The organism is Pseudomonas sp. DWP2-2 (genome assembly GCF_049897065.1).
GTDB classification, from domain to species: domain Bacteria; phylum Pseudomonadota; class Gammaproteobacteria; order Pseudomonadales; family Pseudomonadaceae; genus Aquipseudomonas; species Aquipseudomonas paracarnis.
In genome coordinates, this window is sequence record NZ_JAFCVN010000002.1 from 451001 (window position 1) to 506336 (window position 55336).

Annotated in this window: 58 protein-coding genes, 1 tRNA gene and 1 pseudogene (2 of these 60 cut by a window edge); 30 read left to right on the plus strand and 30 right to left on the minus strand. The window is 58.2% G+C overall.

Features of this window, described 5'->3' with window-relative positions; translation table 11 throughout:
* The 4 genes from ACP7CZ_RS06070 to ACP7CZ_RS06085 form a co-directional block, all read right to left on the minus strand.
* Positions 1 to 1445: the 5' portion of a tripartite tricarboxylate transporter permease gene (locus ACP7CZ_RS06070; RefSeq protein WP_003189428.1), read on the minus strand. It extends 70 nt beyond the left edge of the window; only the first 1445 of its 1515 coding nucleotides appear in the window; it begins with the start codon at positions 1443 to 1445; its stop codon lies beyond the left edge, outside the window.
* A gap of 1 nt (position 1446) precedes the next feature.
* Positions 1447 to 1905 (minus strand): tripartite tricarboxylate transporter TctB family protein, encoded by a 459-nt coding sequence (locus ACP7CZ_RS06075; RefSeq protein ID WP_003189430.1) that lies wholly within the window; start codon positions 1903 to 1905, stop codon positions 1447 to 1449.
* A 147-nt stretch (positions 1906 to 2052) separates the two neighbouring features.
* On the minus strand, positions 2053 to 3042 hold the full coding sequence (locus tag ACP7CZ_RS06080; RefSeq protein ID WP_161793218.1) for a Bug family tripartite tricarboxylate transporter substrate binding protein: 990 nt from the start codon (positions 3040 to 3042) through the stop codon (positions 2053 to 2055).
* A gap of 28 nt (positions 3043 to 3070) precedes the next feature.
* The gene (locus ACP7CZ_RS06085) at positions 3071 to 4363 is read right to left on the minus strand and encodes an OprD family porin (protein ID WP_054897614.1); all 1293 of its coding nucleotides are present in this window, start codon (positions 4361 to 4363) and stop codon (positions 3071 to 3073) included.
* 235 nt (positions 4364 to 4598) lie between these two features.
* Between ACP7CZ_RS06085 and ACP7CZ_RS06090 the strand changes: the two genes are divergently transcribed.
* Both ACP7CZ_RS06090 and ACP7CZ_RS06095 read left to right on the plus strand, forming a co-directional pair.
* Positions 4599 to 5270, plus strand: coding sequence for a response regulator (locus ACP7CZ_RS06090; protein WP_014717358.1), 672 nt, complete (start codon positions 4599 to 4601; stop codon positions 5268 to 5270).
* A complete protein-coding gene (locus tag ACP7CZ_RS06095) occupies positions 5263 to 6648 on the plus strand; it encodes a sensor histidine kinase (RefSeq protein ID WP_054897613.1) in 1386 nt (461 codons plus the stop codon). The genes ACP7CZ_RS06090 and ACP7CZ_RS06095 overlap by 8 nt, the downstream gene beginning before the upstream one ends.
* Here the strand turns inward: ACP7CZ_RS06095 and ACP7CZ_RS06100 are convergent, their stop codons facing one another.
* Positions 6649 to 7470, minus strand: coding sequence for an HDOD domain-containing protein (locus tag ACP7CZ_RS06100; protein ID WP_034126564.1), 822 nt, complete (start codon positions 7468 to 7470; stop codon positions 6649 to 6651).
* Positions 7471 to 7505: 35 nt separating this feature from the next.
* Positions 7506 to 8447 (minus strand): YgfZ/GcvT domain-containing protein, encoded by a 942-nt coding sequence (locus tag ACP7CZ_RS06105; RefSeq protein ID WP_054897612.1) that lies wholly within the window; start codon positions 8445 to 8447, stop codon positions 7506 to 7508.
* Between the two features lie 141 nt (positions 8448 to 8588).
* Here ACP7CZ_RS06105 and ACP7CZ_RS06110 point away from each other — a divergent pair, with 141 nt between their 5' ends.
* Positions 8589 to 8843, plus strand: a complete 255-nt coding sequence (locus ACP7CZ_RS06110) for a succinate dehydrogenase assembly factor 2 (RefSeq protein WP_003189444.1) — start codon at positions 8589 to 8591, stop codon at positions 8841 to 8843.
* Positions 8827 to 9273, plus strand: coding sequence for a protein YgfX (locus ACP7CZ_RS06115; protein WP_054897611.1), 447 nt, complete (start codon positions 8827 to 8829; stop codon positions 9271 to 9273). The genes ACP7CZ_RS06110 and ACP7CZ_RS06115 overlap by 17 nt, the downstream gene beginning before the upstream one ends.
* On the opposite strand, the pseudogene ACP7CZ_RS06120 reads toward ACP7CZ_RS06115, so the two are convergent.
* A pseudogene (locus ACP7CZ_RS06120) lies at positions 9242 to 9433 on the minus strand (L-aspartate oxidase); the annotation flags it as partial. The gene ACP7CZ_RS06115 and the pseudogene ACP7CZ_RS06120 sit on opposite strands and share 32 nt — an antisense overlap.
* A 43-nt stretch (positions 9434 to 9476) precedes the next feature.
* On the opposite strand from ACP7CZ_RS06120, the gene ACP7CZ_RS06125 reads away from it, so the two are divergent.
* The 7 genes from ACP7CZ_RS06125 (at position 9477) to ACP7CZ_RS06155 (ending at position 15424) form a co-directional block, all read left to right on the plus strand.
* On the plus strand, positions 9477 to 10919 hold the full coding sequence (locus tag ACP7CZ_RS06125) for a tyrosine-type recombinase/integrase (protein ID WP_140915187.1): 1443 nt from the start codon (positions 9477 to 9479) through the stop codon (positions 10917 to 10919).
* Positions 10920 to 10947: 28 nt separating this feature from the next.
* A complete protein-coding gene (locus tag ACP7CZ_RS06130) occupies positions 10948 to 11325 on the plus strand; it encodes a hypothetical protein (RefSeq protein WP_056790528.1) in 378 nt (125 codons plus the stop codon).
* A 96-nt stretch (positions 11326 to 11421) separates the two neighbouring features.
* On the plus strand, positions 11422 to 12030 hold the full coding sequence (locus ACP7CZ_RS06135) for a hypothetical protein (RefSeq protein ID WP_140915188.1): 609 nt from the start codon (positions 11422 to 11424) through the stop codon (positions 12028 to 12030).
* 472 nt (positions 12031 to 12502) lie between these two features.
* On the plus strand, positions 12503 to 13216 hold the full coding sequence (locus ACP7CZ_RS06140; RefSeq protein WP_140915189.1) for a hypothetical protein: 714 nt from the start codon (positions 12503 to 12505) through the stop codon (positions 13214 to 13216).
* 190 nt (positions 13217 to 13406) lie between these two features.
* Positions 13407 to 13697 carry a hypothetical protein gene (locus tag ACP7CZ_RS06145; protein WP_140915190.1) on the plus strand — a complete coding sequence of 97 codons (291 nt, stop codon included), beginning with the start codon at positions 13407 to 13409 and terminating at the stop codon, positions 13695 to 13697.
* A gap of 195 nt (positions 13698 to 13892) precedes the next feature.
* Positions 13893 to 14321, plus strand: coding sequence for a hypothetical protein (locus ACP7CZ_RS06150; RefSeq protein ID WP_254989464.1), 429 nt, complete (start codon positions 13893 to 13895; stop codon positions 14319 to 14321).
* 59 nt (positions 14322 to 14380) lie between these two features.
* Positions 14381 to 15424 (plus strand): hypothetical protein, encoded by a 1044-nt coding sequence (locus ACP7CZ_RS06155; RefSeq protein ID WP_140915192.1) that lies wholly within the window; start codon positions 14381 to 14383, stop codon positions 15422 to 15424.
* Between the two features lie 614 nt (positions 15425 to 16038).
* Here ACP7CZ_RS06155 and nadB read toward each other — a convergent pair.
* Positions 16039 to 17646 (minus strand): L-aspartate oxidase, encoded by a 1608-nt coding sequence (nadB, locus tag ACP7CZ_RS06160; RefSeq protein WP_140915193.1) that lies wholly within the window; start codon positions 17644 to 17646, stop codon positions 16039 to 16041.
* A 460-nt stretch (positions 17647 to 18106) separates the two neighbouring features.
* On the opposite strand from nadB, the gene rpoE reads away from it, so the two are divergent.
* From rpoE to ACP7CZ_RS06180, 4 genes are all read left to right on the plus strand, one after another.
* Positions 18107 to 18688, plus strand: coding sequence for an RNA polymerase sigma factor RpoE (gene rpoE / locus ACP7CZ_RS06165; protein WP_003172477.1), 582 nt, complete (start codon positions 18107 to 18109; stop codon positions 18686 to 18688).
* Between the two features lie 32 nt (positions 18689 to 18720).
* Positions 18721 to 19308, plus strand: a complete 588-nt coding sequence (locus ACP7CZ_RS06170; RefSeq protein WP_034126575.1) for a sigma-E factor negative regulatory protein — start codon at positions 18721 to 18723, stop codon at positions 19306 to 19308.
* A gap of 16 nt (positions 19309 to 19324) precedes the next feature.
* Positions 19325 to 20284, plus strand: coding sequence for a MucB/RseB C-terminal domain-containing protein (locus ACP7CZ_RS06175; protein ID WP_089041243.1), 960 nt, complete (start codon positions 19325 to 19327; stop codon positions 20282 to 20284).
* 234 nt (positions 20285 to 20518) lie between these two features.
* Positions 20519 to 21955: a DegQ family serine endoprotease gene (locus ACP7CZ_RS06180; RefSeq protein WP_294155770.1), complete on the plus strand. Its 1437-nt coding sequence runs from the start codon at positions 20519 to 20521 to the stop codon at positions 21953 to 21955.
* 68 nt (positions 21956 to 22023) lie between these two features.
* Here the strand turns inward: ACP7CZ_RS06180 and ACP7CZ_RS06185 are convergent, their stop codons facing one another.
* Positions 22024 to 23457, minus strand: a complete 1434-nt coding sequence (locus ACP7CZ_RS06185; RefSeq protein ID WP_003189458.1) for a M48 family metalloprotease — start codon at positions 23455 to 23457, stop codon at positions 22024 to 22026.
* Positions 23458 to 23552: 95 nt separating this feature from the next.
* On the opposite strand from ACP7CZ_RS06185, the gene ACP7CZ_RS06190 reads away from it, so the two are divergent.
* Positions 23553 to 23792: a sulfurtransferase TusA family protein gene (locus ACP7CZ_RS06190; protein ID WP_054897608.1), complete on the plus strand. Its 240-nt coding sequence runs from the start codon at positions 23553 to 23555 to the stop codon at positions 23790 to 23792.
* 19 nt (positions 23793 to 23811) lie between these two features.
* Here the strand turns inward: ACP7CZ_RS06190 and ACP7CZ_RS06195 are convergent, their stop codons facing one another.
* A complete protein-coding gene (locus ACP7CZ_RS06195) occupies positions 23812 to 24285 on the minus strand; it encodes a peroxiredoxin (RefSeq protein WP_003189461.1) in 474 nt (157 codons plus the stop codon).
* A gap of 14 nt (positions 24286 to 24299) precedes the next feature.
* Positions 24300 to 24860 carry a glycine cleavage system protein R gene (locus tag ACP7CZ_RS06200; protein ID WP_003189463.1) on the minus strand — a complete coding sequence of 187 codons (561 nt, stop codon included), beginning with the start codon at positions 24858 to 24860 and terminating at the stop codon, positions 24300 to 24302.
* A gap of 262 nt (positions 24861 to 25122) precedes the next feature.
* Between ACP7CZ_RS06200 and dapA the strand changes: the two genes are divergently transcribed.
* From dapA to ACP7CZ_RS06225, 5 genes are all read left to right on the plus strand, one after another.
* The gene (dapA, locus tag ACP7CZ_RS06205; protein ID WP_054897607.1) at positions 25123 to 26001 is read left to right on the plus strand and encodes a 4-hydroxy-tetrahydrodipicolinate synthase; all 879 of its coding nucleotides are present in this window, start codon (positions 25123 to 25125) and stop codon (positions 25999 to 26001) included.
* A 17-nt stretch (positions 26002 to 26018) separates the two neighbouring features.
* Positions 26019 to 27134 carry an outer membrane protein assembly factor BamC gene (bamC, locus tag ACP7CZ_RS06210; protein ID WP_032892980.1) on the plus strand — a complete coding sequence of 372 codons (1116 nt, stop codon included), beginning with the start codon at positions 26019 to 26021 and terminating at the stop codon, positions 27132 to 27134.
* Between the two features lie 4 nt (positions 27135 to 27138).
* The gene (locus ACP7CZ_RS06215; RefSeq protein ID WP_054897606.1) at positions 27139 to 27897 is read left to right on the plus strand and encodes an MBL fold metallo-hydrolase; all 759 of its coding nucleotides are present in this window, start codon (positions 27139 to 27141) and stop codon (positions 27895 to 27897) included.
* Positions 27898 to 27924: 27 nt separating this feature from the next.
* Complete coding sequence (gene purC, locus ACP7CZ_RS06220; protein ID WP_027604309.1) at positions 27925 to 28638, plus strand: phosphoribosylaminoimidazolesuccinocarboxamide synthase; 714 nt, start codon at positions 27925 to 27927, stop codon at positions 28636 to 28638.
* 83 nt (positions 28639 to 28721) lie between these two features.
* Positions 28722 to 28811 (plus strand) — tRNA-Ser (locus ACP7CZ_RS06225).
* Positions 28812 to 28906: 95 nt separating this feature from the next.
* On the opposite strand, the gene ACP7CZ_RS06230 is transcribed toward ACP7CZ_RS06225, so the two are convergent.
* Both ACP7CZ_RS06230 and ACP7CZ_RS06235 read right to left on the minus strand, forming a co-directional pair.
* Entirely contained in the window at positions 28907 to 29200 is a 294-nt protein-coding gene (locus ACP7CZ_RS06230) for a type II toxin-antitoxin system RelE family toxin (protein WP_034126587.1), read from the minus strand.
* On the minus strand, positions 29190 to 29429 hold the full coding sequence (locus tag ACP7CZ_RS06235) for a type II toxin-antitoxin system RelB/DinJ family antitoxin (protein WP_294155810.1): 240 nt from the start codon (positions 29427 to 29429) through the stop codon (positions 29190 to 29192). Before ACP7CZ_RS06235 ends, ACP7CZ_RS06230 begins: the two co-directional genes overlap by 11 nt.
* 405 nt (positions 29430 to 29834) lie before the next feature.
* Here ACP7CZ_RS06235 and ACP7CZ_RS06240 point away from each other — a divergent pair, with 405 nt between their 5' ends.
* Entirely contained in the window at positions 29835 to 30089 is a 255-nt protein-coding gene (locus tag ACP7CZ_RS06240) for a DUF6124 family protein (RefSeq protein WP_019818461.1), read from the plus strand.
* A 72-nt stretch (positions 30090 to 30161) separates the two neighbouring features.
* Here ACP7CZ_RS06240 and ACP7CZ_RS06245 read toward each other — a convergent pair whose 3' ends face one another.
* Positions 30162 to 31388, minus strand: coding sequence for an MFS transporter (locus tag ACP7CZ_RS06245; protein WP_294155822.1), 1227 nt, complete (start codon positions 31386 to 31388; stop codon positions 30162 to 30164).
* A 133-nt stretch (positions 31389 to 31521) separates the two neighbouring features.
* The gene (locus ACP7CZ_RS06250) at positions 31522 to 32463 is read right to left on the minus strand and encodes a LysR family transcriptional regulator (RefSeq protein WP_034126590.1); all 942 of its coding nucleotides are present in this window, start codon (positions 32461 to 32463) and stop codon (positions 31522 to 31524) included.
* A 157-nt stretch (positions 32464 to 32620) separates the two neighbouring features.
* Between ACP7CZ_RS06250 and ACP7CZ_RS06255 the strand changes: the two genes are divergently transcribed.
* The 3 genes from ACP7CZ_RS06255 (at position 32621) to ACP7CZ_RS06265 (ending at position 36368) form a co-directional block, all read left to right on the plus strand.
* Complete coding sequence (locus ACP7CZ_RS06255; RefSeq protein WP_054897601.1) at positions 32621 to 33937, plus strand: MFS transporter; 1317 nt, start codon at positions 32621 to 32623, stop codon at positions 33935 to 33937.
* Between the two features lie 11 nt (positions 33938 to 33948).
* Positions 33949 to 35181, plus strand: a complete 1233-nt coding sequence (locus tag ACP7CZ_RS06260) for a Zn-dependent hydrolase (protein WP_057975667.1) — start codon at positions 33949 to 33951, stop codon at positions 35179 to 35181.
* A 134-nt stretch (positions 35182 to 35315) separates the two neighbouring features.
* Positions 35316 to 36368 carry a histone deacetylase family protein gene (locus ACP7CZ_RS06265; RefSeq protein WP_072446816.1) on the plus strand — a complete coding sequence of 351 codons (1053 nt, stop codon included), beginning with the start codon at positions 35316 to 35318 and terminating at the stop codon, positions 36366 to 36368.
* 18 nt (positions 36369 to 36386) lie between these two features.
* On the opposite strand, the gene ACP7CZ_RS06270 is transcribed toward ACP7CZ_RS06265, so the two are convergent.
* The gene (locus ACP7CZ_RS06270; protein ID WP_054917741.1) at positions 36387 to 36740 is read right to left on the minus strand and encodes a type II toxin-antitoxin system RelE/ParE family toxin; all 354 of its coding nucleotides are present in this window, start codon (positions 36738 to 36740) and stop codon (positions 36387 to 36389) included.
* Positions 36737 to 37141: a ribbon-helix-helix domain-containing protein gene (locus tag ACP7CZ_RS06275; RefSeq protein ID WP_081095765.1), complete on the minus strand. Its 405-nt coding sequence runs from the start codon at positions 37139 to 37141 to the stop codon at positions 36737 to 36739. Before ACP7CZ_RS06275 ends, ACP7CZ_RS06270 begins: the two co-directional genes overlap by 4 nt.
* Before the next feature lie 210 nt (positions 37142 to 37351).
* On the opposite strand from ACP7CZ_RS06275, the gene ACP7CZ_RS06280 reads away from it, so the two are divergent.
* On the plus strand, positions 37352 to 38254 hold the full coding sequence (locus tag ACP7CZ_RS06280; RefSeq protein ID WP_034127031.1) for a LysR family transcriptional regulator: 903 nt from the start codon (positions 37352 to 37354) through the stop codon (positions 38252 to 38254).
* On the opposite strand, the gene ACP7CZ_RS06285 is transcribed toward ACP7CZ_RS06280, so the two are convergent.
* On the minus strand, positions 38246 to 39004 hold the full coding sequence (locus ACP7CZ_RS06285; RefSeq protein ID WP_070415480.1) for a substrate-binding domain-containing protein: 759 nt from the start codon (positions 39002 to 39004) through the stop codon (positions 38246 to 38248). The genes ACP7CZ_RS06280 and ACP7CZ_RS06285 overlap by 9 nt on opposite strands.
* Complete coding sequence (locus tag ACP7CZ_RS06290; protein WP_003189550.1) at positions 39001 to 40308, minus strand: MFS transporter; 1308 nt, start codon at positions 40306 to 40308, stop codon at positions 39001 to 39003. The genes ACP7CZ_RS06285 and ACP7CZ_RS06290 overlap by 4 nt, the downstream gene beginning before the upstream one ends.
* A 197-nt stretch (positions 40309 to 40505) precedes the next feature.
* Between ACP7CZ_RS06290 and ACP7CZ_RS06295 the strand changes: the two genes are divergently transcribed.
* Both ACP7CZ_RS06295 and ACP7CZ_RS06300 read left to right on the plus strand, forming a co-directional pair.
* Entirely contained in the window at positions 40506 to 40652 is a 147-nt protein-coding gene (locus ACP7CZ_RS06295) for a hypothetical protein (RefSeq protein WP_164919346.1), read from the plus strand.
* Between the two features lie 243 nt (positions 40653 to 40895).
* Positions 40896 to 41822, plus strand: coding sequence for a LysR substrate-binding domain-containing protein (locus ACP7CZ_RS06300; protein ID WP_003189553.1), 927 nt, complete (start codon positions 40896 to 40898; stop codon positions 41820 to 41822).
* A gap of 46 nt (positions 41823 to 41868) precedes the next feature.
* Here ACP7CZ_RS06300 and ACP7CZ_RS06305 read toward each other — a convergent pair whose 3' ends face one another.
* The 7 genes from ACP7CZ_RS06305 to ACP7CZ_RS06335 all read right to left on the minus strand — a co-directional run bounded on the left by ACP7CZ_RS06305 (position 41869) and on the right by ACP7CZ_RS06335 (position 48425).
* Positions 41869 to 42273 carry a hypothetical protein gene (locus ACP7CZ_RS06305; RefSeq protein ID WP_294155862.1) on the minus strand — a complete coding sequence of 135 codons (405 nt, stop codon included), beginning with the start codon at positions 42271 to 42273 and terminating at the stop codon, positions 41869 to 41871.
* Positions 42274 to 42300: 27 nt separating this feature from the next.
* Entirely contained in the window at positions 42301 to 43188 is an 888-nt protein-coding gene (locus tag ACP7CZ_RS06310) for a hypothetical protein (RefSeq protein ID WP_233098214.1), read from the minus strand.
* Positions 43189 to 43298: 110 nt separating this feature from the next.
* Positions 43299 to 44483: an amidohydrolase family protein gene (locus ACP7CZ_RS06315; protein WP_054897596.1), complete on the minus strand. Its 1185-nt coding sequence runs from the start codon at positions 44481 to 44483 to the stop codon at positions 43299 to 43301.
* A gap of 18 nt (positions 44484 to 44501) precedes the next feature.
* Entirely contained in the window at positions 44502 to 45521 is a 1020-nt protein-coding gene (locus tag ACP7CZ_RS06320; protein ID WP_034126600.1) for a TauD/TfdA family dioxygenase, read from the minus strand.
* A gap of 142 nt (positions 45522 to 45663) precedes the next feature.
* A complete protein-coding gene (locus ACP7CZ_RS06325; protein WP_072446814.1) occupies positions 45664 to 46734 on the minus strand; it encodes a fatty acid desaturase family protein in 1071 nt (356 codons plus the stop codon).
* 180 nt (positions 46735 to 46914) lie between these two features.
* Entirely contained in the window at positions 46915 to 47451 is a 537-nt protein-coding gene (locus tag ACP7CZ_RS06330; protein ID WP_057975672.1) for a hypothetical protein, read from the minus strand.
* 14 nt (positions 47452 to 47465) lie between these two features.
* Positions 47466 to 48425: an isopenicillin N synthase family dioxygenase gene (locus tag ACP7CZ_RS06335; RefSeq protein ID WP_294155881.1), complete on the minus strand. Its 960-nt coding sequence runs from the start codon at positions 48423 to 48425 to the stop codon at positions 47466 to 47468.
* Between the two features lie 278 nt (positions 48426 to 48703).
* On the opposite strand from ACP7CZ_RS06335, the gene ACP7CZ_RS06340 reads away from it, so the two are divergent.
* On the plus strand, positions 48704 to 49663 hold the full coding sequence (locus ACP7CZ_RS06340; protein ID WP_082430459.1) for a LysR substrate-binding domain-containing protein: 960 nt from the start codon (positions 48704 to 48706) through the stop codon (positions 49661 to 49663).
* A 32-nt stretch (positions 49664 to 49695) separates the two neighbouring features.
* On the opposite strand, the gene ACP7CZ_RS06345 is transcribed toward ACP7CZ_RS06340, so the two are convergent.
* The 3 genes from ACP7CZ_RS06345 to ACP7CZ_RS06355 all read right to left on the minus strand — a co-directional run bounded on the left by ACP7CZ_RS06345 (position 49696) and on the right by ACP7CZ_RS06355 (position 53761).
* On the minus strand, positions 49696 to 50631 hold the full coding sequence (locus ACP7CZ_RS06345) for a LysR family transcriptional regulator (protein WP_034126603.1): 936 nt from the start codon (positions 50629 to 50631) through the stop codon (positions 49696 to 49698).
* 137 nt (positions 50632 to 50768) lie between these two features.
* Positions 50769 to 51956 carry a cyanate transporter gene (locus ACP7CZ_RS06350; protein WP_181124676.1) on the minus strand — a complete coding sequence of 396 codons (1188 nt, stop codon included), beginning with the start codon at positions 51954 to 51956 and terminating at the stop codon, positions 50769 to 50771.
* 182 nt (positions 51957 to 52138) lie between these two features.
* Positions 52139 to 53761, minus strand: coding sequence for a 5-guanidino-2-oxopentanoate decarboxylase (locus tag ACP7CZ_RS06355; RefSeq protein ID WP_294155895.1), 1623 nt, complete (start codon positions 53759 to 53761; stop codon positions 52139 to 52141).
* 111 nt (positions 53762 to 53872) lie between these two features.
* Between ACP7CZ_RS06355 and ACP7CZ_RS06360 the strand changes: the two genes are divergently transcribed.
* Entirely contained in the window at positions 53873 to 54745 is an 873-nt protein-coding gene (locus ACP7CZ_RS06360; RefSeq protein ID WP_054920015.1) for a LysR substrate-binding domain-containing protein, read from the plus strand.
* Positions 54746 to 55258: 513 nt separating this feature from the next.
* Here ACP7CZ_RS06360 and ACP7CZ_RS06365 read toward each other — a convergent pair.
* Positions 55259 to 55336, minus strand: the 3' portion of a protein-coding gene (locus ACP7CZ_RS06365) for an NAD(P)-dependent oxidoreductase (RefSeq protein ID WP_034126607.1). It continues 537 nt past the right edge of the window; 78 of the gene's 615 nt are visible here — the last part of the coding sequence; the start codon falls outside the window, past its right edge; its stop codon occupies positions 55259 to 55261.

Here is a 55336-nt window from a genome sequence, read left to right on the forward strand (position 1 = left end):
ATGATTGCGGTCAGCACCCAGACGCCAAAGGTGATCGGGCTCGACCACAGGATTTCCAGCGCACCGTTGGAGATCGACAGCGCACGGCGCAGGTTCTGCTCCATCAGGCCGCCGAGGATAAAGCCCAGCAGCAGCGGTGACAGCGGGAAGTCCAGCTTGCGCAGGATGTAGCCGAAGATGCCGATTGCGATCATCAGGAACAGATCGAAGGTGGTGGCATGCACGGCGTACACGCCAATCGCGGTAATGATGGCGATCACCGGCACCAGCGCCCAGTTCGGCACGGCGAGGATACGGGTGAAGATGCGGATCATCGGGATGTTGAGCACGACCAGCATGATGTTGGCAATGAACAACGAGGCGATCAGGCCCCAGACAATGTCCGGTTGCTGTTGGAACAGCAGTGGGCCGGGGGTGATGTTGTACAGCGATAGGGCGCCGATCATCACCGCCGTGGTGCCCGAGCCAGGAACGCCGAGGGTCAGCATGGGTACCATGGCGCCGCAGACCGATGCGCCGATCGCGGTTTCTGGGGCGGCCAGGCCGCGCATGTCGCCCTGACCGAATTTGCCGCTGGCGCCTGCGATGCGTTTCTCGGTCATGTAGGCAACGGCCGAGGCCATGGTTGCACCAGCGCCCGGCAACACGCCGATGATAAAGCCCGACACGCCGCAACGAAGATTCACAGTGAGCACCGACAAGGCTTCCTTGGCGTTGAACATCATGCGCCCGGTGGCTTTCACTGCTTCCTGGCCACGGTGGGTTTTTTCCAGCAGCAGGAGAATCTCGCTGATGGAGAACAGGCCGAGCACCAGGACCACGAACTGGATACCGTCGGTCAGGTGAATATTATCGCCGGTAAAGCGGTACACACCGCTGTTGGCGTCGATGCCCACGCAGGAAAGGAACAAGCCGATCAGCGCGGCAACAAACGTCTTCAGCGGTTTGTCACCGGCCATGCCGCCCAGGCAGACAATCGCAAACACCATCAGGACGAAATATTCCGCCGGGCCGAACGCAATCGCCCACTTGGCCAGCAGCGGGGCGAACAGCACCATGCCGCAGGTGGCGATAAACGCGCCGATGAACGAACTCCAGGCCGACAATGACAGTGCCACGCCAGCCAGGCCTTTGCGGGCCATCGGGTAGCCGTCGAGGGTGGTCATGACGGTGGAGGCTTCGCCCGGGATGTTCAGTAGAATCGAACTGATGCGGCCGCCGTATTCGCAGCCCAGGTACACGGCTGCCAGCAGGATCAGCGCCGACTCTGGCGGCAAGCCCAGGGCGAAGGCGATGGGGATCAGCAGTGCCACGCCGTTGATCGGGCCCAGGCCCGGCAACAGGCCGACCACGGTGCCAATCAGGGTGCCGCACAACGCGGTCACCAGGTTATAGGGGCTCAGCGCAACGCCGAAACCCTGGCCCAAATAGCCAAAAGTATCCATATCAGTTCTCCAGAACGTCGAGCAGGCCGAGGGGCAACGGTACGTCCATGGTTTTATCGAACAGCAGATAAAGACCGACGCTCATCAAGGTGATGATCACCACGCTGGGCAACCAGCGGCCGCCGTACAGCCGTGCCATCGGAATACCGATCAGCATGCTGCTGAGAATGAAACCCAAGGATTCGAATGTGCCTGCAAACACCAGCAGCAGGGCCACACAGATGCCGATCTTGATCAACGTGGGTTGATCCAGCGCGGGTTCATCGTCAGTGTGTTTGGTCGCCTGCGGGCGAATCATCATGTAGATGAGCGCCAGGCCCATCAGCCCGAGCAACAGCAGGGGGAAGGCTCTTGGCCCTACGGGTTCGTAGGAAAAAGCCGCCTGATACGGCCAGGCCATCAGCGCCAGGCCGATACAGGCCAGCAATAGCACGGCAGCGAAAATGCGTTGTAAGAGCATAGAAAACTCCAAGGCCCCTCTTGTAGGAGCGAGCTTGCTCGCGAAAAACGTCAACGATAACGCGTGCTCTCTGGACGCACGTGGATGTCCTTGGGTTCTTCGCGAGTACGCTCGCTCCTACAGGGGCATTACACAAAAGAGGGGCGATTACTGGATCAGGCCGAACTCTTTGGCCAGCACTTTGTAGTCAGCCACCTGTTTCTTCACGTAGGTGTCCAGCTCCTGGCCCGTCATGGCGAACGGGAACAGCTCGCGCTGGTCACGCAGCTTGGCGAACTCCTCGGAAGCCAGCAGTTTGTCGAAGGCGTCTTTCCACCAGGCGTAGTCGGCATCGCTGACCTTTGGCCCTAGGTAGAAGCCACGCACCACCGGCCAGACGATGTCGTAGCCTTGCTCTTTGGCGGTCGGGATATCCTTCATTTCCGGCTCATCCAGGCGTTGCTCGGAGAACACCGCCAGCAGGCGCATATCGCCGCTCTGGATATGCGGCATGGAGTCGGAGATGTCGGTACTGCCCACCTGGATATGCCCCCCCAGCAGAGCCGTAGCGATTTCACCGCCACCCTCAAGGGCGACGTAACGCAGTTCGCGCGGGTTGATCCCAGCGGCCTTGGCGATCAGCGCGGTTTGCATCCAGTCCTGGCTGCCGACGGTGCCGCCGGAGCCGATCACCACGCTGCCTGGGTCTTTCTTCAGGGCTTTGACCAAGTCGTCGAGGGTCTTGTAGGGCGAGTCGCTTTTCACCGCGATGGCGCCATAGCTGGTGCCCACTGCCGCCAACCAGCGCACGGCGCTTTCATCAAAACGGCCGAACTTGCCCTGGGCCAGGTTCAGCAGCGAACCGCTCGACCAGGCGACCAACGTGCCCGCATCCGCAGGGCGCTGGGCGACGACCGCGTTGTAGGCTACCGCGCCCACGCCGCCTGGCATGTAGGTCACACGCATCGGCTTAGTCAGCAGCTTTTGGTTCACCAGCGCGCTTTGCGCCAGTTTGCAAGTCAGGTCAAAACCGCCGCCTGGGGAGGCCGGGGCGATGCATTCCGGACGCTTGGGTTCGTCGGCGGCCAGCAGTTGGCCGGCGAACAGCATGCAGCCAGCGGCGAGGGCAAATTTACGCAGTGAAAGGGTCATGGTGATCTCCATCGTTTTTGTTATGAGGGGGTTACTACCAAAGTGCGACGCTGTAGCTGACCAGCAAGCGCATTTCATCTGCGTCACGGGCCGAATAGTTGGAACGATAGGTGGCGTTACGCAGGCGCACGGCCACATCTTTGAACGTGCCGCTTTGCACCACGTACTTGATCTCGCTGTTGCGTTCCCACTCCTTGCCGGTCTCGCCGTTCTTGAGCTTGATGTTGTCACCCGAGAGGTAACGGCTCATGAAACTCAAGCCAGGAATGCCCAGCTTGGCAAAGTCGTAGTCGTAGCGTGCCTGCCAGGAGCGTTCTTCGGCGCCGGCAAAATCGTTGATCTGCACGAAGTTGACCAGGTACGGGTCGCTGCCATCCACATACGGGAAGGCGCTGTCGCCGGACATGTGCTGGTAGCCGGCGCTGAGCTTATGGCCATTGAGGGCATAGCTGAACAGGCCGTTGAGGGACGTGTTGTCGATATTGCCGCCGCGGGCCGAGCCGGTGTCATCGCTGATTGCCAGTCGCAGGTCGGCGGCGAAAGTGCCAGGGCCCATCGGGCGTGAGGCGACCATGCCGAGGAAGTGTTGGCGATACACGTCGTCGAGTTGGGCGAAGTGGTAGCTGCCGGTGATCTTGTCGGCGAACTTGTAGTCGACGCCACCGAAGTTGAAGTGCTTGCCGGTGGCACCGCTGAGGAAGCGGCTGTTCTTGTTATTGAGCGCGATGTCTTCGTAGTTGGTGTCGTCGCGGTCCTTGGCTTTGTCCAGGCGACCACCAGTGAATACCAGGTTCTTGAGTTCCTTGGAGGTGATCAAGCCACCGTTGAAGGTCTGCGGCAGGATGCGCCCGTCGTTGGGCTTGAGGATCGGCAGTTCGGGGATCAGCGAGCCGATCTTCAGCTCGGTGGCGGAGATTTTCACTTTACCGGTCAGGCCCAGCTTGGAGTACTCGTTGGCGGCGCGGCCGTCATCGTGGGTCGGCAGCAGGCCGGTGCCGGTGCGGTCGGGGCTGGAGTCGAGCTTGACGCCGAGCATGCCCAGCGCATCCACGCCAAAGCCGACGGTGCCGTCGGTGTAGCCCGATTGCACGTTGAGCATGAAGCCCTGGGCCCATTCGTCGCGCTTGGATTGCTGGGCACTGGTACCGTCGCGAAAGTCGCGGTTGAAGTACATGTTGCGGGTTTCCAGGGTCGCGCTACTGTCTTCGAAGAAGGCAGCCTGGCTGAGCGGCGAAAAGCCGGCAAGGGCAGCGGCACTGGCGAGGGCGGTGTGGGTCAGGCGGGAAGAACGAACAGGCGGGCAAGCCTGTGGCTGGGTCGACAGCATCGTGGTGTACTCCGTTATTGTTCTTATTCTGGCGAAAACGCTTCGAGGCGTTTTTCGGGCGCTACGGGTCAGGCAACTCGGCGGGCATAGACCACCGTGGTTGGATGCTAAAGGGCGAAGCTTTCACTAACCTTTCAATCGCCTTTCAATGTTTTCGGGCTTCACAGGCCAGGTTGCGGCTGTAAACTGCCGGGCAAAGCGTGGCGTCGACCACCCCTGAACGAGGTAGAAATCCATGCGTGTCCTCCTGGTTGAAGACCATTTGCAGCTCGCCGAAAGCGTGGCCCAAGCGCTCAAGAGCATGGGTTTGACCGTTGATGTGTTGCATGACGGCGTGGCGGCGGACCTGGCCTTGAGCAGCGAGGAATACGCCGCGGTGATCCTGGACGTAGGGTTGCCGCGCCTGGATGGTTTCGAGGTGCTCGCACGTTTGCGGGCACGTGGAAAAAACCTGCCGGTGCTGATGCTGACTGCTCGCAGTGATGTAAAAGACCGCGTGCACGGCCTGAACCTGGGCGCCGATGACTACCTGGCCAAACCGTTTGAACTCACGGAACTCGAAGCACGGGTCAAGGCACTGTTGCGGCGCAGCGTGCTGGGCGGCGAGCGTCAGCAAACCTGCGGTGTGCTGGTGTACGACCTCGACACCCGGCGCTTCACGGTCGCAGGCGAGCTGATGACCTTGACCTCCCGAGAACAAGCGGTGCTCGAAGCGTTGATCGCCCGGCCGGGGCGCGTGATGAGCAAGGAACAATTGGCGTCCCAGGTATTCGGCCTGGACGAGGAGGCCAGCCCCGACGCCATCGAAATCTACGTGCATCGCCTGCGCAAGAAGCTCGATGGCCAACCCATCGCCATCGTCACCTTCCGGGGCCTTGGCTATTTGCTGGAAGCCCGTGATGCATAAGCCCAGCAGCCTGCGCTGGCGCTTGCTGTGCAACCTTGCGTTATTGCTGGTGTTGTTGATGCTCGCTAGCGGCATGAGCGCTTATTGGAACGGTCGCGAAGCCGCCGACACCGCTTATGACCGCACGCTGCTGGCCTCGGCACGCACCATTGCCGCCGGCTTGACCCAGGTGGACGGCACCCTCAGCGCCAATGTGCCCTATGTGGCCTTGGACACTTTTGCCTACGACAGTGCCGGGCGCATTTATTACCAGGTCAATGATATTGATCAGAAACTGATTTCCGGTTACGAAAACCTGCCTGGCCCGCCGCCTGGCACGCCCCGCACCGACGATTATCCAGCCTTGGCGCGGTTCTATAACGCCATGTACCTGGGCCAGCATGTGCGCGTGGTGAGCCTGCTCAAGGCCGTCTCGGAACCGAACATGAACGGCATGGCCGAAATTCGTGTTGCGGAGACCGACGAAGCCCGGGTGGCCATGGCCCGCAGCCTGATGGCCGATACCCTGCTGCGTCTGGGCATGCTCGCCATCGGTGCGTTATTGCTGGTGTGGTTCGCGGTGAGCGCCGCACTGCGCCCGCTGGAACGCCTGCGTACGGCCGTGGAAGAGCGCCAGCCTGATGACCTGCGGCCTCTGCCATTAGTGGAAGTTCAGGATGAGTTCGGCCCACTGGTGCGCTCGCTCAACCATTTCACCGAACGTTTGCGCGGGCAGTTCGAGCGCCAGGCGCAGTTTATTGCCGACGCTGCCCACGAGCTGCGCACGCCCCTGGCGGCGCTCAAGGCCCGGCTGGAACTGGGCCTGCGTGCCGAAGAACCAGCCACCTGGCGCAGCACCCTGGAAACGGCCGCCCAGGGCACCGACCGCCTGACGCACCTGGCGAATCAATTGTTGTCCCTGGCCCGCATCGAAAACGGTGCCCGCGCCATTGCCGAAGGCGGTGCGCAACTGCTCGATTTAAGCCAATTGGCCCGTGAGCTCGGTATGGCCATGGCGCCGCTGGCCCACGCGCGGGGCGTGGCCCTGGCACTGGAGGCCGACGAGCCGGTATGGCTGCGCGGCGAACCAACGCTGTTGAATGAGCTGCTGAGCAACCTGGTGGATAACGCCTTGGCCCATACCCCGCCCGGCGGCAACGTCATTCTGCGAGTGAAGGCCCCAGCGGTGCTGGAAGTCGAGGATGACGGCCCAGGCATCCCACTGGATGAGCGGGACCGGGTGTTCGAACGCTTTTATCGACGCAGCCAGCAGGGCATGGGGTCGGGCTTGGGGCTTGCGATTGTCGGGGAGATTTGCCGTGCGCACCTGGCGCAGATCAGCCTGCATGATGGCGAGCTGGCGGGGCTAAAGGTACGCGTGAGTTTTATCGCGGGTTGATCAGTAAAACATCGAGCGCGCTTCGTCCAGTTCACTGCGCAGGGCGTCGCTGTGCAGGTCTATGCGCAACTTCATGAGGGCCGGCAAGGCGGTAATCGGCACGGTTCCCAGAGGGTGGTCGGTGCCGCGGTGGCAGTACAGCGCGGCGACCTGCACCAGGTCGACGTAGTCCAGGCTTGCAGAGTCGCGTGTCAGGTCCAGGTATTGGCCCGGCACGTTCACCAGCATCTCAGGGAAGTCCCAGACCCGCAGCAGCTTGTCCCCCAGCACCGGGTGGATGCTGTCGATGACGTGGTTGAGGCTGACGGGGTCGGCCAGCAGCTCATAGTGATCCTCGGCGTACGTGAGGATCGGCAGCACGCCGATCTGATGCACCAGGCCACCCAGCGCCGCCTGGTCTGGCTTGAGCTGGCTGTGGCGACGGCACAAGGCGTAGCTCACGCCTGCCACCTCCAGGCTGCGGCGCCACACGTCGCGCATTTTCTGTTCGACCACCTCGGAGCGGGCGTGAAAGATCTGCTCCATCACCAGGCCGATAGCCAGGTTGCTGCTGTAGTTGGTACCGAGCCGGGTGATGGCGGTGTGCAGGTCGGTGACTTCCTGGCTGGCCCGTAGCAACGGGCTGTTGACCACTTTGATCAGGCGCGCCGACAGGGCCGTGTCACGACTGATCACTTTGCTCAGGTGGCTGATGCTGATGTCCGGGTCTTCGGCGGCCTGGCGAATTTTCAGGGCCACCTCCGGCAATGTCGGCAGAACCAGGTCATCGTTGTCGATGGCCGTTACCAACGCTTGTTGGACTTTTTCCGCCAGCTTGTTCATTCATGCTCTCTAGGGTGCTGCAAAAAGTACGGCGATTAACGCTGGATCTCGCGGTCACGGTCCAGTTGGTAGGGTAGGTCAAGCAGATTCAAGCCCGGGCCCTCGAGGGTGCCCAAGCGCACGTCGCCACTGTCGGCAGCTTCGGCTTGCAGCACGGCGAGAAGTTCAATCGACTGGTCGGCTTTTGCTGCGATGACCACTTCCCCGATCGCGCTGTTATGGCTCGGGGAAAATAACGGAGTGCCTGGCTCGGGAAGCTCGTTGGCCTCCAGGCTCAGGCGATACAGGCGCCGCTTGAGTTTGCCCAGGTACTGCATGCGCGCGACGATTTCCTGGCCGGTGTAGCAGCCTTTCTTGAAGCTGACGCCGCCCACGGCCTGCAGGTTGAGCATCTGCGGAATGAACAGCTCGCGCGTCTGGGGCATCACCTGGCCGATACCGGCACGGATCTGACCAAGCAACCAGGCATTCAAGTCAGCCTGTTGCAACTGCGCGGCCAATTGGCTGCGCACGGCGTCGGCGTGTTCGGCAGGTACCCAGAGTTCGGCACGGCCCGGGGAAACGCGGACGGCAATCAATGCCTCGTTGCGTGCCACGCTATCCGTCTCGACCGGCAGCGCGAGGCCCAGGGCGCTCAGGGCCGCGTCTGCGTTCGCCAAGCCGAAGCGCGCCCAGGCAGCGCTTTCGTCGGTGAGCTTGGATTTGGAGAACACCGCGTACTTTTTCAGATCCGCCAACTGCGGCTCAAGCAACTCGGTGGCCATGGCCAGGAGCACGCCATCACCCTGCAGCAGGATGCGGAAGCTCGACTGCATCCGGCCTTTTTGCGTGCAGCGCGCGCCCAGGCTGGCCTGGGTATCACTCAGGTAATTGAGGTTGCAGGTCAGTTGGCCCTGCAGGAACTTGGCAGCATCAGAGCCGCGGACGGCGAGAACGCCTTCGTGGGACAGGGGGCAGAAAAAAGCGGAGTCAGCCATGGGTCATCGCAGGTCAAAAAGTCATGGGGTGCATCATAGAGGGGCGTCCGGCAAATGCATAGTTTCCATATAGGGCGACCAAAGCCGACTGTTCCAGTGTCGTCGGGGCTGTATACTTGCGCTCTATTTTAGGAGGGCTCCATGGTCGAAGATGTAGAAATCAATCGCCTCTACTGGCACAGCCGTCGCGGTATGCTGGAGCTGGATGTGTTGCTGGTGCCTTTCACCAAAGAGGTGTATGCGACGCTCAATCAGGTGGACCGCGACCTCTACGTCAGGTTGCTCGAGTGCGAAGACCAGGACATGTTTGGCTGGTTCATGGAGCGCGCCGAATCCGAAGACCCGGAGCTGCAGCGCATGGTTCGGATGATCCTGGATCGTGTCCAGCCCAAGTAATCGTTTCGAATGCTGCTGGCAGGCCTCACGGCTGTTGCTGGCGGCCTATGTGCTTGCCCAGCTGGTCGCACTGGGCAGCCTGCTGGCTCTCGACCTGCCTTATTCAAGCCTTGGCATCCTGCTATGCCTGGCTCATTGTGCCTGGGTATTACCGCGGCAAATCCTGCTCACTCACCGTTCGTCGATTCGTGGCCTGCGCCGTGACGACGATGGCTGGCAGTTATGGAGCGCCGCACGCGGGTGGCACCCAGTGCAGCTGCGGCCCGACAGCCTGGCGTTGCCGCTGATCGTGGTGTTGCGTTACCGAGTGCAGGGTGAACGGCGAGTGCGGTCCATCTGCGTGCCAAAGGATGCGCAGGCCGCCGATGTGCACCGGCGCCTGCGGGTACGCCTGAAGTTCAGCCGCCGTAGGTGGTTGGCACCAGGATAGTGTCCCGGGCTTCGGGCAGCATCTGTGGGTAGTCGAGGGTGTAATGCAGGCCGCGGCTTTCCTTGCGCTCCATGGCCGACCGGATCATCAGCTCGGCCACTTGGGCCAGGTTGCGCAACTCGATCAAGTCGCGGCTGACCTTATAATTGCTGTAGAACTCGACCCTATGAGGCTAAACCCAATGGATACAGGGGTTTCAGCCGATGACCGTCAACCACCGCTCCCAAAGCGGGACAAACCTGTTACAAACTGCGCTCGCCAAGCCGTACCACTATCGCCGGTCTGGTCGCTATTACCTTCGCCTTCGCCCTCAAGGAACCGTTAAGGGCTTCTTCACACTGTCACTCAGGACTACCGACAAGGCCACCGCAATGACCATCTCCGAAGACATCCTCTCGACCCTCAAGGCCTACCACTTGGACAACCCTGAGGCGTCATGGGACGAACTTCGTGAGCGCTTGATTGAGTTCGCTGAGTACAACCTGACGATGGCACACGGTGACAGCTCACTGGTCGCTTACGAGATGATCAACGATGAGCATCACTTGGCGCTTCGTAAGGCCTCCGCGAAGCTACCCTTGAGCATCAATCAGCAACGGGCAGTGAGCAAGGCACTTGAGATCCTTGAGGCCTCACAGGAGCGTATGCGGGGGCGTTCAGGGAAGCTGGTCGAGATCGTGAAGGACCTCAATGGGGAACCTTGTGGCACGCCTTTGGCCCTCTCCCTGCCTATATCTGTAAACGCTTCCCCAGCTTTGACCTTCAAGTCCCTTTCTGCGCTGTACATGGAGGAACGCAAAGACAGCATTGAGGCCAGCACCATGCGTGACGTGAAGTCATCGTGTGAGGCTATCAGCGTGATCCTGGGCGACTTGGACATGCGGGGTCACACTCGGGAAGACATGAAGAACCTTCGGGACAAACTGCTTGAGGACCGCAAAGGTTCCACTGTGAATAAGCTAATGACCCGGCTATCAACGGTGATGGATTGGGCTGTGAATAACGGGTACCTCACCAAGGGCTTCGATAAGGGACTGAAGCTATCCAAGGACGCTGACAGTTCCCGTGAGGCGTTCTCTCAGGATCAAGTAAAGGCCCTGATGGCTTACGCTAAGTCGCTTCCAGTGGACGCTTGGCAGCGCTGGGCGTTGTCCCTTGGAGTGATCACTGGGACCCGTATTGAGGAGCTGAGGCAGTTGACCAAGGCTGACGTTAAGCAGGTTGGGGGCGTGTGGGTCATCGACATCAATAGGAACGATGGCAAGACAGCCAAGACCAAGAATGCTCTGCGTGTCATACCGCTAACTGACGGTGCCTATGGCTTCGACCTTCAGGCCTTCCGTGAGTTTGTCGATAGCTCCGACTCCCGGCTGTTCAAATTGGGCGCTGGTCAGTTCTCAAACGTGCTTAATGGTGCGCTACGAGATGTCCTAAGCTTGAACGCTGATCGGACCCAGACCTTCCACTCATTGCGTCACTCTCTGGCCGGTGCCTTGAAGGCCGCTGAGGTGCCTGTGGGGACCGCTGAGTCCATCTTGGGACACGCTTCAGGTTCGATTAGCTATGACCTGTATGGGGCAGGGAGCGCCGTGGCTATTGAACGGATGGCGGAAGCTCTGGTGAGCGCGTTCCGTATGGCCTTATGATATTGCTGAAAATTGAATGGAGTCGGCTATGAGAAACCTTGATTTATACGGAATTGCTAAGGTCAACAGCGAGCTACAGGCGCGCGCGATAGTAGTGGATCGAATTCCGTCTCTTGGTGAAAAAACAGCTCGAATTATGGCTTGGCAATGTTTCATTCAAGATCAGATAAATTTAGAAGACAGCAACGAGCGAACCTCGAACCTTGCGCGAATTAAACACGGTGAGGCTATAGCTGCTTTTTGGGAAACCGGCGACGAGATGGACGTTGACTCAAATACGTTTGTTTCGTACTTTTTCGATGAGCTTGGTGTCATTAACCGCAAGGTCACCAAAAAGGGTGTGCAGATAGCTTTCTATATCTTCGTCGCCCTCGGGTTATTCGGTTTGTACAAGCTCTTTTCCTGAGCGACGGTTTAGTTACACCTTCGATGAAGATCCAAAAACCCTCACAAGAACACGGTGGCCGCAACGGTCGCCAATTTGATCTTGTGAGGGCACCCTATGACTTTGCTTACTCAACCCGGACCACTTCACCGTCACGTTGATTATGAGACGGGGCACATCCTCCACACTGATCCGACCACGGGCGAGGTCATCACTCAAAGGGAGATGGTCAGGCCCAAGAATCCTGAAGCGCAGTATCAAGCCTGGACTGCTGAGCGTAGGGCTGATAATCGCCTCGCGGCGGACCATGGCAATGTCACCCTGTCAAAGGTTGAACCAACTGCTGAAGCTGTCGAGCCAGCCAATTCAGTCCGTGGCAGACCCAAGACCAGTTTTGCTAATCCAGTAGCTGCCTACATGTACCTTCTCGCGTTGCCTAACCTACTGCCGTGGGTCGATCACATCATCACGGGGTCGATCATCACCAGTGCCGGGGTTACGAATGGCAAGATCAACGTAAAGGCCCGTGCAGTCATCGGTGCGTTGTTCGCCACGGAGATCACGGCGGAGGCCTGCAAGACCGGCGAGATCAGTTTACGGACCGCACAGCGCATCGCCAAGGCTGCCCGACATGCTGCTCATGGGATCGCCTCCTACGTCGAGCGGTACCCTTCAATCAAGGCTGAATTGGACTCGGAGGCTCTATTCCGGGCCTTTCAGACTTAACGCCGGATAATATAAAAGAAACCTTTATGACCCAGCTCTTTAAGGTCTGGGGGGTAAAACTCTGAGTTTCTCAATGCGGACTCCCTGGGATGAAGGTGGACCCAGGGTGAAGGGATTTGCTATTGCAAAATAATCCCTACTCATGGAGTGGACTTTAAGATCCCATAAGGAACTCCCTCCCTTTGGGTCTGCCACGGGTCTCGCCATCCGGTACGGACTTCATCATTCCCAAAGGAATCGAAGCGGTTCGTCAAGTGGATTTAAAAACCCTCACAATAACAGGGACAGCTCGGTTTATTCTGAAATAAATATCAGCAGCCATTCCCTGGTCACACACGCCCGTCGCTGGGCCAACCATCAATCCAGTCTTTCTGATAGTGCCTTCCATGCCACGTCGGGTCCCTTTGTCGGGGTCTGGATGCTCGGCTGTGGGTGCGACCTGGAGGGCACTACCAAAAAGGACACGACAACTATGCTAACCAACAACCAGACCGACCTGCTGCCCATTGTGATTGAGGGTCAAATCTTCAAGCCGAACGCCGAGGGCCTGTGGAGCCTGAATGAGATCCACAAGACCTTGAACCTTTCGGAGGCTAAGCGACCGTCCGAGTGGAGTAACGCTGTGTCTGCCGAACTGCTCGCTTCCGGAAATTTCCGGAAGGTGGACAAGGTGGGTTCGTTCGCAGATGAACTGGGGGCTATCGCTTACGCTATGTGGGTTTCAACCGACTTTTATCTGATGGTCGCGGGTGCCTTCCTTGCCATGCGTAACAGTGCCGTTCGTGAGCTGCGTCAGAAAGATGCCCTCTTGGACGCTAATATGCCCAAGGCTACGACCCTCGACCTGAAGGCCCGTGGCGCTGGTCTCACATGGACTGAGGCTTGCCGTGTGGCGGGCGTACAGCAGCCCCGTTTGGCCCTTGCTGAATTGGTCAAGATGAAGTGGTTCGTCTATCCAGTGGACAGCTTTGGTAGCCCTGAAGGGTCCCCAAGGCCGAAGAAACAGGGCTTTGCGGTCGGTGCTTTCGTGAAGGTCTCGACGGACTTCGGTAACAAGGAGGGATGGCGGGTCAAGCCGCGAGGTCTCGACTGGCTGAATAAGCACGCCGAGGAAGTCAACCTACGGGTAGTCGCGACGAAGGCCCTCAAGGCAAAAGCCAAGCGGCCTAAGGAGGTGACCCGATGAAGGCGTTAATGCCCTCAAATCTGAGGCCATTGAGTAACCGCCAACGCCACCTACTTTGCCTGACTCTGAAACTAATGCTCGCCGGGGTCCCTGAAGAGGATCGTCGCGCCATCATCGAGCGGAGGCTTCACTACTATCGGGAGGCACGTAAGCGTCAGCGCTATGCGTATCACCAGCGGGAGCCTCGGCCATGACCTTTGCCGACCAGCTCAACGCATTCTTTATGTCCCCTTCAACTCGAACAAAGCTGATCACCCTGCGCACAATCTGGCGTGATTGGCATGTCCGCGAACAGGTCATCACCAACGATGAATATGGAGTGGACTACCAGAAACTTATAGGACACCTGAAGGCGACCAATCCGGTCATGGTCTCATTTGTTGAGTCCATCACTACCACAACCAGTATGAACCTCGATGCAGTAATGCGTGCCCCTATGCGAATCCCACTAACCCGCCAACCGATCACTTCCACGCTTTAACTTACCGCCGTCCGCCATCGGCACCCGGATCACACCCGCCAAGCTACAGACCCGTGATCGCACTAACTAACCCAAATCCAGAAGATATTGATCATGACCTTGAGAGGCCCGTGTGGCTACTCCTTGCCATCTGGTCACGTTGCCTCTATGCGGCAAGGCCATGAATCAATGTCTCGATGTAGGAGACCCAACACTATGCAACTGAATATCCAAAACGTAACCCCTGAAACTGTCGAAGTACAAGGTCAGGTCGTGGCCCGTGCTTACGCTGAGGGCGTGATGCTGGCTACCCTGATTGCCACAGCGGGAACCAATAAGCCTGCCCAGGAAGTCATCGTAAGCCAGTACCTGGACGCTGGTCTGAGCGCTGCTGCGTTCCCTCAAGTCATTCGAGCCATTCAGGTCCGTAAGGCCCGTGAAGCGCAGGAAGCTGAGAGTCGCCAACGCGAGGCTCGTGAGCATGAAGAGCGCGTCAAGTCCTACGAGTCCACCCCCTTGGACGAAGCACGACGCCGTGCCAAGCGCCAAGTCCGTGAAGACCAATACAGAGCTATGGGTAATGCCATTCGTAGCGCCAACGGTCGTAGCGACTTCTCGTCTGCTAATTGGCTTGAGAACAGCTAAGTCTCGCCGTCACGTCGCCCACCTACCTCTACTTCATTCTATTTCAGGAGACCAATCTCATGTCCAACCCATCCAAATCTACAGATCACCGCGACCAACGCGACCGCTACAGCGTGCCGACTTCCTATGAGACTGCCGTATGGGGCAATGGTGGTAACCTTCAGTTCACCACCCAGGCCTCTATGGGCGCCCAGGCGACTGACTCAAGTGTCCTGGCTCAGGTCATCACCCAAGCCATGGACGAATTCTTCAATGGTGGCGAATGGCACGACGACGCTGTCGATGCGATCCCCTGTGAGTTCCGCCCGAAAGGAACCGAGCCGACCCCTGTACAATTGGTCAACATGGTCAATCGTAACCTTGAGTTCGATCCTCGCCAGTCGATCTACGACACCTCGACTATCGCCAAGGGCGAAGCGGTTGCCGGCGACTTCATCTTCACTGAGCCGACCAATACCGCTGCATTCTTCTCGCACCGCTTCACCCTTCTGGATGCCCACGTTGTTGCTGGCTTCACTGGCAACGGCATGGAGCAGATGATGGACAAGATGCTGGCCGACTTCGAGAAGGCCTGTGGTTCTACCGTTGTGGACATCCTCATTAAGTCCCCAAGCACTGAGGTCAAAGAAGTCACCATTGCGGGTGCTTCGCCACGCGACCGTGCTGAAGACTGGATCGACGCCTTGACCCTGAGCATCAACCAATCGGTTGGTAACTCCTTGAGCGACTTCGTGTTGCTGATGCACATGACCGAACAAGCTGTTCTTGAACGTGCCGCCCAGCGTGCTGGCGTGGATGACGTTGAGGACCTGTTGGGTTGCCGTACTCAGTTCTACTCGGGCACCAACCGGGGCGTCTTCATGCTGCCTAAGGGCTTTGCCTCGCTGTCGTTCCGCCATGATCAAGAAGGTGACGTATGGGCGATTCATGCAAGCCGTAACGCTGGAGTGCAGGGCTGGGACTTTGAGGTGAGCGGTGTGGCTGACGTAATGGCTCAGGCCAAGGTCAGGATCAAGCTGGCAAACCCTGAAGACCCTACTGAGAAACTGCAAGTAGAGGTCGTGGACTTTCCGCTGATCACCCGTGTGGTCGTCAAGCCGTAACACCCGCTGTATCCATGAGGTCCGTAATGGGCCTCGTGGGCGAGCTGTTTAGTTGCTATGCTTGGGCATCGACCATGTTACGGCAAGGCCAGCCATGAGTTTTACTCTCTGTTATACCTACAAGGACAAACGGGTGGTTACGAAGATACAAGTCGATCACCTGACCCCATATGCAGCCGTTTGCTTTGCCCTGCTCCAGTCAGGGGCCACCAACGACTCAAGTGGTGGAGGCTGGCCTAAATCCTATGAGGGCATCCTTGAGATTGCCACTCAATACGGTCTCACAAACCTGACGGTTCACCGATCCCTTAACTCTTAGGACAACTTCATGGACACGTTTAGCGCGGCCTACGGGCCTGCGTTGGTGTTCATGTGGCCTTCTGGCTGTATGGGTGCCTCAAGGGCACCTCATGAGGATCTGGCACAAAAATCTGAGTGACCACCTGTAACTACTAACCTGCGCGCTTACCCCCATAGGCCCTCGCATGCTCGCTCAGGCGCACGATAAGGACCCTTGCGGGCAGGTGATAAGGACCTCAGCGTTGGGACAAATGTGCGCCAAAGCTGTTACAAACTGGGGCCCCATGGTGCTACGCTATGGCTCCTAACGTGCCTCATTTGTCGGGTGTAAGGATCGTATCCTTCGCCTCTGGCAGCAGCTCTGGATAGTCCAACGTGTAGTGCAGACCCCGAGATTCCTTACGTTCCATGGCAGACCTGATCATCAGTTCCGCTACCTGGGCAAGGTTCCTCAGTTCAATCAGGTCTCTGCTTACTCGGTAGTTGCTGTAGAACTCGTCGATCTCATCCAGCAGCAAGCGCACCCGATGTTGCGCCCGTTGCAGGCGTTTGTTGGTGCGCACGATGCCCACATAGTCCCACATGAAGCGCCGCAGCTCGTCCCAGTTGTGGGCGATGATCACATCCTCGTCCGAATCGGTGACCTGGCTCGCGTCCCAGCGGGGCAGGGCGGCCGGTACCGGGATGCGCGGCAGTTGCTCAAGAATGTCCGCTGCCGCCGAGCGCGCATACACGAAGCATTCAAGCAATGAATTGCTGGCCATGCGGTTAGCGCCGTGCAGGCCGGTGAAGCTGGTTTCGCCGATGGCATACAGGCCCGGTACGTCGGTGCGGCCATGCTGATCGACCATCACGCCACCGCAGGTGTAGTGCGCGGCCGGTACCACGGGGATCGGGCCCTTGGTGATGTCGATATTGAAGGTCAGGCAGCGTTCGTAGACGGTCGGGAAGTGGGTCTTGATGAAGGCTTCGGGCTTGTGGCTGATGTCCAGGTACACGCAGTCGATACCCAGGCGCTTCATTTCGTGGTCGATGGCGCGGGCGACGATATCGCGTGGTGCCAGTTCGGCGCGTGGGTCGAAGCGCTGCATGAAGCGTTCGCCGTTGGGCAGCTTCAAATGTGCGCCTTCGCCGCGCAGGGCTTCGGTGATCAGGAAGCTCTTGGCCTGCGGGTGATACAGGCACGTGGGGTGGAATTGGTTGAACTCCAGGTTGGCGACCCGGCAGCCCGAGCGCCAGGCCATCGCTATGCCGTCGCCGCAGGCACCGTCGGGGTTGCTGGTATAGAGGTAGACCTTGGCGGCGCCGCCCGAGGCGAGAATGGTGAAGCGTGCGCCATAGGTATCGACTTCACCGCTGGTGCGGTTGAGTACGTAGGCGCCCAGGCAGCGTTCGCCCGGCAGGCCCAGGCGTTTTTCGGTGATCAGGTCGACGGCGACGCGCTGCTCCAGCAATTGGATATTTGGACGTTGGCGGGCCTGGTCGAGCAGGGTCTTGAAAATCGCGGCCCCGGTGGCATCGGCAGCGTGAATGATTCGGCGATGGCTGTGGCCGCCTTCGCGGGTCAGGTGGAACTCAAAGCCACCGTCGTCGCTGCCGGCATGTTCATCGCGGGTGAAGGGTACACCTTGGTCGATCAACCATTGGATGGCTTCCCGGCTGTGCTCGACGGTGAAGCGCACGGCGTCTTCGTTGCACAGGCCACCGCCGGCGTTAAGGGTGTCTTCGACGTGGGATTGCACGGTGTCTGTGTCGTCCAGCACCGCAGCAACGCCGCCCTGAGCCCAGAAGGTCGAGCCGTTGGCCAGGTCGCCTTTGCTCAAAACCGCTATACGCAAATGGCTGGGCAGGGTCAGGGCCAGGCTCAAGCCGGCGGCGCCGCTGCCGATTACGAGGACATCGTGTTGAAACTGTTGGCTCATTTGACGGATTCCGCAAAAAGCGATCCAAAGGGGGGCGCAAACAGGACGCCTGGATCGGCGAATCAAAGGGTCACACGGGCCACTAGTATATAGAGGGGTGGAGCGGCACAATAGCCACGCCTTCGTGGCATTGTGAGATTATGCTGCGCAGCTTTGGGAAACGGCCGGTTGGCGGGACGGGAACTTTTTGCATAAGCCCCGACTCAATAGCAGGTTGCCCGAAAGCTGGGAAAACGTTGAGTTTATTGGCCCGTCGGGAGCATTGGACGCGTCACGAAACCGGCGACAAGATTATTCGCGCAGCCGGCACCGACCGTGCTGCGTTTTTCGTGTGTGCCAAATCAGTGCATGCCGGAAACTTGCTTGAAGGGGGAGAACTTTTGCGAAAAGCCCGAGTCTATGTTTGCAAGCCTGATCGTTTAGTTATGCAAGCCTCCTTCAAGTACAACGAGGAGTGTTCATGCTAACCCAGGAAGAGGATCAGCAGCTGGTCGAGCGCGTACAGCGCGGTGATAAGCGAGCATTTGATCTGCTAGTGCTGAAATACCAGCACAAAATTCTCGGGTTGATCGTGCGGTTTGTGCACGACACCCATGAAGCGCAGGACGTTGCGCAGGAAGCCTTTATCAAGGCTTACCGTGCACTTGGAAATTTCCGCGGTGACAGTGCGTTTTACACGTGGCTATACCGCATCGCCATCAACACGGCGAAAAACTATCTGGTGTCACGCGGTCGCCGCCCACCAGACAGTGATGTCAGTTCAGAAGATGCTGAATTCTACGATGGTGATCACGGCCTCAAAGATCTCGAGTCGCCGGAGCGTGCATTGCTGCGCGACGAGATCGAAGGCACCGTCCATCGCACTATTCAGCAACTGCCAGAAGATTTGCGTACGGCGTTAACTTTACGTGAATTCGATGGTCTGAGTTACGAAGACATTGCGAGCGTCATGCAATGTCCGGTGGGGACTGTGAGGTCGCGGATTTTCCGGGCCCGGGAAGCCATCGACAAAGCCTTGCAACCGTTGTTGCAGGAAAACTAAAGACAGCGGCGACAGCCAAGAGAGGAACCGCCATGAGTCGTGATGCCCTGCAGGAATCGCTGTCCGCAGTGATGGATAACGAAGCGGATGAACTGGAACTTCGTCGAGTGCTCAACGCATTTGATGACGCCGAAACCCGTGATACCTGGTCTCGTTACCAAGTCGCTCGGGCGGTGATGCACAAGGATCTCCTAATCCCTCGTCTGGATATTGCTGCGGCCGTTTCTGCTGCACTGGCTGATGAAGCCGTTCCGGCAAAAGCCTCGCGTGGTCCGTGGCGCAGCCTGGGTCGTCTGGCAGTGGCCGCTTCGGTGACTGTTGCTGTGTTGGCAGGTGTTCGCCTGTACAACCAGGACGAGATCGCAGGCAACGAGCTGGCCCAACAGACTCAGCAACCGGTCATGGCCGGTCCGCAAGTCAAAGGTCCGGCCGTGCTGGCTGGCTACAAGGAAAGCACTGATACCACCGGCCCTATGGCTAATGGTGTACTTCAGGGGCAATCCGGCTGGCAGGATCAGCGCCTTCCAGGCTACCTGCGTCAACATGCGCAGGAATCGGCTGCCAAAGGCACTGACAGCGCTCTGCCATACGCTCGTGCAGCAAGCCAGGAAAACCGCTGATTCGCTAAGGAGCCCTATGCGCGCCATACCGCTCCTTACGCTTTTGCTCAGTAGTTGGTTTGCACTATCCGCCCATGCCGATGAAGCCCAAGACTGGCTGATTCGACTTGGGCGTGCAGAGCAGCAGCAAAGCTTTGAAGGTACGTTTGTCTACGAACGTAACGGCAGTTTTTCTACCCATGACATCTGGCACCGTGTCCAGAATGGTCATGTCCGTGAACGCTTGTTGCAACTTGACGGCTCCGCCCAGGAAGCGGTCAGGGTTGATGGTCGGGCACAATGTGTCAGTGGCACGTTGGCAGCTGGTCTCGGTCAGTCACCTGAGGCACCCTCGCGTATTCTTGATCCAAAAAAACTCACTTCATTCTATGACCTGGCCGTTATTGGCAAATCGCGCGTGGCCGGTCGTCATGCGGTGATTGTGTCGATCAGCCCGCGTGATCCCTACCGTTATGGGTTTGAATTACACCTGGACCGTGAAACTGCGCTGCCGCTTAAATCCTTGCTGCTGAATGACCAAGGGCAGTTGTTGGAGCGTTTTCAGTTCACCCGTCTGGATGCTTCGGCCATTCCTTCTGACCAGGACTTGCAGCCCAGCGGCGACTGTTCGCCGGTAACGATGTCCGCCGCTAAATCACCTGAGCTGTCTGCCACGCAAAAGTGGCATCTGGACTGGCTACCGCCTGGTTTCCAACAGATCAGCAGCGCTACGCGCAAAGATGCCCAAACGAAATCTACCGTCGACAGCCTGATGTATGACGATGGGCTCGCGCGTTTTTCGGTGTTTCTTGAGTCAGCCAACGGCGCCGATGTGAATGAAACCCGCGCTCAGCTTGGGCCGACCGTGGCAGTATCCCGGCGTTTGAATACGGTAGATGGCGAAATGATGGTCACGGTGGTGGGCGAAATTCCCATTGGCACTGCTGAGCGCATCGCGTTGTCGGTGCGTGGTGAAAAGGCCGCCGCCAAGCCCTGAGATTGTTAATCTTATGTTCATCCTGGTCTATCAATCTGGGCCCGAATTTCGTTGGGTGCTGGGCGTATGAAATCTCTGGATCAGCATTTTCACTTGCAAAAACTTCCCATGTTTTTTATAGGTCAGGGTTTGATGGCTCTGGCCTTGTTTGTTCGCGGAACAAAAATGCCGCTCGCAGTATCCGGCGTTTATTGAACCCTGTCGCTTAACCCTGCTCGTCGTAACGGGAGCTGTATGTCGATACCACGTTTGAAGTCTTACTTATCCATAGTCGCCACAGTGCTGGTGCTGGGCCAGGCCTTACCTGCGCAAGCGGTCGAGCTGCCTGACTTCACCCAACTGGTGGAGCAGGCCTCGCCTGCCGTGGTGAACATCAGTACCACGCAGAAGCTGCCGGATCGCAAAGTCTCGAACCAGCAGATGCCCGACCTGGAAGGCTTGCCGCCCATGTTGCGCGAGTTCTTCGAACGCGGGATGCCGCAACCTCGCTCTCCTCGTGGCGGCGGTGGTCAGCGCGAAGCCCAGTCCCTGGGCTCCGGCTTCATCATTTCGCCTGACGGCTACATCCTCACCAACAACCACGTGATTGCCGATGCCGACGAGATTCTCGTGCGCCTGGCCGACCGCAGTGAACTCAAGGCCAAGCTGATTGGTACCGATCCACGTTCCGACGTGGCTTTGCTCAAAATCGATGGCAAGGACTTGCCGGTGCTTAAACTGGGCAAGTCCCAAGATCTGAAGGCTGGTCAGTGGGTGGTCGCGATCGGTTCACCGTTCGGCTTTGACCACACCGTTACCCAAGGCATTGTCAGCGCCATCGGTCGCAGCCTGCCAAACGAAAACTACGTGCCGTTCATCCAGACCGACGTGCCGATCAACCCGGGCAACTCCGGTGGTCCGCTGTTCAACCTGGCCGGCGAAGTGGTGGGGATCAACTCGCAGATATACACCCGCTCCGGTGGCTTCATGGGCGTGTCCTTCGCGATCCCGATCGATGTGGCCATGGACGTCTCCAATCAGCTCAAAAGCGGCGGCAAGGTCAGCCGCGGCTGGTTGGGCGTGGTAATCCAGGAAGTGAACAAGGACCTGGCTGAGTCCTTCGGTCTCGACAAGCCGGCCGGTGCCCTGGTTGCGCAGATTCAGGACAATGGCCCTGCGGCCAAGGGCGGCCTGAAAGTCGGTGACGTAATTCTGAGCATGAACGGCCAGCCGATCATCATGTCGGCGGACTTGCCTCACTTGGTCGGCGCGCTCAAGGCCGGCGGCAAAGCCAAGCTGGAAGTGATTCGTGATGGCAAGCGCCAGAACGTCGAACTGACCGTTGGGGTAATTCCGGAAGAAGGCGCGACCCTGGACGCCCTGGGCAACGCCAAGCCAGGCGCCGAGCGCAGCAGTAACCGCCTGGGTATCGCCGTCGTTGAACTGACCGCCGAGCAGAAGAAAACCTTCGACCTGCAAAGCGGTGTCGTGATCAAGGAAGTGCAGGACGGCCCAGCCGCCTTGATCGGCCTGCAACCGGGTGACGTGATCACCCACTTGAACAACCAGGCAATCGATACCACCAAGGAATTCGCCGACATCGCCAAGGCGTTGCCGAAGAATCGCTCGGTGTCGATGCGCGTCCTGCGTCAAGGCCGTGCCAGCTTCATCACCTTCAAACTGGCCGAGTAATCCGCTAGACCTATAAAAAAGCCCCGCTGCCGGTTAACGGCAGCGGGGCTTTTTTGTGGGCGGCGGGTTCAGCTCATCATGCCTTTCACCAAGCGCTCCTGTTCGATCAGCTCACGCTGACGGGCGTCGATGCGTGAGGACAACGGGAAGTTATTGCCGGCGCGCCGCTTGGCAAAGTCCAACTGCTGGATGGCTTGCTGGAAATCCCCCACCAATGCGAAATATTCGGCGCGAGCCTGATGCAGGCCAATGATGTTGCCGGACAAGCCGCGAGTCTCGGCGACCTGATACCACACGTCCGGATCGTCCGGTCGCGACTTGAGCAGCCCATCCAGTGCCTTTTCTGCATCGGCGGTACGGTTCTGTTTAAGCAGCAGGTCTACCCGCACCTGGTTCAGCGGATAGTTGCTGGGGTACTGGGTGAGCATGCGGTCGGTACGTTGCTGCGCATCCGGCATGCGGTTGCTGGTGATGTCCAGTTCGATTTGGGCCAGGTTGTAGGTAATGTCATTGGGCGCCTTGGCCAACAGCGGCGCCAGGCTTTCCCGCGCTTCTTTGAGTTGAGTACCCTTGATCTGAGCGATGGCCAGGCCATAACGCGCAACGTCATTTTTAGGGTTCTCATCCAGCTGCGCCTGGAAGCGCTTGGCGGCCAGACCAGGTGTGTCTTCGTACTTGAGCTGCACCCGTGCGCGAATCAGTTGATAGCGCAGGCTGTCTTCCTTGCCGCCAGGTTTGGCTTGTTCGGCGCGGTTGCGGGTGTCGGCGATACGCGATTCGGTTACCGGGTGAGTCAGCAGGAACTCCGGTGGCTTGGCGTCGAAGCGGTATTGGCGCATCAGCCGTTCGAACATCGTGGGCATGGAGCGCGGGTCGTAGCCGGCTTTCTCCAGGTTGAGGATGCCGATGCGGTCGGCCTCTTGCTCGTTCTGGCGAGAGAAGCGGCGCTGTTCCTGGATCGCGGCGGCTTGTGAGCCGGCAATCGCGGCGATACCGGCATCGCCGGCACCCGCAGCGGCGGCGATAATGCCGCCAAGCAGGGCCGCCATCATCGGCAGTTGCATGCGTGATTGCGCTTCTACGCCTCGGGCGAAGTGACGCTGGGACAAGTGCGCCAGTTCGTGGGCCAGTACCGACGCGTATTCACCTTCGGTCTGTGCATTGAGAAACAGGCCGCCGTTGACCCCGACGATCCCACCGGGAGCCGCAAAGGCGTTGAGCTGTGGGCTGTTGATCAGGATGAATTCCAGGCGCCGGTCATTGACCTGGCTGGTCTCCACCAGCTTGTACACGCTGGTTTCAACGTAATCCTTGAGTTGCGGATCATTGAGTTGCGAAACCTGGCCGCGCAGGTAGGCCAGCCAGGCTCGGCCCAATTGGTATTCCTGTTGCGGCGAGACTATGGCAGAGCTGGCGTCACCAAGTGACGGCAGGTCGTCAGCAAAGGCCGGGGAGGCCAGCAGGCAGGCCAGCGTCAGCAGGGTAGGGCGCAAAAAAGTCATGCACAAAGCCTTTCGACAAAGAGCTTACTGTAGCCGGACACTGAGCTTGGGACCAGATATTCTAAGCGGCCCGAATGTTTGCCTGGAGTAGCACCATGACCGACGTTGTAGCCTGTGACGCCGAACTCGACGCCAGCGGTCTTAACTGCCCTTTGCCGTTGCTCAAGGCCAAGCTGGAGCTCAATAAAATGGCCAGCGGTGCCGTGCTCAAGGTGACTGCCACCGACGCCGGCTCCCAGCGTGATTTTCGCACCTTTGCCAAGCTGGCCGGCCACACCCTGGAGCATGAAGACGCCGCCGAGGGTGTGTACCGTTATTGGTTGCGCAAGGCCTGACGGCCTTGTCGACGCAGAATCAGGCCTTATTCAGCGCCTGCGCTGCCGCCAACACGGCATCAACATGCCCCGGCACTTTCACTCCGCGCCATTCCTGACGCAGCACGCCTTGGCTGTCGATCAGGAATGTGCTGCGATCCACACCCAGGTATTCCTTGCCATACAGCTTCTTCAACTTGATCACATCAAACAGCTGGCAGACCGCTTCGTCCTTATCGCTGATCAGCTCGAAAGGAAATTCCTGTTTGCCCTTGAAGTTCTCGTGGGACTTCACGCTGTCACGCGACACGCCGAACACTTCGGTATTGGCGGCCTTGAATGCGGCGTACTGGTCACGAAAGCCTTGGCCTTCGGTAGTGCAGCCTGGGGTGCTGTCCTTCGGGTAAAAGTAGATCACCACTTGCTTGCCCTTGAGGGCCGCGAGGCTGAAGGTCTGGCCGCTGGTGGCCTGGGCCTCGAAATCGGCCACGGGTGTGTCGATGGCTACCGGCATAGAGAGGTACTTCCTTACATGGGGTTCTGTGGGCGCCATGGTTCGATCAAGGCGTCGAGGTTCAGGGCATCGGCGAAATCGAGGAACTGGTCGCGCAGCCAACTGATCTGTACGCCGGCCGGCAAGGTCACGGTAAAGGTGGCGTTGAGCATGGTGCCGCCGGTTTGTGGCGCCTGGTAGGTGTCACAGGTCAGGTTTTCCAGCTCGACGTTATGGTCGATAAAGAACTGGCACAACTCGTTGACGATGTCCGAACGGTAGGCCGAGCTGACATAGGCCACGTAAGGCAAAGCCTGTGGGCGATTTTCCAGGGCGGCGCTGCGTACCACGTTGACGGTAAAGTCGTGCTTTTTGGCCAGGCCCGGCAGGCCGGTTTCAAGGCGTGCCAAGGCATCCCAGGAGCCAGAAATCTGCAGGACCAGCGCACTGCACTCGCCGTGGCGGGTCAGGCGGGAGGTCACGACGGCGCAGCGGTTCTCATGGCTGGCGCGGCACAGGACGTTGGTCAGCTCCATGGGGTTGGCGCCGAGGGCACTGATAACAAGGAATTGTTCGCGAACTGTGGGGGTGGACATGCAGCCTTCCTAAAGCGATGAGCGGTCGATACCGTGTGGGCTGTATCGATCAAAGGATCAAGGGTAGCGAAAAGCGTCGCCAAGGGCTAGGAGGTGGCGTTTTCATTGCGTGATCAGCCGGCTTCGGGCGGTGCTTTGGCCCGATGATGTCATTGCCCGACGTTTAGTTGCGCCAGAACGCATCCTCACGCGGTACTTCGCTTGTACAAGCATCTTGGCGCCAGTACCATTACGGCTCTCTTTTTCCGGCAGGAGCGGTTGCATGATTGCGGGCAGTATGGTGGCACTGGTCACACCCATGGATGCACAAGGTCGTCTCGACTGGGACAGCCTGGGCAAACTGGTGGACTTCCACCTGCAAGAGGGCACCAACGCCATTGTGGCGGTCGGCACCACAGGTGAATCGGCCACCCTCGATGTGGAAGAGCACATCCAGGTGATCGAGTTCGTGGTCAAGCGCGTTGCGGGCCGCATTGCCGTGATCGCCGGTACGGGCGCCAACTCGACGCGTGAAGCGATCGAGCTGACCAGGAACGCCAAGAAGGCTGGCGCCGACGCTTGCCTGCTGGTAACCCCGTACTACAACAAGCCGACCCAGGAAGGCTTGTACCAGCACTTCAAAGCCATCGCCGAAGCCGTGCAGATCCCGCAGATCCTCTACAACGTACCGGGTCGCACCGCGTGCGACATGAAGGCCGAGACCGTGATCCGCCTGTCCACCGTGCCGAACATCATCGGCATCAAGGAAGCCACTGGCGACCTGCAACGCGCCAAGGACATCCTGGCCGGCGTGAGCAGCGACTTCCTGGTGTATTCCGGTGACGACGCCACCGCTGTCGAGCTGATCCTGCTGGGTGGCAAGGGCAATATCTCCGTGACCGCCAACGTGGCCCCGCGCGCCATGAGCGATATGTGTGCCGCCGCCATCGCGGGCGATGCAGCCACCGCTCGCGCCATCCACGAAAAGCTGATGCCGCTCAACAAGACACTGTTTATCGAATCCAATCCTATTCCCGTGAAGTGGGCGCTGTTTGAGATGGGCCTGATGCCGGACGGTATCCGTCTGCCGCTCACCCCCCTCAGCGAAGCCTGTCACGAACCGCTGCGACAGGCCCTGCGCCAGTCCGGCGTCCTGGTTTAATTGAGGAAGCACTACGCATGAAGCGATTGGCCGGACTTTCCGCACTTGCCTTGATTATCTCCAGCACCAGTGGCTGCGGTTGGGTATGGGGCCCGGAAGGCTACTTCCGTGACCGCGGCAGCGATTACCTGGAAGCGCAAGCAACCAAACCGATGCAACTGCCGCCTGATGTCAATGTCGCCAAGCGCCTTGACCCATTGTTGCCGATTCCACGCAACGTCGCCGACGACACGGTCAAGGGTGAGTACGTAGTGCCACGCCCACAGCCGATTATGGCCGTGGCCGATGCCAGCGACTACAGCCTGCAGAAAAGCGGCGACAACCGCTGGATCGTGGCTCAGCGTCCGCCTGCCGAAGTCTGGCCGGTGGCGGTGCAGTTCTTCCAGGACAACGGTTTCCGCCTCGACCAGCAACGCCCGCAGACCGGTGAGTTCACCACCGCATGGCAGCAAGGTCGCGAGCTGTCCGCCAACATGGCCCAGCGCCTGCTGGCGGGCGGTGTAGCCGCCGACAGCGAAGCCCGTGTGCGTGTGCGCATCGAGCCCGGCGTGCAGCGCAATACCAGCGAAGTCTATGTCGTCAGCGCCGAGCGGCCTGCCGGCAGCACGGCTGACGTCGACTTCACGCCGCGCTCGGTTAACACCGGCGTCGACGCCGCGCTGGTCGACGAGATGCTGGCCAGCATGAGCCGTATCTCCGAGAAGGGCGGTTCCGTTTCCCTGCTCGCCGCCCGTGATTACGACACCCCTAGCCGCGTCAGCCTCACCGAAGACGGCAGCGGTAACGTCGTGCTGAACCTGGGTGAAGACCTCGACCGTGCCTGGGCCAGTGTTGGCCGCGCGTTGGAGCAGGGCCCTTGGCGCGTTGAAGACATCAACCGCAGCCTGGGCCTGTACTACATCAACGTGGCTGAAAAGGCTGAGAAGAAGGACGACGAGCCAGGTTTCTTCGGCAAATTGTTCGGCAGCGCGCCGACCAAGGAAGAGATCGAAACCCGTGCCGAGCGTTACCAGGTTCGTTTGAGCAAGGTGGGCGAAAGCGTGCAAGTCACCGTCGAGAAGAACATCAACACCGTCGCGCCAGCTGAAACAGCGCGCAAAGTGTTGGGCGTGATTCAAGACAACCTGGGCTGATTCGATGCGTTTTGCCGTTCTCGGCAGCGGTAGCCAAGGGAACGGTACGCTGGTCGCCCATGATGACACGTACGTGCTGGTCGATTGTGGTTTCTCCCTGCGGGAAACCGAGCGGCGCCTGTTGCGCCTGGGGGTTCACCCCACGCAACTGAGCGCGATTCTGGTAACCCACGAACATGCCGACCATGTGCATGGCGTGGGTTTGCTGTCTCGGCGCTACAATCTGCCGGTGTACTTGAGTCGTGGCACGTTGCGCGGGATGCGCAAACCCATTGAGCCGGCAGGTTTTCTGGCCGGTGGCGAGCAACTGCAAATCGGTGCCCTGAGCATCAATGTCGTCGCGGTTGCCCACGATGCCCAGGAGCCCACGCAATACGTATTCAGTGACGGCCAGCGGCGTTTCGGCGTGCTGACCGACCTGGGTTCCTACTGCGCCAGGGTGCTGGACGGTTACCGGGACCTCGATGCCTTGATGATCGAGTCCAACCACTGCAGGGATCTACTGGCACGCGGTCACTACCCTTACTTTCTCAAGCAACGGGTGGGCGGCGAGCTGGGACATTTGAACAATCACCAGGCGGCATATCTGGTGTACGAGTTGGGCTGGCAAGACCTGCAACACCTGGTCCTGGCTCACCTCAGCAGCAAGAACAACCTGCCGACGCTTGCCCGGCAATGTTTTGTCGACACCCTAGGGTGCGACCCGGACTGGCTGCAACTGGCCGATCAAGATTCAGGGCTCGACTGGCGACACATCGCCTAGCCCACCTTACTCAAAGCGGAGCCCATCATGGAAAAACGTGAAGAACTCTACCGCGGCAAAGCCAAGTCGGTGTACAAGACCGACGACGCCAACCGCCTGATCCTGCTGTTTCGCAACGACACTTCGGCGTTCGACGGCAAGCGCATCGAACAGTTGGATCGCAAAGGCATGGTGAACAACAAGTTCAACGCCTTCATCATGCAGAAGCTCGAAGCGGCCGGTATCCCGACCCAATTCGACAAACTGCTGGGCGACAACGAGTGCCTGGTCAAGAAGCTCGACATGATCCCGGTGGAATGCGTCGTGCGTAACTACGCCGCCGGCAGCCTGGTCAAGCGTTTGGGCGTGGAAGAGGGCCTCAAGCTCAACCCTTACACCTTCGAACTGTTCCTGAAGGACGACGCCAAGGGCGACCCGTTCATCAACGAATCCCACGTCGTGGCGTTCGGCTGGGGCACCGCTGAGCAACTGGCGCGCATGAAGGAGTTGTCCCTCAAGGTCAACGACGTGCTGAGCAAGCTGTTCGACGACGCCGGCCTGTTGCTGGTGGACTTCAAGCTCGAATTCGGCGTGTTCCACGACGGCTCCATCGTCCTGGGCGACGAGTTCAGCCCGGATGGTTGCCGCCTGTGGGACAAGGACACCAAGAAGAAGATGGACAAAGACCGCTTCCGCCAAGGCCTCGGTGACGTGATCGAAGCCTACGAAGAAGTCGCCAAGCGCCTCGGCGTACCGCTGTAATCGACGCAAGCATCTGATAGCACGGAAAAAAATCGCTTCGGCGCTTTGCATCCATCAATCATGCTGTTATGATGCGCGCCGTTGGAGAGATGCCAGAGTGGCCGAATGGGACGGATTCGAAATCCGTTGTACCTTCACCGGTACCTAGGGTTCGAATCCCTATCTCTCCGCCATTACATAGAAAAAGCCCCGTAGCTGAATAAACTGCGGGGCTTTTTCGTTTTCAGCCTTTATTAACGGCTGCTTCAGGGAATTGTTGTAGTCCTGCCTAACGCTGAACAAGGCGCTCAGACGCTTTGCGATAAGCCTGATCTCGTTCACGTTTATCGACGGCGACCACGAACACCGTAACTTCCTGATCTATCACTTGATACACCAGCCTGTATCCGCTGCTATGCAGTTTGATCTTGTAGCAGTCAGGCAGCCCATGTAGGCGGTTAGCCTCAATACGTGGGTTGTTCAGGACTTCGACCAGCTTCTTCTTGAGTTGCTGACGGAGGGTGTCGCCGAGTTTCTGCCATTCCTTCAATGCACGCGCATCAAAATCAAGGCTATAGGTCATCCAAAGAAACCCTTACGCGTTGAGGCGATGCAAGACGCTCACGTACGGTCGCCATCAAGGCTTCATCCTCTTCAGTCATCAGCACAGGCTTAAATGGCAACTGGCCGCGTTCGGCAACATATTGCAACGCCTGACGTATCAGTTCAGAAGGTGTGACACCGAGTTTCTCCAGCTCTAGGTAGGCACGAGCTTTCAGGTCGTCATCGATACGGATGTTGACAGATGCCAAGAGATAGCTCCTTGTGTAATGACGTTGGTCATTACATTGGAGCAATCGGGTTTCATTGGCAAGTCTGTCTGGACATACGGCAGTCGCTCTCATCTGTTAATCCTACTTCTTGGCCGTCGGCTTTGCCGGGCGCTTTTTATCGGTTTCCTTCACCGTTTCCCTTGGTCTTCTCTTCGCCTCTTGCTCTGTTACGTATTCACCAGTGACCGCATCGCGATATCTCGTTGGCATATCAGCACCCTTGACAGTATGTCGCCACGGCGGCGACCTTTTGAGGCTAGCTTGCAGGCTTATGCACACAAGGTTCCTGGTGGGGTTCTGGTTACCAAGCTTTTCCGAAACAGGTGCTTACGTTGTGCAGGTTCGGCAGTTTTCGTGCAGGGTTGCGTTGGCTGGGGTTACATCATGAATAAGATCACCGCTGATTCTACCGAAGGGCACGCACGCAAAATCTTTTGCGTAGCCGATGATGTCGGCACCGAAGAAACCCTTATAAACGCCACCGAAACCCTCTCATCCGCCCTTCAATCCGCCTACCAATGCGCCGAAGATCCAGTCAGCACGCAGTCGCCCGTGATCATGGCCCTGGCTCAATTGATTGAGAACGCGCAAGCCTTGGTGGACGCTGTCTTGGAGCGTGATTTCCCCACGGCCAAATAAATACCTGCTTCTGAAACGAAAAAAGCCTGCTGAACTCAACGCTCAGCAGGCTTTTTTGTGGCTGCAACTCGGTCAGGCAGGCTGCGCCACCAAGCTGTTGCTCACCTTGCGGCCCAACACCAGCACGGTCGCAAACCCCAACCCCACCAACACAGTGGCCAAGCTCAACAACACCGCGCTGCCCATTTGGTCGACGATCCGCCCGCCAAAGAATGAACCCAGGGCGATGATCACCTGAAACAGCGCCACGAACAGCGGCATGCCTCGTTCCACATCCTTGGGCGCCACCACGAACATCCAGATGCTGGCGCAGGCCGGGAAAGCCCCAAAGGCAAAGCCCCAGAGCGCGATCAGCACCACGGCGCCTGTCATACCGGTGGCGAAGTAGGGGAACAGTGCAGTGCTGGTACCGATCATCAGCGCGACCAGCAGCAGGGTGTTGCGTACGCTGCGGTTGGCGGCGAAGCCGGCGAACACATTGCCCAGCACGCCCGCCACGCCATACAGCAGCAACAATGAGCCAATCGTTGGCCCGTCGAAGCCGGAGCTGTGTTTAAAGAACGGCGCGACATAGGTATACGCAGCAAAGTGCGCCAGGCCGATCAGCAGTACGGCGATCAACCCGACCCGTGCTTGTGGGTTGATAAACAAAGCTGGCAGGTCACGGATCTGAATGGCTTTCTCAGGAGTGAGTCGCGGCAGCAGGAAGATTTGCGCCAACAGCACCGGAATGCCCACCAACGCCGTGACTAGGAAGGTCATCCGCCAGCCCATCAGGCCGCTGAGCCAGGTACCCACAGGCACGCCCAGAACGGTGGCCAGGGTCACGCCCATCATGATGATCGAGGTGGCCTTTGCTACGCCCACGCCCTTGGGCGCCAGCCGCCCGCTGAGGGCAATGGCCGTGGCCCAGAAGCCGCCGATGCTGATGCCGAGCAATACGCGGCCGAACAGCAGCAGGCTGAAATCATTAGCGAAGGCCACCACCGAGTTGGCGATGATCATCACCAATGTCAGGCCGATCAGCAAGTAACGACGGTCCATGGCGCCAATGCTGACCGACAGAAACGGCGCGGCGAGGGCAGCCATGATGCCGGGCAATGTCACCATCAATCCGGCGTGACCGGCACTGATGCCCAGATCGCTGGCGACGTCGTTGAGTACGCCCACCGGTAGGAATTCACTGGTCACCAGGGCAAAGGCACCCACGGCGACCGAAAGAATCGCCAACCACTGCTGTTTGACGCTTTGTTGATTATGTTCAGGATGCCCGCTAGGGGCCTGGCTCGCGCTTGGCATGGGATTGGGTTCCGGGAGGAATGTCGCCTGAAGCCAGGCGAGGAGGGAATGTGGGGCGATTATAGGAATCAGTGTCGGCAATCGTTCAGGCGCTCGTTTCGATAGTAATCATCAGTGCTATCGATGTGAGCAATCATTTTTCGGCCAACCGTTCCAGAAGGCACTCAATAAACACCCCCTCCGCCCGACTCAACTTCTGCTCCCGGTTCCACAACAGATGAATATCCACATCCGCAATCCCCTCATCCGGCGGCAACCGCCACAGCAGCCCGCGCTCCACATCGTCCGCCACCACATGAGTGGGTAAGCAGCCCAAGCCAAACCCGGCAATGACCAATCGCCGCACTTCTTCCAGGCTGGAGGATGACGCCACGATCCGCCCGCCAAACCCTTGCTGATCACGGAAAATAGTCAGCGGCGACAACATGCCGCCAATCTGGTCGCTGGTAAAACTCACGAAATTCTCCGATTGCAGATCCCCTTCGACTAACCCTGTGCGTCCGAACAATGGGTGGTGTTTTCCACAAAAGAACGCATAACGCTGACGCAGAAACAGATGCTGTTCCAGGCGCGGTTGTGGCCGGCGATTGAGGCTGAGCCCCAGGGTCGCGGTTTTTTCCAGCAGCGCGGCGACAATGTCGGAGCTGCGCATCACTTCTACTTCCAGATCGACCCGTGGATGTTCGCGATGAAAACCCGCGAGAAAGTCATCGAAAGTGTCGGAATTAATCCGGCTGATCATCAGCAAGCGCACTTTGCCGATCACTTCATCACCCGGCTTTTGCAGGGCGTTGCTCATCTGCGAGACCTGGCCGTACATCTCTCCGGCAATGGCGAAGATCTGCTCACCGGCTTCGGTGAGCACGAAGCGCGGGCCACGGCGCAGGATGAGCTGGCAATCCAGCTGTTCTTCCAGGCGCTTGAGCGCCTGGCTGATGGCCGGTTGCGTCAGATGCAGGCGGGCGGCGGCGCGGCTGATGCTCAGTTCCTGGCCGATCACGCGGAAGGTGCGCAGCAGGTTCCAGTCCAGGCGGTCATTGAGCAGAGGGTGAATATCGCGGCGGAATTCGGGCATGGCGGCGCTCGATAATAAGCAGTTCTTATAATCAAGATAATAAATAGAAAATTGACTAATCATAGCCCCTGGCCGAAAAATCGGGTTTAACGAGCGCCACCAGAGCGCACCGGTTTGACTTTCTCCTGCCAAAAAAATAACCAAAGGAGCCAGCCCCATGAAGCCTTCCGCTTCGCCGCAGCCTCGCCGTGCTGCGGCCGCCGCCTTTATCGGCACCATGATCGAGTGGTACGACTTTTACATCTATGCCACCGCTGCAGCGCTGGTATTCGGTCAACTGTTCTTCCCCTCCGACGATAAATTGTTCAGCACCATGGCCGCGTTCGGCACCTTCGCCGTTGGCTTTTTTGCGCGGCCGTTGGGCGGCATCGTGTTCGGTCATATCGGCGACCGCATCGGCCGCAAGAAATCCCTGGTGATTACCCTCGTGATGATGGGCGTGGTCACGGTGTGCATCGGCCTGTTACCGACCTATGCCCAGATCGGCGCTGCCGCACCGGTGCTGTTGATCCTGTTGCGAGTGGTGCAGGGTATTGCGGTTGGCGGTGAGTGGGGTGGGGCGGTGTTGATGGCTGGCGAGCACGCGCCGAAAGGGCGGCGTAATTTCTTTGCATCCTTCGCGCAGTTGGGCAGCCCGGCCGGTTTGATTCTTTCCTTGCTAGCGTTCAGTGCCGTCACTCGTTTACCTGAAGAGGACCTGCTCAGCTGGGGCTGGCGCCTGCCGTTCCTGGCCAGTGCCTTGCTGTTGATCGTCGGCCTCGCGATTCGCCTGGGTGTGAACGAGTCGCCGGAGTTCCTCGAAGACAAGGCTCTGGCGGAAAAAGCGCGAGCGATCAAGCAGGACCAAGCCCCCGTGCTGGAAGTGCTGAAGACCGCTTGGCGTCCACTGTTGTTGTGCATTGGCGCCAATACGTTGGGAATTGCCGGCGTGTATTTCACCAACACCTTCATGATTGCCTACAGCACTCAGCAACTTAATCTGCCGCGCTCGTTGATTCTGGAATGCCTGTTCTTCGTCGCCATTATTCAGTTCTGCGTCCAGCCGCTGGCCGCCTGGGTGGCGGAGAAGGTCGGCGCTACGCGGTTTCTGTGCGCCATGTGCGTGCTGGCAATGGCCTCGCCGTACCCGATGTTCGTCCTGGTCAGCAGCGCTCAGGCACCGTTGATCATCCTCGGCATTGCCCTGGCGGTGGTGTGCATGGCGTCGTTCTACGCCGTCATCGCAGGTTTTGTCAGCGGCCTGTTTGAAACCCGTGTGCGCTACACCGCGATCTCCCTGGCTTACCAGGTATGCGGCGCGCTGGCCGGCGGCCTGACACCGTTGATCGGCACCTGGCTGGCCCATCAATACCTGGGCCAATGGTGGCCGATGGCAGTGTTTTACAGCGTGATCGCGGCGGTTTCGTTGGTGTGCGTACTGGCCTTGTCCCGCCGCCATGCCACGGCCCACCGCCTGGAAATGGCACACAGTTGAGGGAGTCAGCAATGTTGAAGATTAATGGCGAGCGCCTGTGGCGTAGCCTGATGGACATGGCCGAGATCGGCGCGACCGCACGCGGTGGCAGCTGCCGCCTGGCGTTGAGCGCTGAAGACAAGGCCGGTCGTGAGCTGTTCAGCCACTGGTGTAAAGCAGCCGGCCTGACGTTGAGCGTGGATGCCATCGGCAACCTGTTCGCCCGCCGCGCGGGCACCGACAATGACGCCGCCCCGGTGATGATGGGCAGCCACCTGGATACCCAGCCCGAAGGCGGACGCTTCGATGGGGTGTACGGCGTGTTGGCTGGCCTGGAGGTCATCCGCAGCCTCGACGACCACGGCATCCAGACGCGCAAGCCGTTGGAAATTGCAGTGTGGACCAACGAGGAGGGCGCCCGTTTCACCCCGGCGATGCTGGGCTCGGCAGTGTTCACCGGCACGCTTGCCCTGGACATGGCACTGGCAACCGCTGATGTAGACGGTATCAGCGTGAACGAGGCGTTGCGCACCACCGGCTACAACGGTGAGCGCCCGTTGGGTGGCGCAGTGGATGCGTATTTCGAAGCGCATATCGAGCAAGGCCCGATTCTGGAAGACAACGCCAACAGCATCGGCGTAGTCACCGGTGGTCAAGCGATTCGCTGGCTCGATGTACGGGTCGAAGGCATGGCCGCGCACGCTGGCACCACGCCGATGCCGTTGCGTAAAGATGCGCTGTGCGGCGCGGCAAAAATGATCCAGGCCCTGGAAAACCTCGCTGCCGATTTTGCCCCGCAGGGCCTTACCACTGTGGGTGAACTGAGCATCGCCAAGTCGTCGCGCAACACCATCCCCGGCTTGCTCAACTTTACCGTCGACCTGCGCCATCACCGCGACGCCGACATCGACGCCATGGAGCAGCAAGTGCGTGCACGCCTGCAGGCTATCGCGGACAACCGTGGCCTGAGCGTCACCATCACGCCTCAATGGATCAGCCCGGCTACGCCGTTCGACGCCGAGTGCGTGGCTTGCGTGCAGGCTGCGGTGGACGGCTTGGGCTACAGCCAGCAGACCATCGTCAGCGGCGCCGGCCACGATGCGATTCACCTGGCGCGCTATTGCCCCACCGCGATGATCTTCATCCCCTGCGTCGGCGGCCTCAGCCACAACGAAGCCGAGGATGTCTTGCCCGACGATGTGCGCCAGGGTACCGATGTCTTGCTAAACGCCGTCTTGAAACGCGCCGGGCATGTTCATTTCTAAAGGCCGACGCCGCACCCCTGTGGGAGCTGGCTTGCCTGCGATTGCGCACTGTCAGAGAGCAATGTATTGCCTGATTCACCGCCATCGCAGGCAAGCCAGCTCCCACAGGTTCTGTGTTTATCCAGGAGCAACTCATGAAGACGTTTTTTCACCCCGAACAACTCCTGCATCACCCGCGTAGCTACTATTCCCGCGGCCAGATGCGCACGCCCCAGGAGGTTCCCGAGCGAGCGCGCAACTTGCTGCTGGCTGCGCAAACCCTGGGCTTCGATATCCAGCAACCGACTGATTACGGTATGGATCCGTTGTTCGCCGTGCACGGCGGCGACTACCTGGCTTTTCTTCAAGAAGCTCACCAGCGCTGGAAAGAAATCCCCGAAGACTGGGGCGACGAAGTCATGTCCAACATCTTCGTGCGTGAACCCAATGCCTTGCGCGGCATCCTGGCCCAGGCGGCACGCTACCTGGCCGATGGCAGTTGCCCCATCGGTGAGTTGACCTGGCGCTCGGCTTATTGGTCAGCCCAAAGCGCCATCGCCGCAGCGGGAGAAATCCTCGATGGCGCCCCTGCCGCCTACGCCTTGTGCCGGCCGCCGGGCCATCACGCCCGCTTCGACGCGGCCGGTGGCTTCTGTTACATCAACAATGCGGCCGTGGCTGCGCAGGCACTGCGCCAAGGTTTCCAGCGTGTCGCCGTGCTCGATACCGATATGCATCACGGCCAAGGCATCCAGGAAATTTTCTACGACCGCGACGACGTGCTGTATGTGTCGATCCACGGCGACCCGACCAACTTCTATCCTGGCGTCGCAGGCTTTGCCGAGGAAAAAGGCAACGGCGCCGGCGAGGGGTACAACCTCAACCTGCCGATGCCCCATGGTGCCAGCGAAGCGGTGTTCTTTGAAAAACTGGAGCAGGCCCTGGCAGCGGTGAAGGACTTCTCGGCGGATGTGCTGGTGTTGTCACTGGGCTTCGATATCTATGAGCTGGACCCACAAAGCAAAGTCGCGGTGACGCGGGAAGGCTTTGCGCGGTTGGGAGCCCGCATCCGTGCGCTGGGGTTGCCCTGCGTGATCGTGCAGGAAGGCGGGTATCACTTGGAAACGTTGGACAGTAATGCCCAGGCGTTTTTCGGTGCACCAGCGGCTTGGAACGCGCTATCAGACCCTTTATTAAAGGGTGTTTGAACGCTAAAAGCCTGCTGATCAGTTTTCAGCAGGCTTTTCAGCCCTTGTCGGGTGCTCGTTCTGATCTGCGTGCAACAACGCCGTGTAATCTTGCCCGCCGTAAAACACCCCCACTATTGATACCGTTTTGAAGTCAGGCTTCACCCTGAAAGCAATAATGGTGCTGCGACGATAGTGAGTGATGCGCAAGTCTTTCAGCAGGTCGTCACGGCGCATGCCACGCAAGGGAAACAGGGCAAGGCTTTCACAGTAGCTGACAAGATTGTCGATAAAACGCGCCGCTTCAGGAGGGGAGCCGACATCGCTGATGTAGTCTTCAAGGGCATCGAGTTGCGCCAAGACCTCGGGCGAAAAAACTACCGAGTAGCTCACGCTTCCCCTGTGCCTTTGCGCTGACGTCTGGCGGCCATATGTTCGCGGACCTGTTCTGGCGATAACCCAAGCTCAGGCTTCGCCTCAAGGGCGGTCGCTGCGGGGATGACTTCGGCTCTGAGCCAATCCTCCATGGCGCGATCACGCGCCAGCAACGCCCGCAGGCCGTCGCGAATCACTTCACTTTCGCTGGCATATTCGCCAGCAGCCACCTTGGCTTTGACCAGGGCCGCCATTTCTAGGGGCAGGGTGATGCTCATTTGCTGGGTTGAGCGCATGGGTGTATCCGCCTGGGGTGAGTGGGATTCAATCCTACTCGACCATTGGCGCGATGCAAGAAGCAACTGATCGATGCCGATGCCCGGCGCCTCGTCGTCTATCCAGAAGGGGTAGGTTTCCATGAGTTGCTACGTCTCCAGTTGTGTAGGTCAGGCCGAAAGTATTGACCCGTTTTGGCGATCGCGTTGCCGTAGGTGGCTGATAACCTGCTGATATGTATGACTTCATATGTGTAACAGGATGATCTCGGCAAACCATCTAGGCACACATGGCGTCCCACCGGCTCCCATACGATAATGCTCGCCACCTCGACCACCTTTGGCCTGCCTCCCGTGATCATCAACTTCGACCTCAACGACCTCCAAGCTTTCCGCGCCGTGGTGGACAAGGGCAGTTTTCGTGGCGCTGCCGAGGCCATCCGTATCTCGCAACCGGCCCTCAGTCGGCGTATCGAAAAGCTCGAATCCGCGCTGGATGTAAAGCTGTTCGAACGCACCACGCGACGGGTCAGCCTGACCATGGTCGGGCGTGCATTTTTACCCCAGGTCGAGCGCATGCTCGACGATCTCGACATCGCGCTGATGGGTATCAGCAACGTCGCCTCGACGCGCATGGGTAATGTCACCATCGCCTGCGTGCCGTCTACCGCGTACTACTTCATGCCCCACGTAATCTCCGAGTTCCACAAGCTGTATCCGAAGATTCGCCTGCGGGTGCTGGATGCCAGTGCCGGCGAGGTGTGCAATGCGGTGGCCAGCGGCGAGGCGGACTTTGGCGTGAGTTTCAGCGGTAGCCTGGCCGATGAGGTGGAATTCGAGTTGCTGCTGCAGGAGCGCTACGTGCTGGCCTGCCGGCGTGATCACCCTCTGGCTGGGCGTGACAGCGTGAGCTGGACCGAGGCCTATGAGCATGACTACATCGAGGTGGACAAGACGTCGGGCAACCGCTTCCTGCTCGACCAGGCCTTGCGTGGGGTGCGGGTGAAAAAGCCGAGTATCTGCGAGACGCACCATGTGACCACCATGATCGGGCTGGTGGAGGCGGGGCTGGGCGTAGCGATGGTGCCGTCGATTGCGATGCCGGCGCACACTCACCCGATTCTGGTCAGTGTGCCGCTGGTGGAGCCCCAGGTGCTGCGCAATGTGGGCTTGATCAAGCGCCGCGGGCGGACATTGCCACCGGCGGCGCTGGAGTTGGAGCGTTTGGTGCGGGAGATGCCGTTCCGGTCAGCGTGACACCGAGTCCAGGCCGGTGGATTGCACCTCCTGCTGGGCCTCGGGCGATGCCATGAACTGCAACAGTGCCTTGGCCTGCTCAGGGTGTTTGGCGTTCACTGGAATACCGGCGGCGAAACGGGTAACGGACTGCACGTCTTCCGGGATCTTGCCTACGAACGTCACGCCCTTGACTGGCAACAATTCCGCCACTTGTTGCAAGCCGACCTCGTAATCACCCTTGGCCACCTGTTCGCCCACCGGCACGCGTTGGATCATGGTGCCCTTGGCAGGCATGCCGAGCTTCTTGAACAATTCCTTCTCGACATAAACGCCGCTGGCGCTATCCGAATAGGCCACCGATTTGGCTTGGCTCAACACAGCCTTGAGCTCGGAATCGGTATTGATCGAAGGTTTGGCCGCACCTTCCTTCACCACCAGGCCGATCCGCGAGTCCGCCAGCTCCACGCGGGACGCGGGGTCGACTTTGCCTTGTTTGATCAACTCATCCAGGGCATAGCCGACCATGATCACCACATCGGCCTGTTCGCCACGGGCCAGGCGGTTGGGAATCGCTTCCGGCGCCTTGCCCATGGACGGGCCAAGGATGGTGTCGAGGGTGTCACCGCTTTGCTCGGCGTATTGCGGGCCGAGCAATTTATACGCGGCGGTGAAGCCGCCCGAGGTCATGACCTTGAGTTGTTCGGCCTGGGCTGATAGCGCCAGGGTGCCGAGGACGACAGCAGCGAGGGTCTTGAACAGCGGCTTCATTGCGCAGCCTCCTGCATGACTTGGCCGCGGGTATTGGCGCGGCGATACAACGCCAGGGTCGAACACAATGCACACAGCGCGGCGAAGATCATCCAATACGCAGGTGAAGCCTTGTCTTCGGTGATGTGAATGAACCAGGTGGAGATCGCTGGCGTGAAGCCACCGAACACTGCTGTCGCCAGGCTGTAGGCCAGGGAGAAACCCGCCACACGCACTTCCACCGGCATGATTTCAGTCAACGCCGGGATCATCGCGCCGTTATACATGCCATACAGGAACGAGAACCACAGCAGGGTTTCCAGCATGTGCGCAAAGCTTGGTGCGTTGACCACGTAGGACAATGCCGGATAAGCCGTAAGGACAGTCAGCACCGTCATGGCAATCAGCACGGGTTTACGGCCGAAGCGGTCGCTTAACGTGCCGCCGATCGGCAGCCAGAAAAAGTTCGAGATCGCGACCAGCAAGGTCACCAGCAAGGCGTCCGAGGTGCTCAGGTGCAACACGGTTTTACCGAAAGTCGGCGCGTACACGGTGATCAGGTAGAACGCGGTGGTGGTCATGGCCACCATCAGCATGCCGCCGATGACCACGGTCCAGTTCTTCACCAGGGTCGCCATCACTTCACGCATGGTCGGGCGATGCTTGCGGTTGGCGAACTCTTCGGTTTCCTGCAGGTTGCGACGCAGCACGAAGATGAACGGAATGATCACGCAGCCGACGGCGAACGGAATACGCCAGCCCCAATCGGCCACCACCGCAGGTTCCATCCACACGTTCAGGCCATAACCCAGGGCCGCGGCGACGACGATGGAGATCTGTTGGCTGCCCGACTGCCAACTGGTGTAGAAGCCTTTACGGCCCGGCGTAGCCATTTCGGACAGGTACACCGACACGCCACCCAGCTCCGCACCGGCCGAGAAACCTTGCAGCAGGCGCCCCAACAGCACCAGAAACGGCGCCCACAGGCCGATGGTCTGATAACTCGGCACCAGTACGATCAGTAGCGTACCGCTGGCCATGATCGACAAGGTCACGATCAAGCCTTTGCGACGGCCCACGTCATCGATGTAGGCACCCAGAATAATCGCGCCCAATGGACGCATCAGGAAGCCAGCGCCGAACACGGCGAAGGTCATCATTAATGACGCAAACTCATTAGCGGCCGGGAAGAACGCGGCAGCGATATAGGTGGCGTAGAAACCGAACAGAAAGAAGTCGAACTGTTCGAGAAAATTGCCCGAAGTAACGCGCAATACCGCGCCTACTTTCGAGGGGGCAGCCGCAGGCCGGGAAGGGGTCGTCATGGTTTTGTGTCTCCAGCGTTCTTTTTAAAGTGCTTGTTTCGCTTAAGACTTGGGATAGTGGCTGACACATTTAGAAATGATAAGTGACTAATTTGGATGAATTGATGCGTATTGGCTATCAATCCATTCCGGCTTCAAGACAACCCGCCGTGTCCTATGCTTGAAGCTGTTTCCAATTCTTATGGGCGGAGGCCGTTATGGGCAACGAACACAAGCAGCACAACGAGCCGGAGCGTGAAGAACCCCGGCGGCAGCGCGAAGACGAAAAGCCGCAAACCTGGAAGCATCCGGACGACGGCACCGAGCTTTCCGAGCGTGACCAGGAGTTTCCGCTCAAGCCTTGAGTCAGGTAACCGCGGTCTAATTGTGGGAGCGGGCTTGCTCGCGAAGGCGGTGTGTCAGTCAACGGAGTCGTCGGCTGATCCACCGCCTTCGCGAGCAAGCCCGCTCCCACATTTTTAAGCGCAGCGGCAACCTTCAAACGCAGATTTACCGTCCCCAACCCGTTTATTGAGCAGTACGCACATAGACGCAGCCCCGCAGCCTTCCTAAACTGCCGCTTGTCTTGGGGAAAGGGGCAGGCGCCGATGAATCGCAATGAATTACGCAAGGCTGACATCAATCTGATGGTGGTCTTTGAAGCACTGATGCTCGAGCGCAATGTGACGCGGGTGGCGGAGAAGCTGTTTCTCGGCCAACCGACCATCAGTTCGGCCCTCAACCGCCTGCGTACCCTCTTCAACGACCCACTGTTTATTCGTGTCGGCCATCGCATGGAGCCTACGGCGCGCGCCGAGGAGATCATCCAGCACCTGTCGCCGGCCCTCGACTCGCTGTCTTCGGCCCTGAGCCTGACCCATGATTTCGACCCGTCCATCAGCACCATGACTTTCCGCATCGGCCTGTCCGATGACGTTGAGTTCGGCCTGCTGCCACCCTTGCTACGGGCCTTGCGTCAGGAAGCGCCGCAGGTGGTGTTCGTGGTGCAGCATGTGGATTATTGGCGCATTCCCGACCTGCTGGCTTCTGGCGATATTACCGTCGGCATCACCCAGACCCGCGGGTTGCCGGCCAATGCCAAGCGCAAGCTATTGCGGCACATCCGCCCGTGCCTGCTGCGCGCCGATGCCTCGGACACCCCGCTGACCCTTGACGAATATTGCGCACGGCCCCACGTGCTGGTGTCCCACACCGCCAATGTGGCCGGGTTTGCCGATGAGTGGCTGGCAGAGGTGGGCCGCAAACGCCATGTAGTGCTCTCGGTGCCGCAATACAGTTCGTTGCCGGCCTTGCTTGCCGGCACCGACATGATCGCCAGCCTGCCGGATTACACCGCCCAGGCTATGGCCGCCAGCGGGAATCTGTTCTGCGAGCCGTTCCCGTTCGAAACCCCGACCCTGGATTTGTCCATGGTGTGGCTCAGCCACGTTGACACAGACCCGGCGGAACGCTGGATGCGCTCGCGGCTGGAGGCATTCATGAGTGATCGCGGGTTGGTAGCGAATAAAGCCTGAGGTTTATACCCGTGCTAGGGGAAGGAGGGGGGCGCCTCAAGAACGGCTAATCCTGAACGTGCTCTTCTTGAACGGGGTTGCCAATCAGCGACGCACGCAAAATACGGATGCGTTGTTCGGAGTGATAGGCGCCTGCTTCCGTAAACCTGAGGAATGCTCGCGCGCAACACTTACAGCCCCAGACGCTTGAAATATTATAAGGAAAGAAATCAAAGCAGATAGGCGCGTCTTCAGACCAGAAATGGGTACCGTTCGGGTGGTATTCCTCAAGGCTGAGTTCTTGTGCCCTATCGGTCGGGATTTCGCCTATGAAGCGCAACAGGCTGCTCGCCTCGAGTGTTTTGGGTAAGGTTTCCCACCCCTGCGACAAGCTCCGAATACAAGAGCAGGCAGTAGTCTCCAGCGAAGAGCGTTCGGCAATCTGCCTGATATTTTCTGGCGTGAGTATCATTTTTATGCAGTTCCAGGCAGTAATAGCTCAGATTCGATTCTTGCTTAAAACCAGTTTATTCAAATAGCTTTCAACTCTGGGTAAAACAAACTGCAGTATCTTCGGCATGGTGTGAATAGGCAGTTGGCAGCATGCAAAATACAACGCCATTGTGGGCGATAAGCTGACACCAAGAGCAGACCATAATAGTCCAACATTTCTATTGCCACCGTTGAGTGCCATGGTGAACTTGGCGATCAATGACCCGGGATATAAGCAGCCCATGAGGAGCTGCAGGCAGACGTTGATGCAATAGGCAATGGCGATCATCGAGATGGCCAACGACGGGGTCTCCAGAATTACCTGCTGCATGCCCGCCATCGTGCCTACTGCAAAGAGGAAAAGCGCGATGACGACAATACCGTCAATAGCCAGGCCGTGCGTGGCGACGAAGGTGTGCGAAAAACGACGTATCAAAATAGCAGCGCCTTCGGCGCCTCCTATCAACACGGCCAGTCTGATCGCCAGATCAACGGGGTTCAAGGAGAGTGAAAGGCCATCAGCGAATAGGTGGAGTATCAGCGGAGCGGTGACAGGGATAATTGCCATTGAGCAGAGCGCAGTCACCAGTGACATGGAAGGGTCAAGCCCGAGCATTCTCGCGACGGCTGCATTTCCGCTGGCGGGCGGGGCGGCAACAGCGATGGCTATCGCAAGGGAAAGTTCTTGATTGCCGGTGAGGTAGAGCGAAAGCATTCCAAAAATATAAGGGCAAGCCACCACCATCAGGGCTGGAAATATCAGGGATATTTTCAAGTTTCTGGCTGCAGTGATGACTTCAGCGTTGTTAATACGCAGGAGAGTGCCCAAGACAAATATGAAAACCATGACGGGGAGCAATGGCCTCGCCAAGTCTGCAAGATAGGGAATAGCCAATCCAATTGCGCAACCGCATGCGAGTACGGTAGGCCCTCTGCGCGTAATTTCGGGCAGAATTCTATGCATATGAGTGCTCTCGAGGCGACGTCCCTTTCGGGACGCTGCTATTAGGTACGCAGAGTTATTTCAGGTGTGACAGATGGCGGTGGCGAGTTCCTGGATTGCCTCACGACCAGGCGCCCATCGATCAGAATCGAGGTAATACTTGGAAGGTCACCACTGCTGAAACTTCCAAGTACGCTGGGTTGCGCTCCTCCCAAAGGCCCACAGGCGATCAGAATGTCGGCTTCTCTTCCGACGCCCAGAATCCCCCGATTCAACTTTCTCACCTTGGCGGTGTTACCCGTTGCGAAACAGACGGCCTTTTCCGGTGGAACGTCGCCGAAACTACTGAGCAAGGCAATTGCCCTGAGCATGCCAAGCGCGGGAACCCCACATCCGGCAGGGGAATCCGTGCCAATGACGATACGGTCCAGTTGGTTCATTTCTCGTGCGTAATTCAGGGTGGTGACCGCCGCGAACTCGTTGCCGTTATGTACGATTTCCAGGGCACCCAGACAGCCTTCACACAGGCATCTGATTTGGCTGGGTGCCAGTGCGGTATAGCCGCCATTGATGTGCCCGATGATATCGGGCGCAATTTCAAGGATCTCTTCTGCACCCATGCTCTGGGAGGTAGAAATTGAAGGACCGCCCGTGTGGGTAATGGAAGTCATGCCGTGTTTGCGAGCCATCTTGACCAATTCAGCTGCACGACTGACTGACTTGACCGGGCCTATCCCGACCTCTCCCAGTTGGTTGATGCCTTGAGCAACCATTGCGGCGAAATCCTCATCCGAAAATTCATCGTTGAGCAGTGGCGCGCCGGCTTCCATTTTTATTCCGCTAGGGCGCGCATTGGAGAAAGAGCGCTGCGCTGCGATTGCCATGGCGATAGTACCGACCCTGTCGGTCGGTAGCCCCGGAACGTGCACTTCCCCGGCAGAGATCATGGTCGTCACGCCGCCCTGCAAGGAGTGCCAGATCCAATTGTGGTTGCCAGAGCGCGGGCTGTACTCACCCAGGGTCGGGTGAGTGTGGTTGTCGATCAAACCTGGCATGACCGTGCTCTGCTTGGCGTCAATCACCAGGTCTGCGTGTGAAAAATCCACATCTGCTGCCTGACCCACGTAGGTGATCATTCCATCAACACTGACGAGGGTATCTGCTGTAATGAGTGGAGACGCGAGATCACCCGTGAGGAAAGTGCCTATATTATGAATAATTGATGTATATGGCTTATGGTTCGACATTTAATTTATCTCTTTATATCATCGAGTAACGGGTTCGAATATCCGCGCGCCACACTTGTTGAATGAACGGAAGTTCCACAAGTTGTTCGTGATGAACAAACGCTGGATCCAACGATACGCATGCCCCTCTGGATCGAAACTGGGGGTGAACTTGTCACGCGAATGGAGCATGAAACGATTGTTGATGTACACCAACTTGCCAGGTTGAATGTCCAGCGGCCGCGCTACGCTTTTAAGCGCGTTGTAAAACCTCAACAGGGTATTTTGTGCTTCGTGATCAGCGGCAATTACCATGTCCGGGTAAAACGCAGCAGTGACTCTAGGGTGAGTCAGCGGGCCGCTCAGAATTGGGTACACATGAGTTTCTTTCGCGCCTGCGGCACTGTTCCTCCAGCGGTAGGGCTGACGAATGATGAAATGTTTGCCATATAGGATTTCAATATCGGCCTGTTCCAGAACCTGAAGGGCTTCCCTCGCATCGGCCACCCAGGTTTTCGGGCCCACCCCGGCAGGGTCACCGCGAACGCCGAGAAGCAGAAGAGCCAGCGGCGAGGTGTCTCCACGGGAGTCATAAGCCTGAAAGGCATTTTCGGTGTGCAGGTCCAACTCCAGGTCCGAACCGTTGCCGGTATACTCGCCTACGGCCTCCGGATGCGGTACCAAGTCATTGACCAGTTTTGGCCCCTCATGCTTGATGGAGTAGGGCTCCGCTATCAAACTGCCCAGGGCAACCAGCACATTTTCAGAAAGATAACCACTTTTGAAGTTCAAGCTATTAGCGTCGCCTTGCGGGCTGCCAAATGTGTCATCAATCGGAAGGTTCTCAAATACACAATAAGAAGCATCGTCATCTTTAAGTGATTCAAGCTTTTTTAGAAGTCGCGCGGGAAACTTTTGATAAGCGGTCATGCGAATGAGGTGGATGTAGTCTCGCCCTCCCGTTGGCTCGTAACAAATGTCTATGAGCGCGTCCCGAATACTCTCTTTTTCAACAGCCGTCAGCCAGAAGCTGTTGGCGTCTGCACATGAATCGTCCACACGCACTCCTTTATAGATCTGATTGATTTGTCATGAGTTGAGTTATAAGTAAGTTACGACTTTCAAGCGCTGAGGTGGGGGTCTCCGTATCCACGACCTGACAGTGTCCATGCTTTGATAAGGCCCGACCTGAGTGGGTGACTCAACCTAAGAGCTTATCTGTGTACGCACCGGTGAAATGGTGGGTGTTAAATTGGCCATCAGCATCGTAGGGTTGTCCTTCATCGGTGCTGATGATTCTTGATAACCGCCCACGATGGTAGGCAGTCATGAAGTTGAAGAATGGCGTGCTTTCTTCTCTTGTGTCCGTTATTCCGTAAAGCCTCAACTGTTTGGTTATGGCAGCTTCCAGTTGTGGCAACATATACCAAGGGCATGTTGGAAAGCAGTGGTGGGCCGCGTGGTAACCAAAATTCAAAATAATCAGATTGAGGAAGGTAAACTTTCTTGCCACCGGTACGGAGAAGGTATTCTGGATTTCGTAGTGTTTTCCATGGGTTAGCTTTTCTCCCGCCGTATACACCTGCTGGAAAGAATGCTGGAAACAGTCGACGAATCGTACGATGTGTATCCTAAGGAAGGAGGAGGCTTGCCATACCACCACAAGTATCAGGGAGAACCGGGCAAACGTAGCGAAGGCTACAATGTAAATGCACAGGCTTCCAATACCCCTTGCAACTTCGCGCCTGCTGCCGCTGAATATCACGGAGTAAATATTGGTAAGCTTGATCACATAGTAGAAGGCGGGAAGATATATTTTTTCTGCAACAATGATTGCACTGAATAGCCTCGGATGAGCGACAGCAAAGTGACCACTATCGAACCCACCAATATCAATTTTTTCGGCATGATGGCGAACATGATCTTTTCTATAGGCTTCAAATGAAAAGAAAGAGAGGCCGTTAAGGAAAGACAGCAACTCTCCGATGACAGAATTGACTTTCTTCGACTTGAAAACAGAATTGTGCGCGCAATCGTGGCTCAGGTACCAGGACCAGATTTTGGCAAGGGCAATCAAGATAATCGCACCGAGTACCGCAACGATCTGTTGAGTATACGCCAGGAATATGCCCCCTACAGTGAAGGATGCTATTGCACTCAGTATCATCACCGATGGCAACAGTCTTCGCTCTTTAGCTATTGAAATAAGCAGGGTTTTCACGTTGGCGTCTTTGATGGCGCGCAGATAATTATCAGCATACAGTAAAGACATCTCATCACCTTCAAGAGCAAAATCACTGAAACGCTTATTGAGCTGGTTTGGGGGCTAGCATTGAACAACCGATCATGCCTGGACAGGTGTAATCACTTCCGTGCGCATGTGGAACTAACGGCGGGGTTTGAATATGTGTGCATACACAATGCCAGAGATGTATTGCAGGTGTACGGCTGGCTAGGGTTCTTTTGGTGTTGCATCTGGCACCAGTGAAGGTGGTACTAGCGAGACCGTAGCGTGCGTATCCGCGTCCACGGGTTGTTCGCTGCTACTGGATTTGTAGCCGATCAGTATCACGCCGACGATGCACAATAAAACACCGGCAATATTTAAATAAGAGAGTCCTTCTTTAAGCAGGAATACCCCGATGAAGCCGAGCGCAATATTGATAATTGCGCCGGTAACGATATTGCCCGTACTGAGGTCCCATCCACTGCGGTACATCATCAAAAAACCGATTTCCATCATCAAGATGCAAAACGCGATGCCTCCCTGAAGCCAGGTCATTTGCTTCAAGCCCGCGAGTAACGTTCCACTGCCCAAAAAAAATGGCAGCATCAAGGTGGACAGGATAACGATCGCCACATAAATGCTGACAATTGAAACCAAGGGGTTGATCGTAGACGGAATTTTCTTCATGAGCATGTGATAGCCCACGGTGCCCAGTATCGCTACGATCGCTGATAGATAGAATGTGTATTCTTTACCTAGCACGTTCAATACTCCTACTAGTTGGGTTCAAGTTCACGAAATGTGGTGGTTTCCAAGAACCTCTGGTCCATGTACTCACCCGCGATGATCGCTCTGTATTTCGCAGGACTGCCGTCTGCGCAACAGCTGGGCAGGCACTCCACTTTGGCGGTGTAGTCTGGGTCCATAAAGAACGCCGCCGAATGGCGTAATTTGCCGGAGGTATTTATCACTCGATGCAGCGTTGCCTTGTAACGGTCATTCGTCCAGCGAGACATTAGATCCCCGACATTGACGACAAAGGCATTTGGGATGGGTTTGACTTTGATCCAGGTGCCGTTGGCACTCTGTACCTCCAACCCCCCGGTGGCACTTTCCGAGATCATCGTGATCCAGCCGAAGTCTGTATGCTCTCCAGCACCCATCGGCGCTCCCTGCGTATATTGGGTGGAGGGATAACGCAGGACTCTCAATTGGGCCATCGGCTTCTTGAATTTATCATCGAAGTAATCGATCGGCATATTGAGCGCAAGGGCGAACACGTTTAGCAGTTTTTTTCCGAACGCAAGCATTTGCGAGTGATATTCCCTCATCGCAAGCTTGAAGTCGGGTAATTCCTCTGGCCATACATTGGGGCCGTAAAAAGGTAATTTGGCTTTTACGAACTCGTCGTCAAGCGACAAGTCCGCGGCCATGTCAAAACCCTCTTTGACATCGCCCAATATGCCATCCGACTTATCAGCGCCTTCGCTAAAGTAGCCACGCATATAGGGGGATTTATGAATTTCGATTTTTTCCTTGGCCTGAACAGGCAGGTCAAAAAACGATTCTATTTGAGAGAAGACAGTTGAAATAAGCGTGTTATCTACACCGTGATTGACGACGGTGAAAAATCCGACCTCCCTGCACGCGTTGTCGATCTCCTTTACTAGACGTGGTGATATCTCTGCTCCCTGCGTCAAACTACCGACGTCAATGATAGGTATGTTCTTTTCCATGAATGCACCACTTGCTCTAAAAAAGGCGCAACGCGACCTACTCCATGAACGCTGAAGTGCACTCAGGGATAGACCGTATATAGGCCAGTGTCATTTAGTTAGACTAAAGAATTTCGTCAATCCGCAAGCGCAGTCAGTATGGACTCGACATTCTCGATCGACGCGCCTCCTGTTACCGGCTAGGTGGCGTAGCCTAGAATTCACTTCTATGAAAGCGAAGGCAAATCAGATAAAGTAAGCCTGGCTTAGTTTTTTTACCATGGAAGGGGGATTGATTAATGTTCGCAAAATTGCCGTTGACAGCCATTCGTGCATTTGAATCTGCCGCAAGACTCGGTGGGTTTAAAGCAGCCTCCGCGGAGTTGTTTGTTACCCCAGCGGCAGTATCACAACAAATAAAAACACTAGAGAACTTACTGGGCAGTATGCTTTTTGTGCGCACTCCCCACGGTGTTCAACTCACAGCGAACGGTGAGAGGCTATATTCAAAGGTGCATCTTTCGTTTCTGGATATAAGCGGTAGTATGTCTTCGCTCAAGCCACCCGCCGACTCCAACACACTCCGAGTTTCTACCACGCCGGCATTTGCATCTTTATGGTTGATTCCCCGGCTGGCGAAATTTTATAGCGAACATCCAGACATTCATGTCAGTGTTGAAACCAGTAATGAAGTGGTGGATTTGTTTCGTGACTCATCTGTTGATTTAGCGATTCGTTGTGGGTTTCGCGATTTTCCAGACTTGTACAGCCACGCGCTTATGCGCGAACAGTTTGGTGTTTTCTCTCATGCCCACTGGAGGCAAGAGGAAGTTGAAGCTTCTTTGAAACTTATAAATATACGTTGGGCTACGTCATCGCCCGCTTCAATTAGTTGGGCGTCCTGGTGCGCGGCTGCGAATCATGAAAGTTGGCTATCAAACGCGGTCTATCGTGAATACAACGATGAGCATTTTGCGCTCCAGGCCGCTATTGCCGGGCATGGCTTGACGCTGGCGAGCACGGTCTTGGCGGCAGACTATGTTGCGAATGGATTGCTGATTCCTTACAGGCCCGACATCAAGATTCCGGGCGCGCAGTTTTCAGCTGTATGCGTGCCGGGACGTGAGCGTTCAGGTGCCGTAAAACAGTTTCTGGCGTGGATGGTCAAAGTAATAGCAGACTGCCATATCGATTGCCCTGTCGCTCGGGATGTCGCAGCGCAGGCTGTCACTAAGCGCCGAACGTCACTGGCTATCTGATTAGGGTGTGGAGAGCTTAAGCAGGTGCGTTCCTATAACAAACCCTGATCCGCACACACCTTCACCACTTGTTCCCGAAACCAGGTATTGGCGCTGTCCTGCCCACTGGTTTCGTTCCACTGCATATCCAGGGTGAACCCCGGCAAACCGTTAGGTGCTTCGCAAACACCGAATGCCGGCGCCGGTGCCAGTAACTTTTGTACGCGGCGGGGCAAGGTGACGATGAAGTCGGTGCCGGCAATCATCTTCAATGCCGCGCTGTAGCTGTTGGCCCGTGCAATCACCTGACGCTTGCGGGCCTGGCGCGCAAGCCAGCCATCGATCATGTTGGTGTCGGAGGTCCACGGCGTAGGGAATACGTGGCGCCGCTCAACGAAGGATTGCAGGCTGAACGCCTGTTCTCTCGGTGCTGAGCGTTGGTCGCACACGCAGACCAAGTCGTCCTCCAACAGCATCTGGGTCTTGAAGTCTTTGTGAGCGCGGTGAAAGTGCGGGCCGAAGCAGATCACCAGGTCCAGGCGGCCTTCACGCAGGTCGTCGGCGGGGATGTCGGTTTCCAGCTTCTGCACATTGACGATTACCGGCAGGTCGGCATGGTCGAAGCGCTTCAGCAGGCGTGGCAGGATCAACTGTTCGAAATATTCCGGAGCGCACACATTGAAGGTCACGGCCTGTTGGGTCGGATCAAAAGCCTGGCCACCGGCATGGCACAGGTTGATGCTTTCCAGAATCTTGTGCACGTGCTCGTACATGGTGGTGGCCTTGTACGTAGGACGCATGCCTGCGCGGGTGTTGATAAACAGCTCATCTTCAAAGCTGGTGCGCAGCTTCTTCAGGCTATAGCTCACGGTGGACTGGCTGACGAACAGCGTTTCAGACACCTCGGTAACGCTGCTCTGGTCGTAGACGGCGATGAACACCATCAAATCCTGCATATCGAGCTTTCTGAGCAAGTTACTGTTTAGCATCGGTTTCGTCCGTAAACCCTTTGTACCGAACTCAGTACAAGACTGAGCAAAATGTTAACGGAACGCTCGTACCAATAGAAAGCTCTGTAGGACCCTTCAATGTTTTATGTGGGACAAAAAATGTTTGTAATACGACGTCAGCGGATATGGCGTGCGTAATGCGCCGGGTTGAACCGCATGACGATCAGCAGCATCAGCCCGCTCACTGCCATCAATGACCACCAGGCCCATTCGAAGCTGCCCAATTGGTCGCGGATCATGCCGGCGATGAGCGGCGACAGGCCGGCGATCAGATAACCGATGCCCTGCACAAACGCGGTAAGGCCACCGGCGCGGCGCGGGTTGTCGAGGTGGTCCAGGGACAGGATCAGGCTCATCGGAAACAGGCCGCCAATCCCCAGGCCGAGCAGGCATGGCCACAACAGGCTCCAGTGTTGCGGACTGAGAATGAGCCCGCAGAAACCCAGGATGATCAGCACCAGCAACACCGCCACCACGCTACGCTTATCCTGGCGGCGGTTGGCGATGGCCGGGGTGACCAGGCCGGAGATCACTTCCATGGCGGTCAAGAAGCCCAGCAGCAAGCCGGCATTCTGTTCACTCCAACCCTGCTCGACGTAGTAGGGCGCCAGCCACGCCAGCACACAGGTGTAGGACGCGGTGCCGAGGCCAAAAAAGATCGCCAGCAACCAGGCGCGGCGATTGCTGAAAAAAGCCTCCTGAGGGCCCGAGCCGGCTTGAGGCAACGGCGGCAGTGCCGCACGCTGGGCATACCAGAACACCAGGGCAAACAACGCCAGCAGTGCCCAGATAGCCAGGCCGATACGCCAACTGCCGGTCCGGGCTTGCACCAACGGCGAGAACGAAGCAGCCAGGGCCGCGCCGCCCATGATCGCGGTGACATACAGGCCCATGAATAACGAGACATTGGCGCTGAACCGCGACTTGATCAGCGCCGGCATCAATGCCTGAATCAGCGCAATGCCGACTCCCGCCGCGATGGCACTCACGATGAGTTCCAGTGCCGAATCCAGGAACAACCGCGACAAGGTCGCCAGCCCAATCACCAGCAGCGACAGCACAATGCTGCGATGCTCGCCCACGCGCTTGGCCAGGCCCATGCCAAAGAACATCGCCAGGCCCATGGCCATGACCGGCAACATGGTCAGTAAGGCGGCGCTGCTGAAACTTAGCGGCACATCCTCACGAATCGACGCCAGCAAGGGCCCCACGGCCGCCATCGAGGGGCGCAAGTTGAGAGCGACGAGCACTACGCTGATCATCAGCCATAGTGCGGAGGTGGATTTTGCCTGAACGTTTTCCATGGGCCTGCCTTGAATGAACAAGGGCGAATCAGGCCATGGAGCGTGCAGCAGGGCAAATCAGAAAGTCGCAGGGGCTATTGAAAAAATGCGGATGCCGAGTGGTGAGGTAAGCGCGCATAGGGCGTTGGCTGGCAGGGCGTCACGGGAGCAAGCTCCCCCGCCACAGGTCCAGCGTTGCGGGATTACAGATTCGTCAACTCCCACCGCCCCTGGTCGATTTCAAGCAGCGTCGGCCCCTGGCGATCAGCAGCAGCATGCAATGCGGTGCGAAGATGTTCGATGCCGCGGATGCTTTCTGCCGCGCAACCCAAGGCCGTGGCCACGCCGATAAAGTCCGGCGTGTAGATGTCCACACCCACCGGCTCGATGTCACGGTTGACCATGTACTTCTTGATCTCTTCATAACCCTGGTTATTCCACAACAGCACAATCACAGGGGTACGGGCCTCCACCGCGCTGGCCAGCTCCGGCAGGGTAAATTGCAGGCCGCCGTCGCCGATCAGGCACACCACCGGTTGGCCATCGCCGCGCCCGAGCCAGGCACCAATGGCCGCAGGCAGGGCATAACCCAGGGTGCCGTAACCGGTGGAGGAATTGAACCAGCGGCGTGGGTGGTCGAGGTTAAGGGTCAGGTTGCCGCTGTACACCGGTTGAGTGGAGTCGCCCACGAACACCACGCCGGGCAGTTCCTCCAGAACGGCGTTGAGAAACCGGGTTTGCGCACGCGTCGCAGCGTCCCAGGCAGGTTCCAGCTCGGCCCACAAACGGGCGACGCGTGCTGCACCCCAGTCGGCAGTGCGCGGCGCCGGCGGCTGGCGGTTGATTTCGGTAAGCAGGGCTTGGGCGGCAATGCGCGCATCGGCCACCAGTGCCACTTGGGGCGGGTAGTTTCGTACGGTCTGGTCCGGGTCGATATCGATGCGCAGCAGCGTTCCGGGAATGTTGAAACCGCCGGCGAAGGTGACGTCGTAGTCGGTCTCCGCCAACTCGGTGCCGATCGCCAATACCACGTCAGCTTCAGCCACCAAGGCACGGGTGGCGGGCAGTGTCTGCGTGGAGCCGATCAGCAGCGGGTGCGCGGCGGGCAACATACCCTTGGCGTTAATGGTCAAGGCCACGGGCGCGCCGAGGGTTTCTGCGAGGTGGGTCAGTTCGGTGGCGGCGTCAATGGCGCCGCCACCGGCCAGGATCAGCGGGCGCTTGGCCGCAGCCAGCCACTGGCGCATCTGCTCAATGGCAGCCGGGGCTGCGCCGGCACGGGTGACGCTGACAGGCGTGCTGCCCAGCAACGCGTCGGCATTTTCCACCAACACATCCAGGGGGATCTCGATATGCACCGGGCGCGGCCGACCAGCCTGGAACAACGCAAACGCCCGCGCCAGCACGGCGGGCAGTTCGGCCGCTGACATCAAGGTATGGGAGAACGCCGCCACCCCGGCCACCAGCGCGCTCTGGTTCGGCAGTTCATGCAACTTGCCGCGCCCGCCGCCCAACTGGCTGCGTGCTTGCACGCTGGAAATCACCAGCATCGGGATCGAGTCGGCATAGGCCTGGCCCATGGCGGTGGTGATATTGGTCATGCCGGGGCCGGTGATGATAAAGCACACGCCGGGCTTGCCAGAGGTGCGCGCATAACCGTCGGCCATGAAGCCGGCGCCCTGTTCGTGGCGCGGGGTGACATGCCGAATACTGGAGCGCGCCAAGCCCCGGTACAGCTCCACGGTGTGCACGCCGGGAATGCCGAACACGTGGTCCACGCCGTAGCGTTCCAGGAGGTGCACCAATACTTCGCCGCAGGTCGCCATACAGGTCGCTCTTGTGATGGATTCGAAGCGCTATTGGAGCGGTTGGCCAGTGGCGGCAACAATCGATAAAAAGTCATACTCGCCATGTCCTCCCGTCATGGCTGCGCCCCGATGAAACGCCTCCCTCCGTTACCTGCGTTGCACACCTTCTGGGTCACGGCCCAGTGCTGCAACTTTACCCGTGCCGCCGAACACCTGCACATCACCCAGGGCGCGGTGAGCCGGCAGGTGGCCGGGTTGGAAAGCCAGTTGGGCTATGCCTTGTTCCGGCGCCAGGCGCGGGGCTTGAGCCTGACGGAGGAGGGGCGCGAATGGCTGGCGTGCGCGCAACAGGTGTTTGGCTTGCTCGCTGACGCGGTGGAGCACATCGGTGACCGGCGCCGCACCTTGCAGCTCAAAGCGTCCACCTGCGTGATGCGCTGGTTGTTGCCGCGCTTGCTGCAATGGCAAAAAGAACGCCCGGATGTGCCGGTGGAGCTCACCACGACGGTGGCCTATAACGTCGACTTTCGTCGTGAGACGTTTGACGCGGCGGTGATCTACGGGCCCATCGCCGAGCAGTCGGCCGAGGCGCGGCATCTGTTCGACGAGCGTCTCACGCCGGTCTGCGTGCCTGGGTTGCTGGGCAGTTTGCGTACGCCGCAGGATTTGCAGCATCAGGTACTGTTGCACCCGACCCGAGACGAGCGCGATTGGACGTTGTGGCTCAAGGCTGCCAATGCCTGCTTGAGCGATCCCATCCAACGGCACCACTTCGAAACCTTGGACTTGGCAATGACCGTAGCGTCCCAGGGCACCGGGGTGGCGATGGGCGACAGTGCGCTGATTGGCGAGGATCTGAAGGCGGGGCGGTTGGCGATGCCGTTTGAACTGCGGGTGTCGACGGGGATGGGGTATTTCCTGGTGTATCCGCCGGGGAAGGAACCGTCGGTTGGGTTGGTCGCGCTGATGGATTGGTTGGTCAGTGAAGCCAGTGTGGGATGACAGCCAACGCCAATCTACCTGACTCGCCGCGATCCAAATGTGGGAGCTGGCTTGCTCGCGATGACGGCCTCCCAGGCGACACATATCTACCTGACACCCCCGCAATCCAACTGTGGGAGCGGGCTTGCTCGCGAAGGCGGCCTGGCAGGCGACACAGTTGGATTGTGTACATATCCATTCCTGCGGTAACGGCCACCTAGGGTTCCGCTTTTACAGCGGGTCACTTTTGGAAAAGAGCCCCAAAAGTAACCAAAAGGGCTCTTGCCCCACCACTCGGCACCTCGCCTAGGCTCGGTGTGCCCGTAATCCGCCAGTGATTTGGGGGGCCGCCGCCACGCGCCATCCATGGCGCGGGGCGGCTAAACCGGCATCCCTGCCGGTTTACCCCCCAAATCCCTGTCGAATTCCGGCCAGCGTGGTTTAACGGGGCGCTTAAGATCAAGATCAAAAGCAGATCAAGAGCAGATCAAGAGCTACTCGCTTCGCATCGTGTTTAGCGTTGACGGCGTTGGGTCAGTAACCGACGGTAAAGCGCTGGCGCGAATGCTTCGGTGTTTCCACTTCATCCAGCATGGCGATGGCGAAGTCGGC

Bases quoted from the DNA above. Each gene is read 5' to 3' on its own strand.
- ACP7CZ_RS06075 (WP_003189430.1), bottom strand. From the start codon at position 1,905: ATGCTCTTACAACGCATTTTCGCTGCCGTGCTATTGCTGGCCTGTATC.
- ACP7CZ_RS06085 (WP_054897614.1), bottom strand. From the start codon at position 4,363: ATGCTGTCGACCCAGCCACAGGCTTGCCCGCCTGTTCGTTCTTCCCGC.
- ACP7CZ_RS06090 (WP_014717358.1), top strand. From the start codon at position 4,599: ATGCGTGTCCTCCTGGTTGAAGACCATTTGCAGCTCGCCGAAAGCGTG.
- ACP7CZ_RS06095 (WP_054897613.1), top strand. From the start codon at position 5,263: ATGCATAAGCCCAGCAGCCTGCGCTGGCGCTTGCTGTGCAACCTTGCG.
- ACP7CZ_RS06100 (WP_034126564.1), bottom strand. From the start codon at position 7,470: ATGAACAAGCTGGCGGAAAAAGTCCAACAAGCGTTGGTAACGGCCATC.
- ACP7CZ_RS06105 (WP_054897612.1), bottom strand. From the start codon at position 8,447: ATGGCTGACTCCGCTTTTTTCTGCCCCCTGTCCCACGAAGGCGTTCTC.
- ACP7CZ_RS06110 (WP_003189444.1), top strand. From the start codon at position 8,589: ATGGTCGAAGATGTAGAAATCAATCGCCTCTACTGGCACAGCCGTCGC.
- ACP7CZ_RS06125 (WP_140915187.1), top strand. From the start codon at position 9,477: ATGACCGTCAACCACCGCTCCCAAAGCGGGACAAACCTGTTACAAACT.
- ACP7CZ_RS06130 (WP_056790528.1), top strand. From the start codon at position 10,948: ATGAGAAACCTTGATTTATACGGAATTGCTAAGGTCAACAGCGAGCTA.
- ACP7CZ_RS06135 (WP_140915188.1), top strand. From the start codon at position 11,422: ATGACTTTGCTTACTCAACCCGGACCACTTCACCGTCACGTTGATTAT.
- ACP7CZ_RS06140 (WP_140915189.1), top strand. From the start codon at position 12,503: ATGCTAACCAACAACCAGACCGACCTGCTGCCCATTGTGATTGAGGGT.
- ACP7CZ_RS06145 (WP_140915190.1), top strand. From the start codon at position 13,407: ATGACCTTTGCCGACCAGCTCAACGCATTCTTTATGTCCCCTTCAACT.
- ACP7CZ_RS06150 (WP_254989464.1), top strand. From the start codon at position 13,893: ATGCAACTGAATATCCAAAACGTAACCCCTGAAACTGTCGAAGTACAA.
- ACP7CZ_RS06155 (WP_140915192.1), top strand. From the start codon at position 14,381: ATGTCCAACCCATCCAAATCTACAGATCACCGCGACCAACGCGACCGC.
- nadB (WP_140915193.1), bottom strand. From the start codon at position 17,646: ATGAGCCAACAGTTTCAACACGATGTCCTCGTAATCGGCAGCGGCGCC.
- rpoE (WP_003172477.1), top strand. From the start codon at position 18,107: ATGCTAACCCAGGAAGAGGATCAGCAGCTGGTCGAGCGCGTACAGCGC.
- ACP7CZ_RS06170 (WP_034126575.1), top strand. From the start codon at position 18,721: ATGAGTCGTGATGCCCTGCAGGAATCGCTGTCCGCAGTGATGGATAAC.
- ACP7CZ_RS06175 (WP_089041243.1), top strand. From the start codon at position 19,325: ATGCGCGCCATACCGCTCCTTACGCTTTTGCTCAGTAGTTGGTTTGCA.
- ACP7CZ_RS06180 (WP_294155770.1), top strand. From the start codon at position 20,519: ATGTCGATACCACGTTTGAAGTCTTACTTATCCATAGTCGCCACAGTG.
- ACP7CZ_RS06185 (WP_003189458.1), bottom strand. From the start codon at position 23,457: ATGACTTTTTTGCGCCCTACCCTGCTGACGCTGGCCTGCCTGCTGGCC.
- ACP7CZ_RS06190 (WP_054897608.1), top strand. From the start codon at position 23,553: ATGACCGACGTTGTAGCCTGTGACGCCGAACTCGACGCCAGCGGTCTT.
- ACP7CZ_RS06195 (WP_003189461.1), bottom strand. From the start codon at position 24,285: ATGCCGGTAGCCATCGACACACCCGTGGCCGATTTCGAGGCCCAGGCC.
- ACP7CZ_RS06200 (WP_003189463.1), bottom strand. From the start codon at position 24,860: ATGTCCACCCCCACAGTTCGCGAACAATTCCTTGTTATCAGTGCCCTC.
- dapA (WP_054897607.1), top strand. From the start codon at position 25,123: ATGATTGCGGGCAGTATGGTGGCACTGGTCACACCCATGGATGCACAA.
- bamC (WP_032892980.1), top strand. From the start codon at position 26,019: ATGAAGCGATTGGCCGGACTTTCCGCACTTGCCTTGATTATCTCCAGC.
- ACP7CZ_RS06215 (WP_054897606.1), top strand. From the start codon at position 27,139: ATGCGTTTTGCCGTTCTCGGCAGCGGTAGCCAAGGGAACGGTACGCTG.
- purC (WP_027604309.1), top strand. From the start codon at position 27,925: ATGGAAAAACGTGAAGAACTCTACCGCGGCAAAGCCAAGTCGGTGTAC.
- ACP7CZ_RS06230 (WP_034126587.1), bottom strand. From the start codon at position 29,200: ATGACCTATAGCCTTGATTTTGATGCGCGTGCATTGAAGGAATGGCAG.
- ACP7CZ_RS06240 (WP_019818461.1), top strand. From the start codon at position 29,835: ATGAATAAGATCACCGCTGATTCTACCGAAGGGCACGCACGCAAAATC.
- ACP7CZ_RS06245 (WP_294155822.1), bottom strand. From the start codon at position 31,388: ATGCCAAGCGCGAGCCAGGCCCCTAGCGGGCATCCTGAACATAATCAA.
- ACP7CZ_RS06250 (WP_034126590.1), bottom strand. From the start codon at position 32,463: ATGCCCGAATTCCGCCGCGATATTCACCCTCTGCTCAATGACCGCCTG.
- ACP7CZ_RS06255 (WP_054897601.1), top strand. From the start codon at position 32,621: ATGAAGCCTTCCGCTTCGCCGCAGCCTCGCCGTGCTGCGGCCGCCGCC.
- ACP7CZ_RS06260 (WP_057975667.1), top strand. From the start codon at position 33,949: ATGTTGAAGATTAATGGCGAGCGCCTGTGGCGTAGCCTGATGGACATG.
- ACP7CZ_RS06265 (WP_072446816.1), top strand. From the start codon at position 35,316: ATGAAGACGTTTTTTCACCCCGAACAACTCCTGCATCACCCGCGTAGC.
- ACP7CZ_RS06275 (WP_081095765.1), bottom strand. From the start codon at position 37,141: ATGGAAACCTACCCCTTCTGGATAGACGACGAGGCGCCGGGCATCGGC.
- ACP7CZ_RS06285 (WP_070415480.1), bottom strand. From the start codon at position 39,004: ATGAAGCCGCTGTTCAAGACCCTCGCTGCTGTCGTCCTCGGCACCCTG.
- ACP7CZ_RS06290 (WP_003189550.1), bottom strand. From the start codon at position 40,308: ATGACGACCCCTTCCCGGCCTGCGGCTGCCCCCTCGAAAGTAGGCGCG.
- ACP7CZ_RS06295 (WP_164919346.1), top strand. From the start codon at position 40,506: ATGGGCAACGAACACAAGCAGCACAACGAGCCGGAGCGTGAAGAACCC.
- ACP7CZ_RS06300 (WP_003189553.1), top strand. From the start codon at position 40,896: ATGAATCGCAATGAATTACGCAAGGCTGACATCAATCTGATGGTGGTC.
- ACP7CZ_RS06305 (WP_294155862.1), bottom strand. From the start codon at position 42,273: ATGATACTCACGCCAGAAAATATCAGGCAGATTGCCGAACGCTCTTCG.
- ACP7CZ_RS06315 (WP_054897596.1), bottom strand. From the start codon at position 44,483: ATGTCGAACCATAAGCCATATACATCAATTATTCATAATATAGGCACT.
- ACP7CZ_RS06325 (WP_072446814.1), bottom strand. From the start codon at position 46,734: ATGTCTTTACTGTATGCTGATAATTATCTGCGCGCCATCAAAGACGCC.
- ACP7CZ_RS06335 (WP_294155881.1), bottom strand. From the start codon at position 48,425: ATGGAAAAGAACATACCTATCATTGACGTCGGTAGTTTGACGCAGGGA.
- ACP7CZ_RS06340 (WP_082430459.1), top strand. From the start codon at position 48,704: ATGTTCGCAAAATTGCCGTTGACAGCCATTCGTGCATTTGAATCTGCC.
- ACP7CZ_RS06345 (WP_034126603.1), bottom strand. From the start codon at position 50,631: ATGCTAAACAGTAACTTGCTCAGAAAGCTCGATATGCAGGATTTGATG.
- ACP7CZ_RS06350 (WP_181124676.1), bottom strand. From the start codon at position 51,956: ATGGAAAACGTTCAGGCAAAATCCACCTCCGCACTATGGCTGATGATC.
- ACP7CZ_RS06355 (WP_294155895.1), bottom strand. From the start codon at position 53,761: ATGGCGACCTGCGGCGAAGTATTGGTGCACCTCCTGGAACGCTACGGC.
- ACP7CZ_RS06360 (WP_054920015.1), top strand. From the start codon at position 53,873: ATGAAACGCCTCCCTCCGTTACCTGCGTTGCACACCTTCTGGGTCACG.